Genomic DNA, 42,925 nt, shown 5'->3' with positions numbered 1-42,925 from the left:
ATATCGTTGTTTCCTGCACTGTTCATACTGCTTAAATCGGACTTAACACGTTCAGCATCAGATAAAGCTTCTTTGATTATCTTTGCAGTTGGGGTTAACTCACTAACCAAAGGTGACACTGTATCTTTATTAGTATCACTTTGTACTGGCGAATCATGTTTATTAGCGGCTTGATTTAGGGTGGTTTGCGCTTGTGCCTCTTCTTTACACTTAATAAACTCGGCTTGCATTGCTTTAGACTTAAACACTATGTTTAGGTCTTTTGCTACTGCAACATCAATCACACGCTGTTTGAACTCTTTAGAACCGGTAATGTTCACTGTCCCAAATTTTTCTGATGCTAAAGTCATTGCTTGAGCAACTTGATTAGAATCAGGGTTACGATTGTTCATGACAATGCGGTGGCCATAATCACGAAATACAAGCTCACCAGAATGCTTGTTACTAAAATCTACGTGTTTATCTTTCAGATCTTTAGTCGGCACTAAGTCGCCCATTTTATAGGTTAGCTGTCTCGCGACTTCTTGCTGTCGTTTGAAGTTATCAGTAATAGAGCGTAGGTCTAACTCAGCGTTAGAAATGCTATTACCCTCTTCTGACGCGTCCGGTTTAGCTCTATGTTTAATTTCTAGGTCAGATATTGGCATTTTGTTTCCCTCTAATTTTTCTTTCATTTTTAAGTGCTTGAATATCATCATTGATTCATTGACTCTCGATAGCTTGGCTTTAGTCGAGTACGATTGTGTATATTGGCTAACAAACACAATTGAATTGATTTCATGACGATCAGTTTTGCTTTGCTTCTGTGCTTGATAGGTTTCACTTAATAGGGCTTTGGTGTCTTTCCATGACAAATGCATGTGTTGAGTGCAAAAGTCACTAACGTTATATGCCCTACTCCCTATCTTTATTCTTGGTGAGCCGTTTTTAGCCTTAGATGTGGTGTAATGTTCACGAATCAAACCATGGGATTTTTCAAAGCTGTCTAAAAGTAACTCAGGGTCTAGTTTTTGACGAACAAGGCGAAAATACTTTAGATCTTGTTGGGTAGTCCGGGTTTCATTGTGTTCCTGTAAATAACGTTCAGCTAAAGTTTTTGGCTTGATGGTTTCTGTAGCTGTAGCTAATTGATTGTTGCTTAGGTTTTGACTTGGTAAACCCGTTTTTACCTTTGAGGATAATCCTCTTCCTCCTCTTCCTCTATCCCGATTAATAGACCGTCGCAGTTCGTTATGTCTACTGGTTCTTCGGGTGTCCAAATCATCGTTTTCATTACCTGACAATACGCTTTGGGTTGCGGTTGATCGTCTTTCATCTGTTCGAGCCAAACCGCGTTGGGGCAGACTTGGCAAGCCGTTTCTGATAGCGGTAACGCTTCTTGGTCTATCTCGTTCAAAACGAGGCTCAACACTTGCTTTCCGTCTGCTCGATCCAATATTGTTGGTTTGATTGTATTCTCTTCTTCGCTCATTTAAAAAATATCCTTTATCTGTACTATTTAATGCGTAATATTCTTTTCTTAATTTCGGTGATGCCGGGTGTATATGTTTCATTTCGTGTGATCGGGTATCAATCCACTCATTAAGAAGTTTATCGACTTGTTTTTTTGTGGGTTTTGGTTTTGTTAATTGTCTATCAACAATGTACTCAGGCTTAAAACAAGAATCTTTTAGCCTAATATTTTTATTTTCTCCTTCTAACTTTACCTTTAAGTATTCATCGGTAGAACCTGCTTTACCTCTCGAAACCTCACCAAATTTAGAAAGCTCATTCTCGAACACTTTCATTGACCTAATGTTTTTATCATTAATCAAACTAAAAAGCTCGGTCTTAAATTCAGCTCTCGCCCCTTTAAAATTATCACCTTTGTAGCGGCTAATAAATTCAGAATCATCCTTAATGATTCTATATTTTCTTTGGTGATCATACGGTGACTCTAAATCGTGCTTTATGTTAACCGATTCTTGGATAGAGTCATGATAAGGGATATTATCATTATACTTTCCAAATGGATTTAATGACTTGTCGGTAATCAAGTTCTTTTTTGGTATTACGATATGAACATGAGGAAACCTTTCTATTTTTTCCCCTGTCTTCCTATCAGTATATGATTTCACTTTAGGATGATGAATTTCAGCGTAAATATTGTATTCGTCAACATCATAAGCAGTCATTAATGATTTTTTATAATCATCATAAGCAGCTATTATTTTGTCTTCTGACAAATCACGCTCACCAAAACTTAATGTAATATGTAGATAATTTTCTTTCTTATCTTCATCCACTAATTGTTTAATCACATCATCAGTAATAGAAATGTTACCTTCTATACAAACACGGTGATCCAACTCATCCCGGCTTAACTCGCGTCCAGACTTCATACCATTTTCAAGGTATTCAATGATTCCGTCTTTACCACTTGTTACCCGCGCTAACATTTTTTAATTGCTCCTGAAAATGACTTTTCAATACTAATAAGGTTGTTTAGTGTTTCTCGATATACACGCTCACTTACCACTCCTGCTCTATAGGCTTGATTAACTTTCTTTGCCAGTTGGTTAATGTTGTTTGATGTTTTACTTGCTAAGAACATCAAACGTTTTTTGTCTTTCGGATCTTCTTTCGGCTCAACCATACAACCTGATTTAGCTATAAAAACATCACGCATCAGCTTTGATTTTTTGATGCCTGTGTTTTCTATCATCAGTCTATAAGGTTCATATTCTGATTCTGAAATCCTAAAAGAAACCAATTCAGTTAGCTTATCTTTACTCATATCTTTAACTCGTAGAGTTGGTTTGGGGTTAAAGGGGCTACCCCCTTTGCACGCGAATAGTGTATCAAATTGGAACAATTTGTACACATTCGACAGCGTGCCTAGGATTTACATTCTAGGTTGGTACGCGCTTTGATTTTGGGGGGTTACTAGGGCTTATTTCGTGCATTAATGGGGGTTTTATTGGGTGAGATTTCAAATATTTTTAATAATTGGGGTACTTTTGGGTTGTTTTTATTGTTTTATGCTGTATTCTTTGGGGTGTTGAAGTTTGAAACGAGGTTGAATGTGGAAATTGATGAGTTAGTCACAAAGATTAGAGAAGAACGGGAAAGTGGTCACTTCTCACTACAAGCAATCTTTAATCGCAACATACAGCAGATTGAAGATCTTAAATCTGAGGGGTACAGCTACAAAGTGATCTTAACCAATTTGGATATGGGTTTAGCAGATTCACACTTTCGGGATTTAATAAGAAAAGCAAAAAAGAAAGAGGGAATAACTCAGAGTAAAGCAAAAGTGAAAAAGGCTGATTCGCCCTCACCAGTAGTTACAGATTCGCCAGAGGTAACGATAAGACCTTCACCGATTGAAGTGAGTGAATGGGAAAAAATCGGAATAAACAACCCTAGAGTAATCAAAAACATCGTAAAAGCACAATTGACACCGGAAGAAGTTAAATCATGGGGCTGTGCTAATGAAATGCAAATTTCACAACGTGTAACTGAACATCTAATTAAAATGAATAAAAAAGGTCAATAATATGTATTTAAATATCGCAATCGTTAATAACTCAGGCAACGTTGGTAAATCTACAATTTGCGAAACAATGCTTAAACCACGTATACCAAATGCAGAAGTAATTAAAGTCGAAACAATTAACTCTGATGGTACAGACGATGCTAAGTTTTCAGCGGATGAGTTCGATTCAATTCTTAAACAAATGGATGCGACTGATTGTTCAATCATTGATGTAGGTTCTTCTAATATCGAAAGCTTTCTTTTAAAAATGCAAGAGTACAAAGGTTCTGAGGAAGATATTGATTACTTTATTATCCCTGTAATCCCAAAACATAAACAGCAAATCGATGCAGTTACAACTGCTAATATGTTGCTAGATCTGGGGGTTGAACCAGAATGTATTAAATTCATTTTCAACATGTCAGATAAAAAACTATCCATTGAACGTCAGTACCCTGATTTTTTAAATGGTATTCAGATGTTAGATATTGTGATTGATTCACATTCCATCATTTATGAATCTAGTGTTTTTTCTATGCTTAATAATTTAGATAGAAAATTTATTGATGTGGTAAGCGACAATCGAGATTTTAAAAAATTATTACGATCTTCTGAATCTCGCGAACAACGTGAAGCATTATCTGAACAACGCAGTGTTAAACGTTTGGTTAATGGTGTTAATGATGAAATGGATATTGCTTTTAAAGCATTAGGGATACTGGATGGATAATTTTGACGCAAAGTTAGACGCTAAAATAAATTTATTCCTTGCTGACTATTATGAATTTGAGGAATTAATAAAACGTTTACCCGTCACGGTTCAAAATGAATTAAAAACAGTAATCGTTAATATACAAGCATTATCAAAAGCTTTGGATGTAATCCCGGAACAGTTTGATATTGAGTTCAACAGAAAAATAAACAAAGTGTTAGATGTGGCTCAAGAAATTGACGTACACACACAAATGCTTGAACGTATGTTGAAGGTAGAAATACCCGATCTTTTGGCTAAACATGAACAAGATTTATTAGCTAATAAGAAAGAACAAGGTTTATCAACTCTTGAGCTTGCCGGGTTCGGGGCGGCTTGCGGCCTTGTCGGGGGAATAATTGGTAGTAGTTTATTAATGATAGTGATCTACTTAATGTAAACGCTCCCTTTTTTCTAAAGCAATAATTTTTAAAGCCCCTATGTGTTGGGGCTTTTTTTATGCTTAAAAGTTGCTGTATGGCTCTGTGTTGGGTTTTGTTGGCCTAACAATGTAAGGGGTTGTAATTTTAGAAATTTTGCCCTAGAGCGCCATATGAGACGCTTAAAAGAAAAGCATTCTATAGGGTGCGAATCAAATATATTTGGTGTTGTTGATTTAACTCACGCAGTCACGGCTTGTAAATGTTAGAGCATGGTCAATTACTTTTTTACTTGCTGTTAGGTTCTTTGGTGTGCAGTAGCTTTAAAAGCTTGGTGGGGCGTTGGTTTTGGCGGTTTCGCTTCGCTTATCCCTGCGGGGCTAAAGCGAATATTTTTGAACACTTCGATATAAAAACGCCCCTAAACGGGGCATTTTCTAACGCATTTCTTTGATCATATTGGCGAGTTTGGCTTGATCTTGATTAGCTAATTGATCGCATTGAAAATGTTTTCCCTCGTAACTGAAAAACCACGCCACGACATTTCCATACAAACGTTCACTAACATGGAACATTTCTACACCTAAAATGGTTCGCCACTTACATGGTGGCAACATGTTAAGTTTGTCGTCATATTGACTTTCTGTGATAAGGACTGGCAAAGAGCACAGGGAGGCTTCATAAGTATCAAAAGCGCGATCAAGCTCTGAGTCATTTAAAACTGTCCATTCAGATGAAACCTTACAGCGAGTAAGTATCTCAGGGATTCTTGTATCACCTTCTGATTCAACATTAGCAATGATAGTGCCATTAAATGGTTTGTTTACTAAATACATTTTTTCTTCCTTTCGGGTTACTGCCCTAATGGGCGTTAGTGTTAAAGGCCGTTGCCTTAACTTCTGAACTTATTATATGTTTTTGCCGATAAAATTACAACAAATTTACCTTTCAAGTTCTGCTTTTTTTCGAAAAAATAGCTACAAGAAAATATAAGAAAGTGAAATTCATCTACTTAATAAATTATTTATATTACTTCTATTATTTATATTAGAGTGTGATTTAAGTTACTGATTTTAAATGGTTAATAAGGGTAAACCCTATCATCAACACCGCCATACCCTATCATCAACACCGCCATACCCTATCATCAACACCGCCATACCCTATCATCAACACCGCCATACCCTATCATCAACACCGCCATACCCTATCATCAACACCGCCATACCCTATCATCAACACCGCCATACCCTATCATTTGTTTTTTATCTTGATAGGGTTTTGTTTTAATGTTACTTTCTTTGTATGCTTAAATGAATGGAAATAAGAGCTTGGAATTACTAACTAGAGCCATGAGTAAAAAAATTTATCATTGTAATGATGCTCATCAAGAGTTAGCGCGAATGGATCTATCGGCTAGGCGAATACTTTATATTTGTCTGTCTGAGCTTGAGCGTGAACGGGATGTCGATACGGGCGCGACGACTATAAAGTTTAACCCTGAACAGGTTTTTACTATTACCGCAAAGGATTATGCGAAATTATGTAATATTGATACGTCTGAGGCTTATAAACAGCTTCAAAATGGGGTTTACGATATTCGTACTTATGGCATGGAAATTAAGGAATCAGTATTACACCCTGAGCTTAAAGGTCGCCCTAAAGATGGGATGATAGTCTTTACAGTGGCTAACTATAGTTATTATTCCAACGGTGATGGTTTCATAGAAGTTAAACTTTCTCCTGAGTTTGCGCCTTATATTTCAGATCTGACAAAAGAGTTTACAAGTCAGTTTCTGCTTAGTGCCGTTAGGCTTCCTAAAGGTAACGCCTATAGTCTTTACCTTTTGTTATCTAGATGGATTAGCGCAGGAAAAATAGGCTACTGTGAAATTGAATTAGATGAACTTAAAGCAGAGTTAGGCGCACTTGGTGACACTTATACTGTTTTTGATAGATTTCGCCAACAGTTTTTTAATAGAGCTGTAAAGCAAGTGATTGAAATTACAGAGTTTACTAGCGTTAATATGGAAATAATCCAGAAACGAGGGCGTAAGGCACATAAGGTGAAAATTTCTTATGTGCGATCCCCTAAGAAACTTGATAAAGGTAGTGGGGTTGGCTTGGAAGTTAGATCTACAAAGGCCGCGAAAAAGCCACATACTAACAGTAAACTAAGTCCGTCTGAGAGATTCCGTGAAAAGCTAAGGAAGGAGGGGAAAACCCCAACTTTTTGATTTATCAAAAGCCTTTAATTATTCCCTGATGTTTTCTATCCACACAAATTATTGTCTTCAATTTGTATCGTACTATACAAATTGTATAGTACGATACAAAAGCAATAGGTATTACTATGGATACGCCAACTCAACAGTTATATGGTGCGCTTCAAACAGCGTATGATCATTTCAATAAAATGTTATTTGAAAATGAATTGCCGCCCGTTCTATTCACAACTCAAAGGCAGAAAAATGTGATGGGATATTTCTCACTAAATCGATGGGTTGACCGTGATGATGTTAGGTGTAGTGAGATAGCTATTAATCCCGCCTATGTGGGGCGTTCTGCCCTCATTGAGTTATTACAAACAATGGTTCATGAAATGGCGCATTGTTGGCAATTCGAATACGGAAAGCCTAGCCGTAGGGCTTATCACAATAAGGAGTGGGCGGTAAAAATGGAAAGTATAGGATTAATGCCATCGACAACAGGTAAACCTGGAGGAAAAAAAACAGGGCAACGTATGAATGATTACCCTATACCCGGTGGGCGGTTTATTGCTGAATGTGAGGTGTTGGTTAGACAGGGTTTTGGTTTGCCTTGGGTTGACCGATTTTCAGTTATTACAGCTACCGATAATGAACAGCAACAAGAGATCATGGAGTTGTTAAACCTAGATGATGATATTTCAGAACAGCTAATCTCTAACCTTGACACTTTAATGGGAAATGAAAGCTCATTTGATACAAGCGAGATTGCCACAGCAAAAGCGAAAGTCCGTTATTCTTGTCCTATGTGTAATCTAAATTTATGGGGTAAGCCGGGGTTAAGTGTAAGCTGTAATGATTGTAAAGAAGTTCTAAATGAAACTTCAAAACACTAAAAAGCACAAAATAAACACTAAATTAGCACGTATTAAACCCTAAAAAGACAGTAAAAATACAGCAGTCAACAGTTTTTAGTTATTGTATTGGTTGTCGTTATTCGTTGCACAAAGACCGTCTAAGCGGTCTTTTTTTTATGAAAATATAATTGTGACTCAAATCACATCAAGGCAAAAACATTAAATCATTTCGGTAAATTTATTGCATTTGGGGCGGTAAAAACATATAATAGTTTCAGAAGTTAAGGCAACGGCCTTTAACGCTAACGCCCATTAGGGCAGCAACCCGAAAGGACGGTAAAATGAGTAAATTGGCAATTAATAAACATAAAGATCTAATTCTAGAAATTACACATTACTTGAATGATTTTGAAGGTGGAAGTGACTCTCTAACAAAGTTTAATAACACTTTGTCAAAATCAAAAAGTGATCCAGTAGTTAATGCTCAGTTAGATGATTGGTTATCAAATATTTTAACGTCAGAGACACCACGAACCCGCGCTATTTTTCGTAATTCTAACGCTTCTGATCATCTAAAAGATTTCAACGAAACCAAAAAAATCAGTGGGGCTGCTACTCATCTTTGGAATGTGAAATTTGGATACAAGAAACCTTATACAAACATTAGTTTTTAGTTAAATAGCCTCCCCATACTGGGTAGGCTTAAATAATGGTCGGTAAATATATTGTGAAATTCTCGGTAAATATATATGATCAAGTTAATGTTAACAAAAAGAGATATTTACTCATGACCAATTTTTACGATGTATGTAATGACTACTCTATTGATAAGCGTAGTAAACCAAAGGATTTAGATAACTATCGAACTATCAACCGTGAGTTGGAAGGGCAAAAGGTTACTCTTTACGTTCATAAAAAAAATGGTGAGCTACATTATGCTAGTAGCACTGAACCCCTTACACTTAAATATGTTCATTAAGGCTTCGATATGATTAAACAAATTAAACATGCTGATGAGTGGGTAAAGCCTACAGTTATTGAGGTCGAAAACTTGATGAAGTTGGCGGGTACAAATCAAGGTCTAAACAATTGGTTAGATGTACATCAGCTTTTAGGCATTAAGAGTCGCGCTTTTAGGCGGTGGAAAGAAAATGCGGATATCACCCCAAACTCTCCCTCTAATATCACTTTTTGGGGGTACGCTGCCTTACATGCTATGGCATACAAAAAGCCACTTGTAGAGCCGGAATTTTGTAATTTTCATGGGGTTATTGATGATGATTACATCATGAATGCTGATAGTTATATATGTCCTCCTAAAAGTGTTCTTACCTCGATCATAGGTAAAGATGCATTGCTGAAAATGACAAGGGGGGAGATAGCCGGGCGAATAGGTATGAGTGGCGGATCGCTTTCTTACCAAATCAATGATGAATCAATTAGTTTTGCTACATGGTCATTGATTCTAATGCTTTGCGGTGTGCCTGTTGAGGATATTTTTTACAAAGGTGAAAAAGAACGTGAAGAGGTGAAATCTTTACGTATTGCCGGAGAGTTGGGTGTTTTTGAGCTTTCAGAAGCACAACATAGCGACTTTCAAATTAGTTTTGGAGCGTTTGGGTTTGTCTATTTTAATGCTTGTGATGCTTCAATCACTGATTATGATAAATCTAGTGATGGCTGTGGTTGGGAGTTATACATTAAGTCTCAAGGCTTGAGTATAAGAATCCTTTTATCCAAGGATAATGCAGCACTGATTATTGAAAAGTTTCCACAAATCAAAGCCGTCAGTAAATCTAGATAGCTTAAAGTTTAACTTCCGGGGTGAGCTTCCCATTCTTTATATTTACGCTGTAAAGCCTTTTGCAGCGTAAATTTTAATTCTTGAATTTGCATTGATTCAGGCTCTAATGCTCCATTTAAATGTTCGTTATTAACTTCCCCCTCCTTGGTCTGATTACCAGTCTGATTTTTTAATGTGATCACTGTTCCGTGTTGCACATCACATAGTTGAATATTTTATCAAATCAACAGGAGTTATTGTTTATTTATATTGTATAATAACAACGTTGGTTCATTGTTTTGTTATTCGTCAAAGGGGTACGTATGAACTATGTAATTGAGTATTTTATTTTAATGGGTGGCATCTTTGCTTTTTTTGTTTTGGCGTACTTAGCCGATCCATTTATTGCAAGGTTTGTGATATGGCTAAACAGCGTTGGTAAGAACGGGAATAAAAGAAATGATTGTTGATATTGGGTTTATTGAGTGGTTACGAACAAATTATAACGTTGAAGAAAAAAACGGCTTTTATGGTTCATTCTGTGAGTTAAATGGGGCTGATATTTGGACTAGACAACGTGGTGGGTCTTATCAACTTTTTGATAGTAATTTTGCGCGTGAAATCTATCAGCGTTACCAAAATAGTTAATGGTGACTTTAAGTAGTGTGCCTATGTAGGCACATCTTTTTTCATTAGTAAATAAGGACACTATGACAGTGAAATCAAAAGCTCTCACATTAGATGATATTGATTCGCTTGTTCGATATTCAATATCCAACGTCTTTTTTTGTTTAAAGCTATTGCCTGTTTTGATGGTGGTTATTTTCTCAATCATCATTTTTCAAAGTAACGATTGGCAAGCGGTGCAAACAACAATTACAGATTTCTTATGGATCAAAAGTTCGATGATCACAATTTTCTGGGGTGGTGCTATTTATTGCTTAACAATGACGATTGCTAACTTGGTCAGCCTTTTAGAAAAACATTCTAACTAGTGGAATTAAACCATGCGTCAGGGGGCGCATTCTTAAATCCACTATTAGGAGGTGACAGGATGAACGAGATAACGGGGGAAGGGGAGTTATCAAAGTTTGGGGAACTGCAAGGCAAATTAACAGACGTTAAAACTAAATCTGAATATTTACAGGTCGCACCGTTGTTAGGTGAATCATTAAAAATGGGGCAAATCACGCAGGAACAGCATTCAGCTTTACTTAAGCTGTGCGTGTCTTTACATGCGGCATTAAACGAGGGTTAAGAAATGGTTAATACAGCACAATTTGCAACACTGGACTTTTCAAATGAAATTCTTTGTATGGCACAAGATTTTGTATGTGGTGAACGTTTGATTTTCGATGATGGTACGCAACAAATCATTCGTGAAATTGATGGTGAGCAATGCGAACAATCCCCTCGAATGGAAGAAGATGATTTAACCGCGTTTTGTTCAGCGCATTTTTCTAAATACCAAGATCATTACGACCAGTATTTAGATTCGATTATAGAAGGAGACCTGCATGAAGTGCCTTTGTTGGGTCGATTTTGGGAGCATTCATAAGGAGATGATATGGCATTTCAAACTGTTTTAACTAAACAGGAAAAGCGTCAAATTCGAGTAGCAGAAAAGAAAGCTAAGAAGCGCAAAAAACAAGGCAGGGAAAAAGCGAAATCTAACGACAAATCTAGTGTGCTGTTAAAGCATAAAAGATCCAATGTTGATAAGGCGGTGTTATCTACTTATGAGCCAATTAGGGAGTTCAAGATAGATGAGTGATTATTTTTATAGTCGAGTGTCGATCTCTAATGTTCAAGGTGTAGACATACCCAAAAAGCCAAAGTTTAAAGCTACGTATATCGATAAAACGGATGTTACAAACTTTGATACTCCTGAGTTCACGAAGTTGCTAAAGGAACTTAAAAGGAGCGATACGGTTTATATAAACCAATTAAGTGACTTGGGTAATAACGTTCAATCTTTGTTATTGGTTGTTATGGAATTACTAAAAGCTAAGGTGAATTTACAGATTGTAAAGGACAACATTGTGATCAAGGTGAATGATTTTGGTGATTTTCTAGCGTTGATCAATGCCATTGTGAATCTAGATTTTAGAAACGAGCAAGAAAGAGCCGATGAAATTAATCATCGTAAAGCCCAACATGCTAGGACATCAGCGGTAATGAAGGGGGATAAGCTCCAACGAGCTCAAGATATAGTCAGTGAATATTGGGAGGGGGAGTTATCCGTTTATGAATTGGCAAAAAAGTATAAATTAACTCCTCCGACAATTTATAGATACTTAAAAAAGTTTCCCCGTGATCGGTTAGCAGGGAGTGATGAAAAATAGACATTTAGATAGGTAATTTAAAGTGAAATTTTATAAAAAAAGGAGGGGCTTATTGGTGAATAATTAGAGCGATAACCACTAGGGGTCAAAGCCCTAGTGGTTATCTGGTCTATCAACTTTGGTAAGCAAGGATAAACCATGGAGTATGATACAGTATGCGGATATACAATCCTAGATAATGATATAGGTAGACTTAATAGTTTGTTCCCAATTCTGACTGAAAAGCAATTTAAAGTGCTTCATTTGTTTGCTATGGGTGTCAGCACTAAAAACATTGCGGCTCAAATGCAAACATCAGAACAGAATGTTAAGAACCATCAGAAGACGATAAGAGACAAGTTTAATTGTAGTAACTCACAAGATGTTAGAATGGTTTATATGACAAGAATTGTGTCGGCAGTGTACTTGGATAAAGTATAAAGTTAGATGTTGAACAAAAACCCCTATCGGTTAGCCCGGTAGGGGTTTTTTTGTTTTTAGATCACTAACTCCCAATGTGAAACTAAATGCGTATTCTTTTTGGGTACTAACCGTGTTGCTTTTGTTTAGATTATCTTTAGTCCTTCTTACGCGGAATGACATTATTTTAGATCTTTTTGAGGTTGATTTGGTGTTGTTTCAAATTATGACCAACTAAAGAATTTTATATGAGCAAATCGACTGAGAACGACGAAAGCCCGATTACTGTTCAAGTTACTTTAACTGGTAAAGCTGCTCTTAATTTTCGTAATACTACAGCAGCATCAGGACGTTCTTACAAGCAAGAAGCAACGATCCGTTTAGAAGACCATTTAGAAAATTTTGAATCTATTGGTGCAATCGGGCAAGCCTTTAAACGTTAACCGATTGCAAAAAAAAACGCTCTTTAACAATTTGAAACCTGAGCTTAATAGATGCCAACATAATCTATTAAACACTCCCCGGATGGGTTGGGGCGATCTTATGCCTGTAGGATCTTAATGTGAACAGGCTCATTACCAAAAAGCTGTGTTTTATAGCTTTTTGTTCATGACTAGATTTTTAGTTCTTAATAACGAGGTTTGTATGAATGTGAAAAAAAATGCAGCTGTTGGGGCGGTGGCTATCCTAACACTGACAGCGGTATTTCCCGCTTTGGCTGCGGGTGGTGGCTTGGAAGAGTCCACCAATGCGGTTAACGAAATCAAAATTTGGTTATACGGTTTTATCGGTGCGGGTAGTTTCGTTTTTGTCATGTACTACGTTGTGATGGCCATGTTCGAGAAAAAGCAGTGGGCTGATGTATTGATGGCTCTTGGTAAGGTAGCCGCTGCGGGTGGTTGTCTAGCGGGTGCAACGTGGGCGTGGAGCTTGTGGGGTAGCTAATGAGTGATGAGATTCAGAAATACGCTAGTTACAACGTTTTATCTCGTAAGGCGTTAATAGGCGGTGTCCCAATAATCACCTTAGTTGTTTTTCTGTTTCTCATCTTGATAACGGGATTTCTAGGTGCAGTGGTTGTTGGTTTATACGGCTTAATTATCCCGTTTATTTTAGTCTGCATTCTCTTTTGGATACGGGTTCAGTGCTTGGAGAATTCAAGAGCAATGGAAAGTGTATGGTGGGATTTTAAAGGGTGGCTAACACGTCTTCAATGTCGTTCTTCTATCACATCGTTTACGTCAACTGACAATTCGTTAACAAAAAGACGGGAGGTTATCCGTGAATGGTTTAACACCAATAGCAATAACTAAAAAACTGCCTAAGTACGGTTTTCCTGTTACTAAAAACATTTCATCATTGGATGATTCAAAGTTAATGGCAAGCATGTGTATTAAGGGTATGCCTTTTGAATCTGAGTCAACGTCAGTGATAGAAAATTCGTTTCAGATAGTGAAAGGTTTTTTAAATCAACTAGCCAAAACTCACGGTTCAAAACTTGGTGTTTGGACGCACATAGTTAAACAACGTAGTGAGCTTGATACTGTTTACCAGTTTGATAGTAAGTTTATGCAGAGCTTTTCTGACAAGTATCTTGATTCGTTCTCGGGTCAAGATTTTTTCAGTACAAGTTATTACGTCACATTTATTTACCAGTATCGAGGTACGTTGTCACAAGGTATTGATGAATTTAACGATTTGCTGAAACTGGCTAAATCGGTGTTGCACAGATTTGATTGTTCCATTCTTGGGTTATCAAGTGATGGTTCTCGGTGCTCTAACTTGGAGTTCTTGAGCTTTCTTCTCAATAACAAACAAACATCTATACCTTTAACGGGCAATAAAATCATTGATGTAATTGGTCATAGTGATTGGCATTTTGGGTATGACATTTTAGAAATGCGTAACGCTGATACCAATGATTCAAAATACGCTACCTTTTTTGAGCTTGATGGCTTTCCTAAATCAACTCATGTAGGTATGTGGGATTTTGTGTTATCGCAAAAGTGCGAATTTGTTCTTACTCAGTCCATGATTTTAATGAAAGCCCCGGCTGCGGTTTCGTTGATTGATAAGCAAATCAACTTAGTTGAAAGTGGCGACAATGCAATTCATGAACTGCAAGAAATGGAAAATGGGCGTGACTACGTAGCAACCAGTGAAGTGAGTTTCGGTGACTACCATTGTTCACTTGCCATTTTTGCTAACTCGCCCGAATTGGCTATTCAAAATGGCTCAGATTTAAGTGGTGAGTTTTCAGCTAGAGGAACGTTGTTAAAGCGTTCTAACCTTAAATCTCAATTCTCTTTTTTGAGTATGTTACCTGCATCAAAACAACGTGTGATGCCATCCCCGAAAACAACAACAAATCTTGCTTGTACCTTTTCGTTACATAACTACTCAGAAGGAAAAAAAACAGGCAACCCTTTAGGTGATGGTAATGCGTTAATACCACTTAAAACGGTGTCAGATACACTATTTTATTTGAATTGCCACGCGTCAGAAATTGGCAAAGATGTTACCGGGCAAAAATACGCGGGTCACACCATGCTATTAGGTGCGTCTGGTGCGGGTAAAACCACCTTAGAAGGCGTTCTAGTTGGGTACTTAACCAGATTTAACCCTCAAATTTTCTCAATTGACTATAACCGTTCTACGGAGCTTTTTATTCGAGCTTATGGTGGTGAGTATTTTACTGTTCAAGAAGGTCAAGATACTGGTTTGAATCCTTTTCAGCTTGATTATGACAACGCCAGTGAAGCGCAAAAGTCGGAGTTAATTAGTTTTCTTAATCGCTTGGTGTGTCGTCTAGCTGTTCATAATAACGGCAATCCACCCAATGAAAAGGAAGAGACTGAGATAAAGCGAGGCATTGATACTGTGATGCGCTTAGAGCAAGTGAATCGCGGTTTAAGTACCTTATTGCACACAATCGTTTTACCTGATTTACGTACTCGATTAAAAAAATGGTGTCGCGCTGAGGGTGGTCAATTAGGTTGGTGTTTGGACTCGCCTGTTAATAAATTTAATCCTGCAAATATGGATCGAGTAGGGTTTGATACCACGTTACTTTTAAACTCAGGTACGGGTTCAAATGCTCACCCCGGCTGTGAGCCAATACTAGGTGTTCTGTTCTTCTTAAAAAGCCTAATGCAGCGTGAAGGTCGATTGATGGTCACAGTTGTAGAAGAGTTCTGGATGCCTGCAAATTTCCCATTAACACAATCGTTAATGAAAACAGTATTGAAAGCGGGACGATTAAAAAATGAGTTTATGGTGCTCAGTTCCCAATCTCCCGAAGATGCAATTAATTGTGAAATTTTTGCCGCAATTGTTCAGCAGACAGCAACAAAAATTTTCTTACCTAACCCTGACGCTGAATATCAAGCTTATAAGCAATGCAACGTAACTGAGGGAGAGTTTATAAAGCTAAAGCGCCTAGACAAAACGTCTCGTACTTTCTTAGTTAAGCAATCAAACACAAGCTGTTTTGCCAAGTTGGATTTGTGGGGGTTTGATGAACACTTACCTATTATTTCAGGCACTGATGAGGATATATACAGTTGCGAAAAAATCAGAGCTGAGTTTGGTGATGATCCTGATGTTTGGATACCAAAATTACAGCAACATATACTTTCAAACAAAGGTAAATAATATGAAAAAGTTATTGCTTGGTGTTTTGTTGGCTGCTCCTTTAACAAGTAACGCTACTGGTATTCCTGTTGTTGACGTTGCTAGTTTAACCCAAATGGTCACAGATAATTTAGCAACTGCTAAACAGTGGGGTATGGAGGCTAAACAGTGGGCTACTCAAAACGGAATTGATTTAGATAAGTACGCAGAGTCTGTTAAGCAAGGAAAAGAGCTTGTTGATCAAGGACAGCATTATAAAGAAATGGTTGATGGTCATTTCAACTTTGAAGATGTATTAAACGATCCACTTGCTAATCAGTTTGCTAATTTAGAGCAATGGAGTGATGTATATGGTGAGTTAAACGAAATTAATAATTTACGTGAAAAATACGGCATTCAAAAAGATTGGGCGGAGCGCATGGGTAACTATGATACTTCCTTACAAAAACTTGCGCTTCTAGAAAAGTTTTATGACCAATCGATAAAACGAAACAGGCGTATGAAGTCGTTATTAGAACGATTTGAAACGGTTGATACCCCCGCAGCAAAAGCCGATTTAGCCAATACTATTAGCTATGAACAAACTCAGATTCAAAATGACAATCAAGCCTTTGCAGCGATGCAATCAGCGATGAAAGAAGAGGCTGATTTGAAACATTCGATTGAATCTCAGCGTAAAATAGATGTGTTGTTAGGAGAGGGCATTCCTAGAGGACGGAGAAACTAATTATGTTTGAGCGTCTATTTCAGTTTATAGACACGGCTGTAGTAAGCAACATTACAAACATGGTTGGGATATTCGCTACTACTATCACACCATTATTAGGTGCTTGTGTTGGCCTTTACATCGTGTACGTAGCTTATGAGATTATTCTTGATACTCAGAAAGTGATATATACCGAAGTAATTAAAACCATCGGTAGTTTATCTATTTGTACTTTTGTTGCTTTAAATACAGCGTGGTTTATGGCTCACGTTGTTCCTGCTGTTCTTTATGCCGGGGATGATATAGCGAATGCACTATTAGGTACTGATTCAGCAAGCGGTGGATCATCATTGCAAGAAATGTACGAAGTAATGATAGATTCAATCGGTGGTATATATAGTCAAATTGACGTGAGTGTAACGGATGGCGCGTCTATCGGTCATGCGGTCTTATCTTGGATATTGATATTACTAACCATCTTAGGGTTTGTGCCGTTTTTAGGGGTTAGCGTTGCTTATCTTCTCGTTGCAAAAATTATGGTTAGCTACCTGTTAATTATAGCTCCGCTGTTTATCATGTTTGCTTTCTTCCCTTCTTGCCGATCATTCTTTCAAGCATGGACAGGTCAATGCTTTAATTACGTCTTGTTATCCATTATGTACCCACTAGCGTTCACAACATTTTTACAAGTTCTCGATTTCACAGTGTTTGCACAGAATATAAATCTTGAAACTACATTAATGACCGTTGTTATTTTCTTCGCCTTGATCATGCTTGCCACACAGATTCCTGCTTTCTGCTCTACTTTAAGTGGTGGTATCGGTATTAACGGTTTAGTTGGTCAAGGGTTAGGTATGGCGGGGGCTGTTGCTGCGGGTGGTTTATTAGGTGCTAAAGGGGTTATTTCAGGGGCGAGTAAAGCGAAAAACTACGCTAAAGATATTGGAAAGGGCAAAATTAGTCCCGGTTAATTGAGAGGTCATTATGAGTGCAAGAGGTGTTAATAAAGTTATATTAGTTGGCAATTTGGGAAACGCTCCCGAGGTTCGATATATGCCTAATGGGAGCGCAGTAGCAAACATCACAATTGCTACATCTGAATCATGGCGTGATAAGGCTACAGGAGAGCAACGCGAAAAGACGGAATGGCATCGTGTGGCGTTATTCGGAAAATTGGCAGAAGTGGCGGGAGAGTATCTCCGTAAAGGCTCTCAAGTTTACATTGAAGGTCAGTTACAAACTCGTAAGTGGCAAGACCAAAGCGGTCAAGACCGTTATACCACTGAAGTTGTAGTTCAAGGCTTCAATGGGGTAATGCAAATGCTTGGTGGTCGTGCTCAAGGTGGTCAACAGCAAGGGGGGCAACCACAACAACAATACAATGAACCCCCAATGGATTTTGATGATGATATTCCTCTGTAAAATGAAAAAAATGATTGGTGTGTGTCTGGTTGTCTTTCTGTTTTCTGGTTGTGCTTCAAGTCCACCTAAGCCACCGGAGCCAAAAGGGGATTTTACGCCCGTCAATCCTAAAAAAGTAAATGCATTAGATCTTAAAATTTAGTAAAGGCTTTTTATGGATAGTCATGTACAAAGTGCTCTTGATGAAAATCAGAGTGATTTAGAGAGTAGTCCATCGAAAGGGCTAAATGATGAAACAAACGCATATCTAACCCAAATCAAAGGATTTGAGGAAGACCGTGTAGAAATCGCAAAGAACTCAGCAAAAACAGCTTGGAAGGTTGCGGCAGGTTTCGGGGTCGTATCAATCTTATCTGTGGGGGCGGTTATCGGCTTAACACCACTTAAAGAGGTTCACCCCTTTATTGTTCGAGTTGATAACACCACAGGTCATAGCGAGATTGTGAAACCACAATCAGAAGTTAAAGAGGTGAGTTACGGAGAAATACTGGATAAGTATTTTGTTAAAACGTTCGTCATTGCTCGTAACGGTTATGAATGGCAGACGGTACAAAACAGTTACAGTACCGTTAAGTTGATGAGTGAACCCAAAGTTTTTGCTCCTTATGAAACTTACATTAAAGGGGAACAATCCCCGACAGTATTGTTTAAAGATTTAAACTCTATCGAAGTCAAAACAAAGGCCATCACGTTTTTGCCCTCTTCTTCTGATTCTCAAACAGTCGTACAAGTTCAATTTACCCGCGATATTAAAAACCGCGAAGGAAAAACGGCTCTTGGATATAGAAAAACCATTTGGGAAGCAACGCTGACCTTTGACTATTTAGCTGATATAAACACGGAAGATGAAAGGCTTTTGAACCCATTAGGGTTTAACGTTACTTCATACCGTGAGGACGAGGTGACGGAATGAAGCAATTAATATTCCTCTCTTTTTTAACTCTTTCAACATACTCAATCGCTGCTGTACTTCCCACTCCCCAAGCTTACGATTATCGAATTACCGAAGTTAAATATAATCCACAAGATGTCATCAATGTGCGCGCAGGAATTGGAACTAGTACGCTTATTCAGCTTGAATCTGGTGAAAAAGTGCTACGAGAAAAAGAAGGACTGATGTTGGGTGATGCAATGGCATGGGGGTTTGAAGTAAATGAAAACAACATTTTCTTTAAGCCTACAGTTATAAACCCCGATTCAAACTTAATCTTAGTGACTAACAAACATCGAACTTACACTTTTTATCTTACTCAGTCAGATTTCCCGCATTACATAGTTAAGATGGTGTACGACAAACCTAAATCCGCAAGGGATTACGATTCTAAAATTCCTTGTTTTGATGGAACAGTAAACTTCAATTACGAAAAGTGGGGGGACGATGAATTATCACCCAATTATATGTGGGATGATGGTCGGTTTACCTGTTTGAAGTTTATCAATAATTCTGAATTACCAGTTGCCTATCAAGTGGCCTCTGATGGAACGGAATCGATGATTAACTACAACATCGCGAAAGACACCATGATATTACAAGGTACATCAAAAGAGTTTCGTTTGAGGTTAGGTGGTCAAGTGTTGGGACTACGCTCTAATGATACGGTAGCGAGTGGTCACAACGAGAAAGCAACCAGTGTAAACGCAAAGAGGGAGCTTAAAAATGAGTGACCGCATACCTAGCATTACCGGGAATCTTGACCGTTCAGATTTAAATGTAAAAGGAGTCAGTAATACTAAGAAAAAACTTGCTGCAATTTTTGCGGTTATTGCTGTTATTTTGATTGTAGTGATAGCTGTTGTTGTGATGATCAGTAACTTTAACAAGGCAACGGGTAATACAGAAATAAAAGCAGTAAATGAAAACCATGTGACAGGCTCAAAAAGAAGTTCTATCTCTAATGACGCGAATTGGTTTGATAAGGCAAGAGTCAAAATTATTGAGAGTGAAAGCTTAAAGCCAGAACCTGAGCCAGAGCCAGAACCTGAGCCAAAGCCAAAGCCAAAGCCAGAACCAAAGCCCGTGACGAAACCTAAAGAAGTAGTCGTTAAGAGAACATCCAGAGCAAAACCTAAACCAGTGGTTACACCTAAACCAATAGTCGTGAATCCTCCTATAAACCAAAAACCCGTTATGACCGATATGCAAAGGAAGCTAAAAGGCTCTCTTGTGGTTGGTAGTGGCGGGGCATCGGGAAATGTGGATATTGCCAGTTTAAATGCCTCATCAGGTGGTTTTGGTGGTAGTGGTTATGACGACAGTTTTAATGGTTCATTATTTGAACCGGGTAAGGCTTTAATCAGACCAAGGGGAGCGTTAGATTTCCTTTTAAAACATGGAACAAGCATTCCTTGTGCGCTCTACAATCAAATCATTTCTGATTATTCAGGCTTTGTGACTTGTCGAGTTACACAGGACGTCTACAGTGCTAATGGGGCGGTTTTGTTGGTTGAGAAAGGATCACTAGTAAGTGGAACGCAAAACGTTTCTTTAGAACCTGGCAAGTCTCGGATTTTTACTGCGTGGGCTGATATTGAAACCCCAAAAGGTGTTTCAATTCGTATCGATTCATTAGGTACAGGGGCATTAGGCGCAGCAGGAAATGAAGTATGGGTTGATAACCACTTTTCTGAACGGTTTGGTGGGGCAATCATGTTAAGTTTCGTTGATGATGCACTTGCTACGCTGTCTTCTTTGGCTAGTGAAACCTCTGTAATCTCTTCTGATAGCTCAACTCAAAATGCGTCTGATATGGCATCAACGGCTTTAGAAGCCAGTATTAATATTGCCCCTACTGGTTATTCTCAGATAGGACAGAGAATCAACATTTTGATTGTGCGTGATGTTGATATGTCAGGAGTTTATCAATTAATAGAAGGTAATTAACGATGGACAGCTATGACCACAAATCCTTAGTGGTTCGAAATCAATTAACAACAACAGGTCTACAAGAAATTTTAGACCTTGATAACTTAACGGAGGTGGCCATAAACGAGCCTTACAAAGTTTGGTTTGATAGGGGGGAGGGTTGGGAATCAAAAGACCTTCCTGAATTAAGTTTTGATATATGTAGAGACTTGGCGCAAACCTTAACGGTTTATGCCGGACTTACCAATACGCTTGATGAAATCCCGGTAGCGTCTGTCATTTTACCTAACGGTGAGCGAGGTCAAATCGCTGTGCCACCTGCAACTGAAAGCGGGGTTGTTAGTATGACATTTAGAAAGCCCTCAACGGCTCGATTTACTCTAAATGATTATGCAAATACTGGCCGATTTTCAAAGGTAACATCAATAAATCTTGATGGTGATGAACTATCACCAGTTCAACAGAGATTGTTAGGGCTAAAAGAATCCGAAGACTACAGCACATTCTTTAGTGAAGCGGTAAAAAATAACCTGAACATATTGTTGGTAGGAGGAACGGGCAGCGGAAAAACCACGGTAATGAAAGCAATGGTTGATAATTATCCGGTTGATGCAAGGCTATTCACGATTGAAGACGTTCACGAACTTGATTTACCCAATCACCCTAATCACCTCCATCTTTTCTATAAGCAAGGCGGGTTAACTCCTAAACAAATCATTGAATCATGCATGAGAATGAAACCTGATCATGTTTTGCTTGCGGAGTTGCGAGGGGATGAAGCTTGGACGTATTTAGAAATGTTGAACACGGGGCATGATGGTTCAATAACAACAATTCACGCCAATGATTGTCGGTCTGCTCCTGCTCGGTTAGCGGGATTGGTTAAACAATCAGAGACGGGGCAGACTTTAGATATTGAGCACATTATGAAAACCATCAAGAAAAGCATTGATGTTATTGCGTTCTTTAAGCGTACACATTTAACGGAATTGTACTATGAGCCTGCATTGAAAAATCAATTACTATCTGAGGATTAGTTATGGCTCTTACTAAAAAAAAGAAGATTATTAATAGTTTGGTCTTTTTTGTTATGGCGATAACTTGCGCTTTGTTAGGTCAAGCTTTAGGTAGTGCGGCTTTTTTAAAATTAACGTCAATTTCTTTTGATTATTATTCACTAGATTCACTCTATCGTTATTGGATTGAATACCGAACTGACAGTGACATTATACCGTACCTGAAAGTCTCAGGAGTCATAGCGATTGTGATCACTTTAGTTCCTTGGTTGATATTAATTGCGGCTCTCGTTGTCAGATTGAACAAGGAAGAAATACACGGTAGCGCACGTTGGGCTGACGATGTTGATTTGCAAAAGTCGGGGCTATTTCCTACTGAGCATAAATCACCGGCATTACTGCTAGGGAAAATGAACAGTGGTGAATTTAAAGGGCGATTTGTTGAGTTGGTAGGCCAAACATTCGTGGGGGTTTCTGCTCCAACGGGGTCAGGTAAAGGTATTGGTTTTGTTTTACCTAACTTAGTTAACTATTCTGACTCAATAGTTTGCCTAGATATTAAACTTGAAAACTTTATTAAAAGCGGAGGGTTTAGACAAAAATCCGGGCAAGAGGTTTTTTTGTTTTCCCCTGATGGCTATGCAGTAACAGAAGAAGATAGGCAGACCGGAACGCTACGCTCTCATCGATATAATCCGTATCATTACGTGAGAAGACAAGAGGCGTATAGAGTGGGTGATACGCTTATTTTGGCAAATACGCTTTATCCTAATTTGGGGGGGAAAGACAGTGTTTGGTCTTCAAGTTCAGCAAAGTTATTTTTGGGCTTATCTTTGTGGATGCTCGATACTGAAACTCGTACAGGTCAAGTGCCTACGTTGCCGTATCTACTTAAAATTGTTGGTATTGAAGGCGGTTTAACTGCTTGGATGAAACGACAAGTAGAAGAGGCTACGGTCAGTGATGAATGCTTACGTGAGTTTAATACCTTCCTTACTTTTCCTAAAGATACGCAAGGCTCAATACTGACTAACTTTACTGCGCCATTGGGTATTTATAGCGACAGCACCGTTGCTAAAGCGGTAAGCGGTAACGACTTTGATTTTAGAGACTTACGTAAAAAAGGCATTTCTCTATATGTTGGTGTTCAACCGCCAAATAAAAAACGCTTTGAAGGTTTGCTCAACCTCTTCTTTGAGCAATTAATCAATGAAAACACAAGAGTTACGCCAGAAGTCGATACATCATTAACTTATCAGCTTCTAGCTTTACTTGACGAGTTCCCGGCTTTGGGGCGAGTTAATCAGATAAAAGAATCGATAGGTTTTACTCGTCAATACAACTTGCGTTTTGCTTTGATTTATCAAGACAAATCACAGCTCGAAGATAACGCGCTTTACGGGAAGTCGGGCGCAGAAAATATCATTTCAAACCTTGTCTCAGAGGTTATTTACCCGCCTAAAAAAGTAACTCAACGAGTAAAAGAAATTTCTGAATCGTTGGGATATAAGACCGTAAAAGTTAAATCAAACTCGGTTAACAAAGGCCAAAAACTATCAAAGGGAGAAAGCACAAACTTACAACGTAGGGCGTTAATGATGCCTCATGAATTGGTTGAACTTGGATATGAGAAACACGCTAAAGCCGATATAGGTACAAGGGTGATGATGTTCAAGGAGAATCAACGAGGTTTCATTATGGATAAATTGATTTCATTTGATGAACCTGTATTCGTTGAACGTATCGAGTATTCAAAACAACATATCCCGTCAGTCCCCTTGCTCTAAATATTCTAATATGGTGATACAAAATGAAAAGTTTTGTTCTTGGATTTCTAGTTACAGTCGTAGCTAGTACATCAACCTATACCCCACCTGTCTATGCCGCTAGTCAAAGTGATTGCTCTATTTGGTTATGCTTACCATTTGGCTTCCCTAGTGGATGCAGTGACGCCAAGAAAGCGTTTAAGAAGCGAGTGAAGCGTTTAAAACCACCATTGCCTAGATTATCTTCATGTTTAATTAATGGGGGCGGCAATCAATCAACAAATGACAATATCACCTCTGTTGATGGTAAGGCAGCTTATGTACCTTCTTACAAAGTATGTAACCAATGGAAAGAGAGGCAATACGGGCGTGAATCAAGTCGTTATTGCGTTGGATATAAAACGATCCCGACACACGTTGTAGAAAATACCACCTGTCGTAAAAACTACGATAGAGATAATCGGTTACGGTCTACTACTCCTACAAATTGCAGTCAAACGATCCGTTATGTACGTATGTTGATGGATGGCAAACCATACGGTGCAACCTACTATTTCGATAATAACGGTAATGAATTTAAAGTCCCTTAGATAAAATTAGGAAACAAATATGTTAAAAAAAATTGGTGTTATCTTACTTGGCACAATGGCGCTTCCTGCTTTCGCTTCAAATTGTGTCTTAATGAACTACCAAGAAGGTGACGTAGTTAATGTTCAAACGTCCTCTATGCTTGGTACACGTATTCAATTACCCGCTAACCTTGTCAAACCCCCTGTTATCACAAACGCTAGACTATGGGACGTAGGCGGTGATATTGGATCAAGTCAAATTATGTTAGCTCCTAACAGCGAGGATAAAGCCGGGGCGGGAACGATGGTGTTTGCTTTTACCGATGATGGCAAGGTTTACGATATTCTCGCCACACGCACTACAAACAAAAATCATCAACCTTGCGTCATAGTAACTAAGAAACGAAAGTTTTCATTTGTTCCGCAAGTGACATTGAAAAAACCTGAACCAAAACCCGTGGCACTTTCACCTAGTCATAAGCAGGTAGTTAAGAGTACAGAAAAAGCATTAGATGATTATCGGACTCAAATTTTTACCCGTTACGATTGGAAATCGGATTCAAGTTTCTTTGGTGATGATGTGGTATCGGACATTTATGATGATGGTCGAAGTACCTACATTCGTTTAAATAAGCCGAATCAGAAAGGGTTAACGGTCAAAGCTAAGATAAACGGGGAAGTGAAAAATATCCCAACAATAGCTAAGAGCAATATGTTGGTTAGCGTTTCTGGTGTTTACTCAGATTTTGCAATAAAGGTAGGCAACACAAACATAACTGTTACTCGCTAAACCCTCCCCAAAAGAAAAACAATCATGATTAAGTTCATTACCGATATTAAACATCCGGATGAACCCGACATATTAACTCCTTACAAACAAAACCCCCTTTTAATCATAAGCCTTGAAGGGCAGCTATTACAGCGTTTTGAACCGCCTCTAGACGGTTGGACTCATGATGCATTATGCGCTGTAAATGAAAGCTGTAGTTCTTCGATTAATGATCTAGGGGCTGATGCGTTTTTAGGTAAACAATGGGTGGGTTCAACTGAGGTCTAACTTTACAAAGGATAGCCCGTGAGAAAATTTCTAATGATTGCTGCGCTCGTAGCAACTCCTTTTGTTAGCGCAAAAAACCCAACAAATATTGATCCTTTACAGGTCACGGTTAGGACTGTTTATCCGGCGCACGTTAACACAGTCGATAGAGCCGTTAGGTGGCTTATCGAACCTACAGGGTACACGCTGCTAACTGAACATCCCGCGCCTGACACCGTTACAAAAGTCTTGGATAAGCCGATAGCCGATAAAGCTAAATTAAATCGAGTGATGCCAGTTATTGATGCAATCCAATTATTGATAGGCGAAAAAAACACGATCATTTTGGATAAAAAGAATCATCTAATCACCTTTTCAAAAGGACATTAAATGCGATATTCAAAAAGCTTTGTAGTTATGGGTATCTTGTTAATTGGTGGATGCCAAACCACAGCAAAAACGGGAGAGTATTTTGAAGTTGAAAAGCTAAACGTAATTGAAAGAGATCTTACAGTTAAATCTGTTTCAGCGTCAAAAAAGACTTCACTGACAAATCCAAATCTATCTAAGAATGTGGGTAAAAACACTTCTGTTACGGGAGGTGAAGTTAACAAATCTAAGAAAGCATTAGCCAAACCTAAACGTTCCTCCTCACCAAATAAGCAACTCCCAAGCACCAAGAAAATAGTTCAACGCTCATATTACATCTACAAAGGTGAAACGTATAAACACGCTATAAGCCGTTGGTTTAACCGTTCTGGTTATGATGCCGTTGCATGGTCAATTGGAAAATCAATGGAAGAAAAGCTTAATGGTACTTCCCCTCTAAAAACCACTTATACAGGTAGCTTTCCTTATGTAATGAGTCAGTTGTCCTACAAGTTAGCAGAGAAAGACAATCAACGATTCTTTATCTCTATGGATAAGCGACTAAAGATGGGGGCGGTTCACGAATGGCAAGACCGTTACGTGAAAATCATTAACGTTCACGGTGATACTTTGCAGGATACCGTAAGAAACCTTGTTACTGATTATGGGTGGAATTGGGATGATAAACAAAGTTGGAGAAGTAAGAACAACTTTGCCGGGTTCGCTATTTCTTTCCCTATAGTGTCGCCAGTTGATGATATTGGATTTGCACTAAACCAATTGTTAAATAATCGCTCGGTTCGCGCTGAGTACCATGATGGTACTCGTACAGTATTCATCAATGATGATATTTGAGGTCAATCATGAATAAAAAAGTTTTATTGTGCTTGGTTGCTAGTGTGTTGTTATCTGGCTGTGTTTCTCAAACATACAAAGACAGAACAGCCGAAAACAAAAGCATTTACAAAGAAATAAATGAAAAAACAAGCAACAAACAGGTATATGACAAGGCAATCAGCATCAAGTTACCTCCTTATGTTGAAGCTGCATTTGATGATGTATCAGAACCTGACTGGTTATCTGAGCGTGTTAATTACAGTGTTAAAGGTGCGAAAGTCAGTGAAGTTTTACAACAAATCTTAAACGGTCGCGGTGGTGATAAACCAATTGAAATCATTTACGGTGAAAACGTAGATCCACGAAAAATCGTGTCGCTCCACTTGGCAGATGGGACGATAAAAGAAGCGTTAAATTTGCTTACAACTGATTCCGACTACGGTTACGTATACAGTAGAGATAAAGTTGAAGTTGAACAATACATCAGTAAGACGTTTAACATTAAAGTGCCGCCCGGTGTTTACACTGCTCAAATGGGCAGTCAAGGCAATAAAGGGGAAGGGGAAGGTGCTCGCGTTGAGGGGCAATACATCAACGTTAAGTTTGAGAGTGAAGACCTGATAGCAAAAGTTGAAGCCAATATTCTCAGCATCTTAACCAACAAAGAAACGCAAAATAACGGAACAACCGTTACTAAAGTTGATGGTTCAGTTAGTGCTATTAGTGGCTTGTCTTCTATTCGTGTAAAGGCTAGTCCATCACGAATGATTAAAATTCAAAACTACATTGATACTATTCAAGCGCAGCTATCCAAACAGGTAGTGCTTGATTACCAAATATTAGAATTTAGATCTAACGCAGGAGAGGAGCGCGGGGTAGACCTTAACCTAGTTAGGGATATTGGCGAAGGTACTTTAAAGTTTGTTACACAAGGTACGAGTTTATATTCTAGTTCAACATCATCGGGGTACGGCTTCAGTTTTACAGGGGTAAATGGTTGGGATGGTACAACAGCATTCATTAAAGCGTTAGAGAAACAAGGAAGCGTTAGTCTTGCTACCCCTGTAACTCAGTTAGCGTTAAACAATATCCCTGTAAGAGTCACACAAAATAAAAATATCCCTTACATTTACAGCATCAAATCTATTGTTGATGAAGGCGTTATATCAAGTGATATCGAAAGACGAGAAGAGACCGTAGGTGTTGATTTAGCATCAGTAGCAAATGTGCAATCTGATTACGTCTGGTTACGTGTGGCCGGGTCATTAAAATCTATTATTGATGATACAACAGAGGAAGTGGCAGATACTAAGTTACGTTTTCTTAGCACTCGTAAGTCAGACATTAACTTCACAGGAAAAATGAAGTACGGACGTACTTACATTATTTCTCGCGTCTCTCAAACTCAAATTACAAGCGGCCTTACAAAAAATTTCGGCACTCACTTAATAGGCTCAAACAGCGCAGACAAAGAAAATGTTGAAACATTGATTCTGTTAACCCCTCGGAGGTTTGAACAATGATTTCCATCCCTAAAAAAGCTGACAGAATAATTTGGCCATCATCCAAAAAATTAGATTTTGAAGATAATGAATATCTAGCTGTTTTTACTAGGGGTGATAAACAAGTTGTCTACAAGTCCAAAAACAAAGTTGTTTGTTTAGGTGAATTTGCAATTGATAACTTGAATATTGATTCTAATTATTGGGTGTTAATTTACGAGCTATCAAAAGGCTACTACTACGCAGCGGTTGTTGATAAAAACGTAGTAATAAGTGAAGAGTTAGGAACTCTTGATGAAGTCAAAATGATTGTTAACTATGACATCGAAAATGCTGATTTTGTCGCCACTAACAGATCATTAAAGCTAAAAAGCGAAATGAAAATTGAAGATATTCCGCTAGATTCAATCAGTGAAATTTATTTCACTTCGCTTGCCCCGGCTTTAGAAAGGCAAAAGAAAAAGCGCACCTTACGAACTGTGGCAATTGGTTTTGCAGTAGCGGTTACGATTCTAGTAACCGCTTTTAGTTACGAGCCTAAAAAAACGGTAATAACTAAAAATATCGACATTTACGATAATTACAAATCTGATATATCGCAGCAGATAGACGCTCATCACGCCCTGAACCAAGCCGCTATCTTGTTTTCAAAAAGTCTATTGTTTCCTGATGGTATGGAATTAGATTCAATTGAAAAAGAAGGGCAATCATTGGTGATGAAGTTTAACCACGAAAAGGTAAAAAAGACCGTCTTTTATCAGTGGTTAGAGCTAAACCCACAAATGAAAAAAATATTACGTGATAATCAATTTAAGTTGGACTTGAAAGGCAGTTCTGATAAGTGGCTAACTCACATTATCCCTTTTAATGAACTACCTGAATTTGTTCATGACTACACATTAGATTTAGGAGCGAAAGAAGTAAAAATAGATGATCTTGTCACTAACAAAAATTACATTCAAAAATCAATGAATGTGAGATTTACTTCTGATGAGTTTGCAAAGCTTTCATTGCTTTCAAAGGTTTTGAAAAACAAACCATCATTTTTAACCTCCTTAAAGATTATCCCCGTTAAAAAAGCAACTGGTTTATCAAACATAAACCTAAGCTTAACATTCAAAGGAAAAAACAATGAGTAAGCCTAAATTATCGGTGGTCATTTCCTTGATGGTGATTACTGGTACGGTCTGTTTTTTTGCTTATGACACATTCGCAAAAAAGCCTAGCCGAAACGTTACAAACAACAGCAGCGAAAACTTGGTTACATACAAAACTGACGTAGTTGAAATTGAAGGGGCAACGTTACCGGGCATTGAAATTGATGAAAAGTCATTGGCTCTTATCCAACACTCAACATCAATCGCTTTAAATGGAATGGAAACAAGATTGTTGCAATCGCAAACCGATCTAAACGTGGCGCAAAACAACCTTGATGAAAGTGCTCAAGCCAATAAAGATGGAACAAGCAAGGTTACAGATTCAATCAAAGTGGTTAACTCTGATACCATTTTGACCATTCAGAATGATCTAAAAGATTATGAAAAATCTAGTGATTCTCCTAGTGAAAAATCTAGCCCCTCGAATCTCTCAATATCAATAAAATCAATTTTAATCCCCAACAATGGCATAGCATCAGCTTCTGTATCGTTTAACGATAGTGGCTTTATGTTGGTGAAAGAAGGTTCTGTATTTAATGGCATTAAAGTTATCAGTATTGAATCAAATAAAATTGTAACGTCTAAAAATGGCAAAGAATCAACAGTGGTTTTTACTAACTAAAGAGATTTCATTATGGGCGCAGAAAAAATAATCTTAGATGATGGTTTAAAAGACATTTACTTTAAGAGCAAACACAAACGAGTGATTGCCATTAAAGCAAATGGTGGGAGCATTCTCTATGCCGAAAATAACCCTGATGTAAGAGATGTAAGAAATTACATTCGTAATTCAGAATCATTACTCGACGGTAAATACTTCGGGCAAACCTTAAACATTAGAAAAGTAACTCAAGTTGAGTTAGATGAATGGTTTGCCGAAGTTTCAAACGAGAAAGAAACTGAAACAGAAACACAACGAGAATATGAAATTTCTCGTAAGTTAAGGGAATTACTACAATCCGCAGCTACAGCGGGCACGTCTGATATTCACGTTGAAATCTACAAAAACAAAACCTTAGTATATTTTCGAGTTGATGGTCACAGGGTTGTCCACCAAGACATCCCGGATGCAACTCTTGGTATTCGTATTACAAGTCATATTTTCATGACTAAATCAAAAGATAAAGAAGGCGATTTTAAAAAAACCAAAGTGAACAACGGTAACATTGAAGAAAGTTTAGTTGTAAAAGGCAAAGAACGAACTACGCGATGGCGTTGTGCTTGGTTGCCAAGTGCGGAAGGTGGAAAGCTTACTGTTCGTTGGTTAGATTCTGCCGAAAAAATTCCCACCTTAGAAGATCTGAATTGGGAGCCAGAACATATACGACTAGCCGAATCATTTCTTGTCAGTAATTCGGGTTTATTTTTGATGGCAGGTCAAACGGGATCAGGCAAGACAACAACACTTGCTGCGTTGATTGAAAAAATTGATAAAGCTAACAGTGTTCACTCATTAGAAGATCCACCTGAATTTAAACTAAATGGCGTTGTTCAAACGCACACACAAGCGCATGTAAGAATTGCTGATGACTCTGATGAATACTTAGATCAAAGCTATTACGCAAAAGCTCTTTTACGTCATGATTCAGACTTTGAATTACATGGTGAAACGAGAGAGAAAAACGGTGCGTTACAAGTTTTCCGTAAGGGCGAAACAGGACAAAAGGTTTTTACAACGGTTCACACTTCTAGTGCTATCGGTATTCCTGTCACTTTTATTGAACAGTTTTTCCTTACTCCATCCTTAGTGTCTTCACCGGGATTAGTTCGCTTTTTAGTGTATCAAACACTGGTTAGAAAGCTTTGTCCACACTGCTCATTATCTTTACAACAAATCCAAAATGAACCCGAAAAATTTAATCATGTTGATGTTGAACATATCGAATCTAGTTTTGGGGAGCTTGTTGAAAGTGGCAAATTATCAAACGACCAAGTTAACAACATTCGATTTAAAAACATTAATGGTTGTGATCATTGTGATGGTGGTGAAAAGGGGCGATTACCGTTAGTCGAAATGATTGTCGTTGATGATGATGATAGGGAATATTTCAAATCGTGTGATTTTCTGTCGTGGAAAAAACATCTCTACAACAAGGGATACAAAGATGTAAAAGATCATGCGCTGCTTAGATTAGGTCGAGGTGAGATTGATTTGTTCACAGCAGAAGAGCGTATAGGGACGCTTGTGATGAAACAATCAGCCAGTATTTATAAGAGGATACTAGATGGTTAGTAATAAGTTTGTCTCTTTTTTAAAAAGTTGGATTAACTCCATTTATTCCGAACAAAAAAAATTGTGGAAGTGGCCAAGGAAAAATCAAATAAAGACATTAAAACAAATGTCTTTATTAATGAAAAACCACGTCTACTTAAATGACATTGCCACAATTTTTATCGATTTTGGCTCAAAGAAAGAAAAGGAAATTGGTAAAAAAATAAGTGAAGTATCTACTGAAGGTTACGGACTTGATAAAGCATTGAAAGATGATTTGTCACAAAGTGCGTACGAGTCCCTTAGTGCCGGTGTCTACTCGGACAATCCAATCCCCGGCATTGATAATGCCGTAAATTCACTTGAACTAAACCAGTCCATGACAGGGAGTTTAATGTGGGAGTTTGTCAAACCGATGATTGGTGTTGTGATTGGTGTCTCGGCTCTAGTCGGTTACAGCGAGTTTTTCGTTCCCAAAATATTACCTATGTTGCCTTTGCATCGCTTCCCTTGGATTGGCGTATTTGTCAACGATATGGGGATATTTTTTGGTGAATATGGGCTGACTATATTTACCATAGTTCTTGCGGTACTAACTGGGGTTTTAATCTCATTACCGATATTTACGGGGAAACACCGGGCAATGGTGGACAACTCGATAATCTATCGTCAATACAGAATTTTAGTTTCAACATCTGCGTTGCAGTCACTATCAAATCTAAAAAGGTCGAAAGTCTCTTTAGTTGATTCACTAAAAAAAATTCGTGATACATCACCGCCTTACGTGGCGGGTCATTTTGAAAAAATGATTAATAACCTGGGGGAAGGAGCAAGTGGTAAAGACGGAGATAACTTAGGCGTTGTAATGGATACTGGATTACTCCTAAAAGACCAAATTCAACTGTTGAAAATGTTAGGTAGTAAAACCGATCACGGCACAGTCTTACAATCGAGTGCTGATATTCATCAAAACAAACTTGAAACTGAAATTTCAATAATTAAACACATTGGTAATTCAACTTTAAAAATCATTGGCTTTGCCTTGGTTTCATCAATTTTAGCTGCGGTAGCATTAGTTGTTATCGAAGTCGCAATAAACATCAATATAGGATAACTATCATGAAAAATAATATGAAAACAAAACGTAACCAGAAAGGCTCACTAACACTAGAAGGAATGCTAATTGCTGCCGCTATTGTCGGGGCTATTATCCTCATCATATCAACAATCCCACGCATTCAATACAACATGAACCTTAGTGAGCTACAAAGCCAAGTTTCGGAACTAGGGTCAGCAGGTGTTAAAGCTAAAAAACGTCGCCCTAACTACGCGACAATAGACTTAGAAATGCTGTGTGATGATAACTATCTTGGTGATGAATATTGCTCAGGTACACCGGGACAAGCTGTTAACTCTTTCGGTGGTGATCTGGACTTCAACGCTAACGCTACCAATCCGGGTTTACGTGACATTACGGTTACGCTGCCTAGTGACAACACCCGTATTGCTGAAATTGCCGATACCTTGGCCTCACAATCGCGTGAACGTTGCGTACAAGCTGATGGTTGTACAACACTTTCCGTTGTCGGTTCAACCATTACTGTGACAATGTAACGATGCTGATAATTGACTTTAAATTAAAGGTACTAATATCACTCACGATAACGACCTTTTTTTTAGGGTCAGTTATTCCCCGCTTTTATCAATCTTATGAAAGGGCTGAATTATCAGGTAACGTATCTGAATTGTTAGATGCGGCAGAAGTTGAACTAAAACTAGCTGAATCTCGATCTGTTTGCCCTATCAATAATATGACAATTTCCATTGTCGATTTGGTAACAAATGGCCAGTTAAACAACAGTTGGTTAGATCAAACTCGCTTTTCAGTTAGTGTTCAATTTAGGTCGATTATCGGAGTATCCGGTTTAACCATCAAAAAGCCGTCTTACATCGAGGTTGAATACCGACCTTCATCAAATAAAGATTGGGCGTTTTTATCTGGCATTGCCGATAGAGTTAGCGCTCAAAGCCTTTTCTTTACTAAGCGTATCAATTCATCATTTTCATCAGTTAACAGCTATATAGACCGAGCAACCGGGTGTGAGGTGAACTAAGCAAAACTGAATCTAAATTCTTAAAGGAAATTCCACTATGAAATTTATTCATAAGGGCAAGCAATCAGGTTTCGGGGTTTTAGAACTCCTTTTAACGACCGGAATTTTAACTGTTTTGATATTAACGAGTTTACCTTCCATTCAACGCTATCAAGAAAGACAAGCGGCTGAAACATTTAAGAATCAAGTGGTTTTTCTTTGGGAAGCTATAAAATCGTATCAAGCTGATAGGTACAACGTAGGAGTTCCATTCAACGATATAAGCTCCTTACCCGCCTCATACGATGATCTTGTCCCTAATTACATACAAACATGCTCTAACGCTGACAATATCGCGGGACGCTGCTCTCGTGCTGATTTAACGCCTATGGGTGAAACAATCACTATGCAACGTGAAAACATCTTAATAGGAGGAGGGCAAACTGTACCGGGGATGCTTTTAACTATTCCCTTTGGTGCTGAACCATCTGAAAGCATCAGAAACACTTATCGTGCAGTATTAGCCGACCTTCCAAATGGAGTGTATGACGAAGGGGATAATAAGCTAGAAATTCGTTTTGGCCGCGTGGGTAGCGAGGTTGAACATCAAGCCTTGCTTGCTAGAGATGGCACAACCACATTAACGGGGGATTGGGATGTTGGTAATAAAGCTATTTTAAACGCTTCAATGGTTACGGTACGCGGTCAGAACGGCAATCAGATTAGGGTTGATGGTGGAGTAGTGCACAGCTATAGCTCATATATTGATGGTTCAGGAATTGTAGTACCTAAAAGCAATTTTACTTGCCCTACAAACTTAAACCAAGATGTTCAAGCGAACATAACAGGGATCAAATCGCATGGTTCTTACGAATATTTAGCGGTTGGTGAGCAAAAACTAGAAGTCAGTGATTCAGGAGGTAGATTCAACATAATTCTTAAGTACAAAGCTAAACGTAAACGTCGAGGTAGTACGACTGACAAAGGTGCGTGGGGTAATTTCTACACGGGATGGGTCAATATCTCTTATCTATGCACGCCATAACCACAACCAAAGGAGAAACATATGATCCACATGAAAAAAATCATCTTTCTTGTAATGTTGTTATTTTTTCAATCAAGTTTTACAGCTAGTGCCATAACTGCATCAGATGCAGTTGCACAATCAAAACAAATAACACGACCAAGCGGTATAAAATCGCCTAACTCTTACGGAATATCCACATCAACGGTAAGAGAAGCGCAAACATCAGTACCAGTGAAAAAGCTGAACTTTGTAGAGATTTCAAGTGGTGGGGAATCAACGTCCGTAAAAACCATAAACTTGAAACCTACAAGCACATGGATTTGTGCATTAAGTAAAGCGTCCGGCTTTTACGGTCGAGGATTGAAAGGACTAGACGCACAAGTATATCAGTCTGGTGGGTGGTGGAAACTAAGGTCGGGTAGAGCAGGTTGTGGCGGTTGTGCTCTCGCAACTAAAGCAATTTGTTGGACTCGATAGTAGAACATCTGTTTATATTATATTATATTGTCCGTACCTTTAGGAACGGACATTTTTCATGAAAAGACTAAGCAAAGACGAGTACAAAAAAGCCATTACAGATAAAGGGTGGAGTCTTACAGAAGTAGCTGAAAGGTGGGAGTATAAGTCTAGCGTTAGAGTTCATCAAATAGCTAATGATGAAAATCGAGCTATTAGATGGGATGACATGGTAAGAGGATTACCACAAAAAAAGCTATAATATATTATAAAGTCACATTGACACCCGTTATTATAATATATTATAATAACCCCATCATCTAAGGAGATCTAAATATGAACAACTTTAAACTTACGGCTCTTACTTTTGCATTATCTGTAGCGTCTACATCTAGCTACGCTATCGTTGATGGCTCTAACCTTAACTGGCAAGAAAATGAAAACATTGTAGCTTCATCTTGCACTGGTTTGGTAATCGCTAATAAGTTCATTTTAACGGCAGCGCATTGTGAATATGAAAACAATACTAACCACTTTTCAAATGGTGATGCGGTCGATGCAACAAATCAAATTTTTCATCCCCAATATCAAAAAGGGATTTTAGAGTATAGTGATTTTTCTTTTTGGGTTGTTCCAACAACCCCGCGAATTGAGAAAATTGATTTTCTAAACCCCCTTCTAGTGATCCCCGGTGATGTTCTTAGACCTACTGGTTTTGGTGGAACTGGACTTGATTTAAATCAAGCCACAATGAACGTTGTTCCTAATGAATCTGCTGATGAATACCCAACAATTAAAATGTCATTTACTGGTAACGGTCACACGACAGAAGGTGATTCTGGCGGTGCTAACTATGACGACAACGGTTTTGTGGTTGCCCTAACTTCTGCGGGTAACGGTACAGATACATATTCTGCGATGTTACATGGTGCTGCGGATTGGATTCTAGAAACGGTTAATGGTTGGCACTATCAGACAGGTGTGACGGTTAGCAATGGTGAAACAAAAACCATCAAGGTTCAATCACTGCACACTGGAACAACCAATTTACTCAACACAATTTATACTGACGGTGACGCCAGTATTGATACGGCCTCTATTACATGCGAATCACCAGAAAGCGTACCTAGCGATTCATCAGCGGTTAATGAGTTTGATATTTGTACACTGCAAGTAACTAGTAACGGTGGTCATGGCTTTATCTACTTAACTGATAGCGAGAAGGTAGAAGTTAATGAACCTGCGGATGTCATTAACCCTGAACCAGAACCTAATACTGGTGGTGGTAGTGGCGGTTCAACTAGTATCTTCTCACTTCTAGCGCTAGGTGCTTTCGGAATTTTACGAAAAAGAAAGCTGACAAAATAATGCAAACAAAGGGCAGTATTCACGTACTGCCCTTTTTGGTGGTCACATGAAAATAAAGCATAGGCTTGGGGTTGATAGTCTACTACTGAGCAAAATTAAATTTAAAGCCATGATTACGGTAAAAGTCACTATATTGATTGCTTTGGGAACACTCACACTAAAGACAATATTTATACCTAACATCCCTTTAATCGGCACACTGACTAATCAAGAAATTGCTTCAATATTACTTCTGGTTTCCGTACTTACTTTTGCAATTATCAAAATACCTTATCACTTTCTTTTCACCATAAATGACGATGAATCTAGCGTTGAACTCCCTTTGATGGTGACGGAAATTCACAAAGACAAAATATCTTTTCACCTGATAAACCCATTTGATATCGGCTCGAATAAAGCAACACTATGCAATGAACTTAGATCAACTTGTCATTCACTAAACAATCTTTATGGATACTGTGATTTTACAATCAGCACCCCTAGCTTCATAGGTATAGACGGCAATAAAAGAAAGGCCATTTGTAAGCTTGCAGAACGTACAATCAAATTTAAAAAGGGGGTCGATGTTACGAATCGTATTATAGCCAAGCCTTGGTACAACTTAGGTAGGTTTACCTTAATATTAAAATCCATGCTTAGAACCAGAACGGTTAATACAAGGTACTTTTATGAAATTAACGCAAAGCTCTAGCTTACTTATGATCGCGCTATCTTGTTCGTCCATGGCATCAGATAAAGCCCTGTATGTACAAATGGAACAAAACCACAAGATCCCTAAAGAAGTTCTCTACTCATTAGCTCTAACGGAGTCGGGAATTACCACTAACGATAAAGTTTTTCGCCCTTGGACATACACTTTAAATTGGAATGGTAACGACTACCGTTTTAATGACAAAAAAACCGCTTGTAAGGCTCTCACAACGATCATTGATAAAACTAAGGCCGTTGATATAGGTGAAACTCAATTGCATTGGAAATATCACGATAAGGCCGTTGAATCACCGTGTGATTACTTCGATCGAGAAACTGCACTTAACCGCACCTCTACCGTACTAAAATCGTGCTATGAAACAAAAAAAAATTGGGTTTTAGCAGCAGGATGTTATCACCGCCCGGCAGGAGGAAAACTAGCTGATGATTACATGAAAAAGTTTGCTACAAACTTAGAAACCGTCTTAGGCCAACAATGGTAATAAAAGGAATCTACATGGATATATTATCCGTACCAAATATAAATTTAATGTACGCCAGTTCATTTCAAACCTTAGAAGACATCGCAAGAACAGAAGCTTGCAAAGGCAAGTATGTTCACTGTGCTTTTCCATTCAAAACGTATAAGCAAATGAAAAATCCACTAGAACGGGAATTAAAGAAAATGGGGTGTAGTGGGCTTTGGTTTAGTGGTGAAGGGCTAATAGAATTGCGGGGCTAATTGAAGCATTCCTATTGCCTTGTCAAAGATGGCAACAGAAATGTAAAAACCTCGATTAAATGTGATTTTATTTAATCCTGCTTAATGCGCCATCGATACAAAAGCAACAGCATAAAATAATGACCGGTTCGACCGATTTTTACACTTTTGTGAAGCGGAACAGCAAGAAAAACAGAATAAAACTCCATATTAAAAAAGGCTGCTCAGAGGCAGCCTTTTTTTTTCAAAACCATTGTCACCACGCCAGTTTTACCAAAAATCATATCAACCACGTTAGCTAATCGCGACCACAAATCTAAGCTATCAAAATTATGATAGCATCTGCAAGCGCTATTTTGATAGTGTCAAATCTAGCTTAAATCATAGATATAAATAACTATGCTCGAGCAATAAATGCTTGTGGCCAACATAGACAAAAACAACTATGCTGCAGCTATAAATTCATTGGAGGGGTTATGGGGTATTTAGGTTCAAAAGCTGCAAGTGGAGCATATCAAGCAATCATAGCGAATATGCCTCCGCATGAAATTTACATTGAAGCTTTTCTTGGTACGGGTGTAATTTTCAATAAAAAACCGCAATCTATACACTCAATTGGAATAGAACTGGATGAATTAACCCTTTCAGAATTTAGCCCCAATTACCCAATTGAGCTACACAATAAAGACACGTTAGATTTTCTAACAACATTCCATTTTCAGAACCCGGTCAACACTTTTATCTATGCAGATCCTCCTTACCTCCCTACAACAAGAACCTCAAGCAAACGCTATAGAAAAGAGCTTACGTTAGATCAGCATGTTCAACTACTAAATCAATTCAAAGAGCTATCTGGACGCGGAATCAAAATAATGATCTCTGGGTATCCATCCGAATTATACGACTCACTATTAACTAACTGGCGAACATATGAATTTAACGTAATGACACGCGGTGGGGTTAGAAGAGAAAAGTTATGGATGAACTACGAAGCAGATAGTCTGCACTGGTCAACTTATGCAGGGGTTAACTTTACCGACCGACAGCGCATTAAACGAAAAGCCCAACGATGGGCGAAAAACTATCGATCATTAGATCCAAATGAAAGGCTTGCAGTATTGGCGGCAATGATGGAAATAGAATAGACACAATTGACTATGTTGGCCACAGGTCAAAATGAGGTGGTGTACAACATTACACTAGATGTGAATTTAACATAAATTACGTAATGCGCATAAAAAAAAGGGATGATTTTCGGATTGTACATTAAAAGCTAGATATAGTTTCCCACAACTATATCTAAAAGTTGGCATTTTGATAGTAAGTGCTATCAAAAAAATGCTTGCAATACTATCATGTAATTGATAGTATATATTCATGGTCAGAAACGACCTAGTTCTTTAACAATGTGAGGTGGTTATGAGTGAGGGCAACAATGCTACGCCTGTCACGTCTGAGCTTGAAAAGGCACAGATACGAGGTATTAACTCAGAGATACGCTTAAAGACGTTTGGCTTTTGCCAACGTTGGCTTATAATCTGGTTAACTATTGGCGGTTTCATCAAATTAGACTTAGCTAAGGAGGTGATTTCATGGATAAGTGGATAGAGAATCACATGATGCTGACTTCTGTTGTTATCATGGTTTCAGGTTTAACTTTAGGCTTCATCCTCTTCTAAAATAAGCCCCTTATGGGGCTTATTAACATTCAGAATCAAATGCACCCAAACAACAAACAACTCAAATTAATCCTAGAGCACCTTTTTAAAAGAGAGGAGCAAAGGCAGTTAGTAGAAGCCGTTTTAAGCAATAAGGTTTCATCTGTATATGAGGCTGAAAAACGGTTTGGAATTTCACCCAACACAGGAACCCGACACATAAAAAAGTACGAGAGTCATATCGAGTATTTAAAAAGTATCGGTTTCAAGCTGTAACAATTAATCACCTCACTAGCCCACTGTTTACAGTGGGTTTTTTATTATCCAAATAAGGGGAAATTCATGTCAGCTTCTAAAGTTAGTGAACTATGTAGTGAAATAGCCGCTTCTCGCAATGTTGCGGATATTGATAATAAGATTGAACAACTCAAAGTTGAACTTGGTGATCGTGATGATTTAGGTTTACTTGGTACTGCACTCGAAATGAGAAACGCTGCCCTTGAGTTTGAGAATACTATCGAAAATGCGAACGCTACCGATAAAACTAACGTTGAGCTTCAAAAGAAATTTGGTTTGAAGTGCAACTTCAAAGCCTAGGGGGGAAATATGCCGATCCCGACCACTGCGGAATTATTGAAAATTCTTAGTCACTTAAATGAAAATTCAGAAGTAAACAAGAAGTCAATTGAAGCACTCTATGACGCATACGAGCGCGGTTTTGATGATGCTAACTGTGGTTGTGATAGTGGCTATCCTCACAACCATGCAGCACTCGTTGCGGCCTATCAATTAGGTTTTCAACGTAGCAAAGATAACTAGAGGGAATAAACGTGGCAAAAAATACTAAAAACAAGCACGACTTCAAAGACTTCTTGTTGGAGCTAATACCAGAATGTCCGGCTGCACCAATGCGACTAATGATTAAAAGTGATATGGGAATGTCGCTTGAATTAAACAAATCAAGTCAAATCTATTTTCACGCACTTGATGAAGCGGCAGGGCTTAATGTGGTGATGATAAAATTGGATGGTAATACGGTTACTCCGCCAGAAGTTACTTTTGCACTATCAGACGCAGAGCTATTGAAGTTTCAGAAAGCTAGTGCGTTACCAGTTACCCACCTTTAGAGGGAAAAAAGGTTTATGGCGACACTCACTAAACAAGAAAAGGCTTGGTTTAACAAACTTCAAAAGGTACTCAATGAATGCCCTTTTGATGCAAGTGACTTTGATAGTTTTACCATCGGTGATAACGACATTACCGTTTTTAAAAATAAATGTGAAGTCGATGCTCACCATTCAAAATATGAAACGGATTTAGCAATTTCAGTAAGTGAATTAGATGCCGAAGTGTTTGAATTAAAATTTCCGTTTGGCGTTGCTTCGGCAGCAGGATAATGAACTAGGGGGAAAAACGAATATGTCAAAAGATAAAAAACTCATTGAAAAGCTAGAAGAAGCTGAGAAGTTTATCAAGAGTATAAAACACGGGCTTGAGCGAAAAAACAGAGATCAAACTCAGCTTGAAGTTATCAACTCGGACGCGCAAGCACTTGTTGATATTAGCCAAGAAATTGAAATTATCACTCAGTATCTAGAATAAGAGGGAAAGTACGTGATTACAGATACCTATATGTATAACGAGAATTTAACTATTCGCACCAGTGATAAGATAGAACGCTACCCACAAAAAACAGCTGATGGTAACGAAATCGTGGTTGTTTATGTTGACGAGGTTGAATTTAAAGGCGCAGGGGGTAAGTGGTCTAAACAAGGCTTCCGTTGGGCTATTGTAGAGCCTCATTTAACCGAAGAAGAGATCAAAAACTGGCTACTCAATAATGGGCTTTCTACAGTGGCGTTTCTTAGGGGTAAAGATGATTAAAAGTGGTCAAAAAGTACAGGTTTGCATTGATGGTGAACCAACTCAGAACGCGGTAGTTTTAGATCGTATCGAGCGTGACTATGGTGTGGTTTATAAGGTTCAACTCGAAGATAGTAATGAAACAATGATCGTTAACGAATCACAGTTACTCTCAGATCTTAAAGTCGTGTTTGTTGAGTCTGATATTTCGCAACTGAAAGACGCGTCTATTGGTGAATCAGTTGTTAGTAATACTGCTTTCCAAGCCAAGTTAAAGCAAGGAAACGAAGCCTAGGGGAAATGAGCTTATGAAATCAGCATTTGAACCACTTAACACCCTCCTGTTTGTTTGTATGGCTTTAATTACATTGGTGTTTAAGCCAACTGTAACTCAAACAGTATTAAGGCCAGTGATAAACAGCAAACGAAGCCTTTTGGTTAAACTGCGCTTCTTGAGTAAATGGTTTACTAAGCAAGTTCCGTATTTTTCACCTTTTGTATTGTCGGTGTTTGGTTTGGTTTACATGCTATCGGGTGGTGTAGAGGCTGCGGTATCAGTCCTGATTATATGCGCTCTACCAGTGTTGTTACCAAATCCAAGCAACCTATGATTCTAAATCAAATAAAGGCTACTTGTCGTAGCCTTCAATGATTGTCTTTATCAACTATTTTAATGTAAATCCTTTTGTCATATCTTCTGCTTTTGTGGCAATACCATTCGAATCATATTGCTTAGATACTGGCAAGACACCATTAGATTGCTTCTGATCTAATACCCCTTTCTGTACTTCTTCAAGTGAATAGTTTTTTAGGAAATTATCACTTTTCACAATCTTATCTAGTACAGCGGGTTCAACTTTATTCGGTTGCTGTCCGTTAACTGTCACCAATAATTTTGATACTGCATCCGACCATTGATATTTAACATCAAGCTTATCAGTATTTTGACCTGTTGTTTCAACTTGTACGGTCTTCCCTTCAATAGTTTTAATACTCTTATCTATGTGGCGAGAATATTCCTCGCTGTCCTTACAGCCCGATACAATAGCTTTGTGAATGGTGTTGTATGTTTCTGTTCCAGTATGACGCAGTAATATACTCATATGATCGTTTGCAATGGCTTTGTAATCTTTTTGCTCACTACTGTTGATATTAAGCAGCTCAGATTTAACCTGTTCAACATCTGCCAACATTTGGTCAGGTTTAAGCGTTTTGGTTATTGGTTGTTGCTCCAGGTTATCTTGGATAGTCGAACCTGTTACTCGAACTTCCCATTCATTACGCTGAGTCGCTATTTTCTCAGTACCAACCTTAATTCCCTTGCTATTTTTCACGTCAGCTTCAACCGTAACATCACGATGCCCTACTCGCTCAACTTCAACTACATCTCCAATTTTCGCCCCACCCTTTTCAATAGCATCTTTTAAACCAATTCCCCACTTAGTTTCTCCATTACTCAACTCAACAAAGTAACTTGTTTTTGCATCCTTCTCATGAAGATAAGGAGCTTTACCATGTTTAACCAAAGTAACCAATACACTAGTATCTTCTGGTTGCTGCCCTTGTTTTACTGGCGGCAAGATATCAACGGCCTTGTTAACAGCATCCTTGTATTGTTCGCTATGTTCTTTGCCGGACAAAATAGCCTCTTCAACATATTTAAAGCCTACAGTATCTACATGACGATTTAGCATGTTGACGTGCTTCTCTGCTATTTTATGA

58 protein-coding genes and 1 pseudogene are annotated in these 42,925 nt (G+C 38.3%); 54 read left to right on the top strand and 5 right to left on the bottom strand.

The genetic code is table 11. The features are described 5' to 3' along the window. Together SJY39_RS01975 and SJY39_RS01970 are read right to left on the bottom strand one after the other, a co-directional pair. A partial coding sequence (locus tag SJY39_RS01975; protein WP_390241235.1) for an LPD7 domain-containing protein occupies positions 1–2,438 on the bottom strand: 2,438 nt, incomplete at its 3' end. Then, complete coding sequence (locus tag SJY39_RS01970) at positions 2,432–2,776, bottom strand: plasmid mobilization protein (protein WP_016786734.1); 345 nt, start codon at positions 2,774–2,776, stop codon at positions 2,432–2,434. The genes SJY39_RS01970 and SJY39_RS01975, both read right to left, overlap by 7 nt. 183 nt (positions 2,777–2,959) lie before the next feature. On the opposite strand from SJY39_RS01970, the gene SJY39_RS01965 reads away from it, so the two are divergent. Genes SJY39_RS01965 through SJY39_RS01955 form a run of 3 tightly spaced genes read left to right on the top strand, consistent with a single transcriptional unit; the run spans position 2,960 to position 4,668 of the window. After that, entirely contained in the window at positions 2,960–3,538 is a 579-nt protein-coding gene (locus tag SJY39_RS01965; RefSeq protein WP_390241232.1) for a hypothetical protein, read from the top strand. Position 3,539: 1 nt separating this feature from the next. Then, positions 3,540–4,247 carry a StbB family protein gene (gene stbB / locus SJY39_RS01960; protein WP_390241230.1) on the top strand — a complete coding sequence of 236 codons (708 nt, stop codon included), beginning with the start codon at positions 3,540–3,542 and terminating at the stop codon, positions 4,245–4,247. Beyond that, positions 4,240–4,668: a hypothetical protein gene (locus SJY39_RS01955; protein ID WP_016786737.1), complete on the top strand. Its 429-nt coding sequence runs from the start codon at positions 4,240–4,242 to the stop codon at positions 4,666–4,668. The genes stbB and SJY39_RS01955 overlap by 8 nt, the downstream gene beginning before the upstream one ends. Before the next feature lie 417 nt (positions 4,669–5,085). Here SJY39_RS01955 and SJY39_RS01950 read toward each other — a convergent pair whose 3' ends face one another. Beyond that, a complete protein-coding gene (locus SJY39_RS01950) occupies positions 5,086–5,484 on the bottom strand; it encodes a hypothetical protein (RefSeq protein ID WP_390241227.1) in 399 nt (132 codons plus the stop codon). Positions 5,485–5,979: 495 nt separating this feature from the next. On the opposite strand from SJY39_RS01950, the gene SJY39_RS01945 reads away from it, so the two are divergent. The 4 genes from SJY39_RS01945 (at position 5,980) to SJY39_RS01930 (ending at position 9,516) form a co-directional block, all read left to right on the top strand. Further along, positions 5,980–6,885, top strand: a complete 906-nt coding sequence (locus SJY39_RS01945) for a replication initiation protein (protein WP_139151649.1) — start codon at positions 5,980–5,982, stop codon at positions 6,883–6,885. Positions 6,886–7,001: 116 nt separating this feature from the next. After that, complete coding sequence (locus tag SJY39_RS01940) at positions 7,002–7,751, top strand: SprT-like domain-containing protein (protein ID WP_016786510.1); 750 nt, start codon at positions 7,002–7,004, stop codon at positions 7,749–7,751. A gap of 302 nt (positions 7,752–8,053) precedes the next feature. After that, a complete protein-coding gene (locus SJY39_RS01935) occupies positions 8,054–8,386 on the top strand; it encodes a hypothetical protein (RefSeq protein WP_390241223.1) in 333 nt (110 codons plus the stop codon). 314 nt (positions 8,387–8,700) lie between these two features. Further along, positions 8,701–9,516, top strand: coding sequence for a hypothetical protein (locus tag SJY39_RS01930; protein WP_016786518.1), 816 nt, complete (start codon positions 8,701–8,703; stop codon positions 9,514–9,516). Positions 9,517–9,524: 8 nt separating this feature from the next. On the opposite strand, the gene SJY39_RS01925 is transcribed toward SJY39_RS01930, so the two are convergent. Further along, positions 9,525–9,698, bottom strand: a complete 174-nt coding sequence (locus SJY39_RS01925) for a hypothetical protein (protein WP_390241220.1) — start codon at positions 9,696–9,698, stop codon at positions 9,525–9,527. A gap of 256 nt (positions 9,699–9,954) precedes the next feature. On the opposite strand from SJY39_RS01925, the gene SJY39_RS01920 reads away from it, so the two are divergent. The 47 genes from SJY39_RS01920 (at position 9,955) to SJY39_RS01690 (ending at position 41,814) form a co-directional block, all read left to right on the top strand. Next, entirely contained in the window at positions 9,955–10,143 is a 189-nt protein-coding gene (locus SJY39_RS01920; protein WP_016786520.1) for a hypothetical protein, read from the top strand. A 62-nt stretch (positions 10,144–10,205) separates the two neighbouring features. After that, positions 10,206–10,490 (top strand): hypothetical protein, encoded by a 285-nt coding sequence (locus tag SJY39_RS01915; RefSeq protein WP_016786521.1) that lies wholly within the window; start codon positions 10,206–10,208, stop codon positions 10,488–10,490. A gap of 59 nt (positions 10,491–10,549) precedes the next feature. Next, on the top strand, positions 10,550–10,753 hold the full coding sequence (locus SJY39_RS01910) for a hypothetical protein (protein WP_016786522.1): 204 nt from the start codon (positions 10,550–10,552) through the stop codon (positions 10,751–10,753). A 3-nt stretch (positions 10,754–10,756) separates the two neighbouring features. Next, positions 10,757–11,053: a hypothetical protein gene (locus tag SJY39_RS01905; RefSeq protein WP_390241216.1), complete on the top strand. Its 297-nt coding sequence runs from the start codon at positions 10,757–10,759 to the stop codon at positions 11,051–11,053. Between the two features lie 9 nt (positions 11,054–11,062). Then, on the top strand, positions 11,063–11,269 hold the full coding sequence (locus SJY39_RS01900) for a hypothetical protein (RefSeq protein WP_016786524.1): 207 nt from the start codon (positions 11,063–11,065) through the stop codon (positions 11,267–11,269). Then, positions 11,262–11,840 (top strand): recombinase family protein, encoded by a 579-nt coding sequence (locus tag SJY39_RS01895; RefSeq protein WP_016786525.1) that lies wholly within the window; start codon positions 11,262–11,264, stop codon positions 11,838–11,840. Before SJY39_RS01900 ends, SJY39_RS01895 begins: the two co-directional genes overlap by 8 nt. 138 nt (positions 11,841–11,978) lie before the next feature. Then, positions 11,979–12,260 carry a response regulator transcription factor gene (locus tag SJY39_RS01890; protein WP_390241211.1) on the top strand — a complete coding sequence of 94 codons (282 nt, stop codon included), beginning with the start codon at positions 11,979–11,981 and terminating at the stop codon, positions 12,258–12,260. 227 nt (positions 12,261–12,487) lie between these two features. Further along, positions 12,488–12,682, top strand: coding sequence for a TraY domain-containing protein (locus SJY39_RS01885; RefSeq protein WP_016786527.1), 195 nt, complete (start codon positions 12,488–12,490; stop codon positions 12,680–12,682). A 202-nt stretch (positions 12,683–12,884) separates the two neighbouring features. Beyond that, complete coding sequence (locus SJY39_RS01880; RefSeq protein WP_016786528.1) at positions 12,885–13,184, top strand: hypothetical protein; 300 nt, start codon at positions 12,885–12,887, stop codon at positions 13,182–13,184. A 432-nt stretch (positions 13,185–13,616) separates the two neighbouring features. After that, positions 13,617–15,893, top strand: a complete 2,277-nt coding sequence (locus tag SJY39_RS01875) for a hypothetical protein (RefSeq protein WP_016786530.1) — start codon at positions 13,617–13,619, stop codon at positions 15,891–15,893. 1 nt (position 15,894) lies between these two features. Beyond that, complete coding sequence (locus SJY39_RS01870) at positions 15,895–16,599, top strand: type IV secretion system protein (RefSeq protein ID WP_390241208.1); 705 nt, start codon at positions 15,895–15,897, stop codon at positions 16,597–16,599. Positions 16,600–16,601: 2 nt separating this feature from the next. Further along, a complete protein-coding gene (locus tag SJY39_RS01865; RefSeq protein WP_390241205.1) occupies positions 16,602–17,549 on the top strand; it encodes a type IV secretion system protein in 948 nt (315 codons plus the stop codon). Positions 17,550–17,562: 13 nt separating this feature from the next. Then, complete coding sequence (ssb, locus tag SJY39_RS01860; protein WP_016786533.1) at positions 17,563–18,000, top strand: single-stranded DNA-binding protein; 438 nt, start codon at positions 17,563–17,565, stop codon at positions 17,998–18,000. 154 nt (positions 18,001–18,154) lie between these two features. Further along, entirely contained in the window at positions 18,155–18,913 is a 759-nt protein-coding gene (locus SJY39_RS01855) for a virB8 family protein (RefSeq protein WP_016786535.1), read from the top strand. Beyond that, positions 18,910–19,665, top strand: a complete 756-nt coding sequence (locus SJY39_RS01850; protein ID WP_390241201.1) for a TrbG/VirB9 family P-type conjugative transfer protein — start codon at positions 18,910–18,912, stop codon at positions 19,663–19,665. The genes SJY39_RS01855 and SJY39_RS01850 overlap by 4 nt, the downstream gene beginning before the upstream one ends. Next, a complete protein-coding gene (locus SJY39_RS01845; protein ID WP_390241198.1) occupies positions 19,658–20,881 on the top strand; it encodes a TrbI/VirB10 family protein in 1,224 nt (407 codons plus the stop codon). The genes SJY39_RS01850 and SJY39_RS01845 overlap by 8 nt, the downstream gene beginning before the upstream one ends. A gap of 2 nt (positions 20,882–20,883) precedes the next feature. After that, entirely contained in the window at positions 20,884–21,900 is a 1,017-nt protein-coding gene (virB11, locus tag SJY39_RS01840) for a P-type DNA transfer ATPase VirB11 (protein WP_016786538.1), read from the top strand. Positions 21,901–21,902: 2 nt separating this feature from the next. Further along, positions 21,903–23,666, top strand: coding sequence for a type IV secretory system conjugative DNA transfer family protein (locus SJY39_RS01835; RefSeq protein ID WP_016786539.1), 1,764 nt, complete (start codon positions 21,903–21,905; stop codon positions 23,664–23,666). Between the two features lie 23 nt (positions 23,667–23,689). Then, the gene (locus tag SJY39_RS01830; protein WP_390241194.1) at positions 23,690–24,235 is read left to right on the top strand and encodes a conjugal transfer protein TraL; all 546 of its coding nucleotides are present in this window, start codon (positions 23,690–23,692) and stop codon (positions 24,233–24,235) included. A 19-nt stretch (positions 24,236–24,254) separates the two neighbouring features. Beyond that, the gene (locus SJY39_RS01825; protein ID WP_016786540.1) at positions 24,255–25,004 is read left to right on the top strand and encodes a TrbG/VirB9 family P-type conjugative transfer protein; all 750 of its coding nucleotides are present in this window, start codon (positions 24,255–24,257) and stop codon (positions 25,002–25,004) included. A gap of 24 nt (positions 25,005–25,028) precedes the next feature. Further along, positions 25,029–25,271, top strand: coding sequence for a hypothetical protein (locus SJY39_RS01820; RefSeq protein ID WP_390241191.1), 243 nt, complete (start codon positions 25,029–25,031; stop codon positions 25,269–25,271). 18 nt (positions 25,272–25,289) lie between these two features. Continuing rightward, positions 25,290–25,640: a hypothetical protein gene (locus SJY39_RS01815; protein ID WP_390241188.1), complete on the top strand. Its 351-nt coding sequence runs from the start codon at positions 25,290–25,292 to the stop codon at positions 25,638–25,640. Then, a complete protein-coding gene (locus SJY39_RS01810; protein ID WP_016786543.1) occupies positions 25,641–26,474 on the top strand; it encodes a hypothetical protein in 834 nt (277 codons plus the stop codon). A gap of 8 nt (positions 26,475–26,482) precedes the next feature. Further along, complete coding sequence (locus tag SJY39_RS01805; protein ID WP_390241186.1) at positions 26,483–27,979, top strand: hypothetical protein; 1,497 nt, start codon at positions 26,483–26,485, stop codon at positions 27,977–27,979. Then, positions 27,976–29,097, top strand: coding sequence for a hypothetical protein (locus SJY39_RS01800; RefSeq protein WP_016786545.1), 1,122 nt, complete (start codon positions 27,976–27,978; stop codon positions 29,095–29,097). The genes SJY39_RS01805 and SJY39_RS01800 overlap by 4 nt, the downstream gene beginning before the upstream one ends. After that, a complete protein-coding gene (locus SJY39_RS01795) occupies positions 29,090–29,737 on the top strand; it encodes a hypothetical protein (RefSeq protein ID WP_390241183.1) in 648 nt (215 codons plus the stop codon). The genes SJY39_RS01800 and SJY39_RS01795 overlap by 8 nt, the downstream gene beginning before the upstream one ends. A gap of 12 nt (positions 29,738–29,749) precedes the next feature. Further along, positions 29,750–31,348 carry a GspE/PulE family protein gene (locus SJY39_RS01790; protein ID WP_016786547.1) on the top strand — a complete coding sequence of 533 codons (1,599 nt, stop codon included), beginning with the start codon at positions 29,750–29,752 and terminating at the stop codon, positions 31,346–31,348. Next, positions 31,341–32,441 (top strand): hypothetical protein, encoded by a 1,101-nt coding sequence (locus tag SJY39_RS01785; protein WP_016786548.1) that lies wholly within the window; start codon positions 31,341–31,343, stop codon positions 32,439–32,441. The genes SJY39_RS01790 and SJY39_RS01785 overlap by 8 nt, the downstream gene beginning before the upstream one ends. A 5-nt stretch (positions 32,442–32,446) precedes the next feature. Continuing rightward, positions 32,447–32,941, top strand: coding sequence for a hypothetical protein (locus tag SJY39_RS01780; RefSeq protein ID WP_016786549.1), 495 nt, complete (start codon positions 32,447–32,449; stop codon positions 32,939–32,941). Between the two features lie 197 nt (positions 32,942–33,138). Then, complete coding sequence (locus tag SJY39_RS01775) at positions 33,139–33,441, top strand: hypothetical protein (RefSeq protein ID WP_390241179.1); 303 nt, start codon at positions 33,139–33,141, stop codon at positions 33,439–33,441. A 37-nt stretch (positions 33,442–33,478) separates the two neighbouring features. Beyond that, positions 33,479–34,465 carry a type II secretion system protein gene (locus SJY39_RS01770; RefSeq protein ID WP_390241176.1) on the top strand — a complete coding sequence of 329 codons (987 nt, stop codon included), beginning with the start codon at positions 33,479–33,481 and terminating at the stop codon, positions 34,463–34,465. 21 nt (positions 34,466–34,486) lie between these two features. Further along, on the top strand, positions 34,487–34,924 hold the full coding sequence (locus SJY39_RS01765; RefSeq protein ID WP_390241174.1) for a hypothetical protein: 438 nt from the start codon (positions 34,487–34,489) through the stop codon (positions 34,922–34,924). Positions 34,925–34,982: 58 nt separating this feature from the next. Then, complete coding sequence (locus SJY39_RS01760) at positions 34,983–35,165, top strand: hypothetical protein (RefSeq protein ID WP_390241171.1); 183 nt, start codon at positions 34,983–34,985, stop codon at positions 35,163–35,165. A 74-nt stretch (positions 35,166–35,239) separates the two neighbouring features. Further along, positions 35,240–36,271 (top strand): trypsin-like serine protease, encoded by a 1,032-nt coding sequence (locus tag SJY39_RS01755; RefSeq protein ID WP_390241168.1) that lies wholly within the window; start codon positions 35,240–35,242, stop codon positions 36,269–36,271. A 46-nt stretch (positions 36,272–36,317) separates the two neighbouring features. Further along, positions 36,318–36,962 carry a hypothetical protein gene (locus SJY39_RS01750; RefSeq protein ID WP_390241165.1) on the top strand — a complete coding sequence of 215 codons (645 nt, stop codon included), beginning with the start codon at positions 36,318–36,320 and terminating at the stop codon, positions 36,960–36,962. Next, on the top strand, positions 36,940–37,464 hold the full coding sequence (locus SJY39_RS01745; RefSeq protein WP_016786592.1) for a hypothetical protein: 525 nt from the start codon (positions 36,940–36,942) through the stop codon (positions 37,462–37,464). Before SJY39_RS01750 ends, SJY39_RS01745 begins: the two co-directional genes overlap by 23 nt. 14 nt (positions 37,465–37,478) lie before the next feature. Then, positions 37,479–37,703: a hypothetical protein gene (locus tag SJY39_RS01740; protein WP_390241162.1), complete on the top strand. Its 225-nt coding sequence runs from the start codon at positions 37,479–37,481 to the stop codon at positions 37,701–37,703. A 455-nt stretch (positions 37,704–38,158) separates the two neighbouring features. Further along, positions 38,159–38,827: a DNA adenine methylase gene (locus tag SJY39_RS01735; protein WP_390241159.1), complete on the top strand. Its 669-nt coding sequence runs from the start codon at positions 38,159–38,161 to the stop codon at positions 38,825–38,827. Positions 38,828–39,373: 546 nt separating this feature from the next. After that, the gene (locus SJY39_RS01730) at positions 39,374–39,616 is read left to right on the top strand and encodes a helix-turn-helix domain-containing protein (RefSeq protein ID WP_390241156.1); all 243 of its coding nucleotides are present in this window, start codon (positions 39,374–39,376) and stop codon (positions 39,614–39,616) included. A gap of 66 nt (positions 39,617–39,682) precedes the next feature. Next, a complete protein-coding gene (locus SJY39_RS01725; RefSeq protein WP_390241153.1) occupies positions 39,683–39,937 on the top strand; it encodes a hypothetical protein in 255 nt (84 codons plus the stop codon). A gap of 9 nt (positions 39,938–39,946) precedes the next feature. Next, positions 39,947–40,159 (top strand): hypothetical protein, encoded by a 213-nt coding sequence (locus SJY39_RS01720; RefSeq protein ID WP_390241151.1) that lies wholly within the window; start codon positions 39,947–39,949, stop codon positions 40,157–40,159. 11 nt (positions 40,160–40,170) lie between these two features. Continuing rightward, positions 40,171–40,467, top strand: a complete 297-nt coding sequence (locus SJY39_RS01715; protein ID WP_390241148.1) for a hypothetical protein — start codon at positions 40,171–40,173, stop codon at positions 40,465–40,467. A gap of 15 nt (positions 40,468–40,482) precedes the next feature. Continuing rightward, positions 40,483–40,737, top strand: coding sequence for a hypothetical protein (locus SJY39_RS01710; RefSeq protein WP_390241146.1), 255 nt, complete (start codon positions 40,483–40,485; stop codon positions 40,735–40,737). A 22-nt stretch (positions 40,738–40,759) separates the two neighbouring features. Continuing rightward, the gene (locus SJY39_RS01705) at positions 40,760–40,942 is read left to right on the top strand and encodes a hypothetical protein (RefSeq protein ID WP_390241143.1); all 183 of its coding nucleotides are present in this window, start codon (positions 40,760–40,762) and stop codon (positions 40,940–40,942) included. A gap of 12 nt (positions 40,943–40,954) precedes the next feature. Continuing rightward, a complete protein-coding gene (locus SJY39_RS01700) occupies positions 40,955–41,224 on the top strand; it encodes a hypothetical protein (RefSeq protein ID WP_390241140.1) in 270 nt (89 codons plus the stop codon). Further along, positions 41,217–41,498 (top strand): hypothetical protein, encoded by a 282-nt coding sequence (locus SJY39_RS01695; RefSeq protein ID WP_390241137.1) that lies wholly within the window; start codon positions 41,217–41,219, stop codon positions 41,496–41,498. The genes SJY39_RS01700 and SJY39_RS01695 overlap by 8 nt, the downstream gene beginning before the upstream one ends. Positions 41,499–41,511: 13 nt before the next feature. Then, on the top strand, positions 41,512–41,814 hold the full coding sequence (locus SJY39_RS01690) for a hypothetical protein (protein WP_390241134.1): 303 nt from the start codon (positions 41,512–41,514) through the stop codon (positions 41,812–41,814). Positions 41,815–41,868: 54 nt separating this feature from the next. Here the strand turns inward: SJY39_RS01690 and SJY39_RS01685 are convergent. Further along, positions 41,869–42,925 (bottom strand): annotated as a pseudogene (locus tag SJY39_RS01685) (relaxase NikB); the annotation flags it as partial.

The organism is Vibrio sp. R78045 (assembly GCF_042466085.1).
In the GTDB taxonomy this organism is placed as follows: domain Bacteria; phylum Pseudomonadota; class Gammaproteobacteria; order Enterobacterales; family Vibrionaceae; genus Vibrio; species Vibrio cyclitrophicus.
The sequence above is the reverse complement of the archived record's forward strand: the minus strand, read 5'-3'. Positions and strand labels throughout refer to the sequence as shown.

Coding starts and splice junctions, on each gene's coding strand:
- SJY39_RS01970 (WP_016786734.1), bottom strand. CDS start 2,776: ATGAGTAAAGATAAGCTAACTGAATTGGTTTCTTTTAGGATTTCAGAA.
- stbB (WP_390241230.1), top strand. CDS start 3,540: ATGTATTTAAATATCGCAATCGTTAATAACTCAGGCAACGTTGGTAAA.
- SJY39_RS01955 (WP_016786737.1), top strand. CDS start 4,240: ATGGATAATTTTGACGCAAAGTTAGACGCTAAAATAAATTTATTCCTT.
- SJY39_RS01950 (WP_390241227.1), bottom strand. CDS start 5,484: ATGTATTTAGTAAACAAACCATTTAATGGCACTATCATTGCTAATGTT.
- SJY39_RS01940 (WP_016786510.1), top strand. CDS start 7,002: ATGGATACGCCAACTCAACAGTTATATGGTGCGCTTCAAACAGCGTAT.
- SJY39_RS01935 (WP_390241223.1), top strand. CDS start 8,054: ATGAGTAAATTGGCAATTAATAAACATAAAGATCTAATTCTAGAAATT.
- SJY39_RS01930 (WP_016786518.1), top strand. CDS start 8,701: ATGATTAAACAAATTAAACATGCTGATGAGTGGGTAAAGCCTACAGTT.
- SJY39_RS01920 (WP_016786520.1), top strand. CDS start 9,955: ATGATTGTTGATATTGGGTTTATTGAGTGGTTACGAACAAATTATAAC.
- SJY39_RS01915 (WP_016786521.1), top strand. CDS start 10,206: ATGACAGTGAAATCAAAAGCTCTCACATTAGATGATATTGATTCGCTT.
- SJY39_RS01910 (WP_016786522.1), top strand. CDS start 10,550: ATGAACGAGATAACGGGGGAAGGGGAGTTATCAAAGTTTGGGGAACTG.
- SJY39_RS01905 (WP_390241216.1), top strand. CDS start 10,757: ATGGTTAATACAGCACAATTTGCAACACTGGACTTTTCAAATGAAATT.
- SJY39_RS01900 (WP_016786524.1), top strand. CDS start 11,063: ATGGCATTTCAAACTGTTTTAACTAAACAGGAAAAGCGTCAAATTCGA.
- SJY39_RS01895 (WP_016786525.1), top strand. CDS start 11,262: ATGAGTGATTATTTTTATAGTCGAGTGTCGATCTCTAATGTTCAAGGT.
- SJY39_RS01890 (WP_390241211.1), top strand. CDS start 11,979: ATGGAGTATGATACAGTATGCGGATATACAATCCTAGATAATGATATA.
- SJY39_RS01885 (WP_016786527.1), top strand. CDS start 12,488: ATGAGCAAATCGACTGAGAACGACGAAAGCCCGATTACTGTTCAAGTT.
- SJY39_RS01880 (WP_016786528.1), top strand. CDS start 12,885: ATGAATGTGAAAAAAAATGCAGCTGTTGGGGCGGTGGCTATCCTAACA.
- SJY39_RS01875 (WP_016786530.1), top strand. CDS start 13,617: ATGGCAAGCATGTGTATTAAGGGTATGCCTTTTGAATCTGAGTCAACG.
- SJY39_RS01870 (WP_390241208.1), top strand. CDS start 15,895: ATGAAAAAGTTATTGCTTGGTGTTTTGTTGGCTGCTCCTTTAACAAGT.
- SJY39_RS01865 (WP_390241205.1), top strand. CDS start 16,602: ATGTTTGAGCGTCTATTTCAGTTTATAGACACGGCTGTAGTAAGCAAC.
- ssb (WP_016786533.1), top strand. CDS start 17,563: ATGAGTGCAAGAGGTGTTAATAAAGTTATATTAGTTGGCAATTTGGGA.
- SJY39_RS01855 (WP_016786535.1), top strand. CDS start 18,155: ATGGATAGTCATGTACAAAGTGCTCTTGATGAAAATCAGAGTGATTTA.
- SJY39_RS01850 (WP_390241201.1), top strand. CDS start 18,910: ATGAAGCAATTAATATTCCTCTCTTTTTTAACTCTTTCAACATACTCA.
- SJY39_RS01845 (WP_390241198.1), top strand. CDS start 19,658: ATGAGTGACCGCATACCTAGCATTACCGGGAATCTTGACCGTTCAGAT.
- virB11 (WP_016786538.1), top strand. CDS start 20,884: ATGGACAGCTATGACCACAAATCCTTAGTGGTTCGAAATCAATTAACA.
- SJY39_RS01835 (WP_016786539.1), top strand. CDS start 21,903: ATGGCTCTTACTAAAAAAAAGAAGATTATTAATAGTTTGGTCTTTTTT.
- SJY39_RS01830 (WP_390241194.1), top strand. CDS start 23,690: ATGAAAAGTTTTGTTCTTGGATTTCTAGTTACAGTCGTAGCTAGTACA.
- SJY39_RS01825 (WP_016786540.1), top strand. CDS start 24,255: ATGTTAAAAAAAATTGGTGTTATCTTACTTGGCACAATGGCGCTTCCT.
- SJY39_RS01820 (WP_390241191.1), top strand. CDS start 25,029: ATGATTAAGTTCATTACCGATATTAAACATCCGGATGAACCCGACATA.
- SJY39_RS01810 (WP_016786543.1), top strand. CDS start 25,641: ATGCGATATTCAAAAAGCTTTGTAGTTATGGGTATCTTGTTAATTGGT.
- SJY39_RS01805 (WP_390241186.1), top strand. CDS start 26,483: ATGAATAAAAAAGTTTTATTGTGCTTGGTTGCTAGTGTGTTGTTATCT.
- SJY39_RS01800 (WP_016786545.1), top strand. CDS start 27,976: ATGATTTCCATCCCTAAAAAAGCTGACAGAATAATTTGGCCATCATCC.
- SJY39_RS01795 (WP_390241183.1), top strand. CDS start 29,090: ATGAGTAAGCCTAAATTATCGGTGGTCATTTCCTTGATGGTGATTACT.
- SJY39_RS01790 (WP_016786547.1), top strand. CDS start 29,750: ATGGGCGCAGAAAAAATAATCTTAGATGATGGTTTAAAAGACATTTAC.
- SJY39_RS01785 (WP_016786548.1), top strand. CDS start 31,341: ATGGTTAGTAATAAGTTTGTCTCTTTTTTAAAAAGTTGGATTAACTCC.
- SJY39_RS01780 (WP_016786549.1), top strand. CDS start 32,447: ATGAAAAATAATATGAAAACAAAACGTAACCAGAAAGGCTCACTAACA.
- SJY39_RS01775 (WP_390241179.1), top strand. CDS start 33,139: ATGACAATTTCCATTGTCGATTTGGTAACAAATGGCCAGTTAAACAAC.
- SJY39_RS01770 (WP_390241176.1), top strand. CDS start 33,479: ATGAAATTTATTCATAAGGGCAAGCAATCAGGTTTCGGGGTTTTAGAA.
- SJY39_RS01765 (WP_390241174.1), top strand. CDS start 34,487: ATGATCCACATGAAAAAAATCATCTTTCTTGTAATGTTGTTATTTTTT.
- SJY39_RS01760 (WP_390241171.1), top strand. CDS start 34,983: ATGAAAAGACTAAGCAAAGACGAGTACAAAAAAGCCATTACAGATAAA.
- SJY39_RS01755 (WP_390241168.1), top strand. CDS start 35,240: ATGAACAACTTTAAACTTACGGCTCTTACTTTTGCATTATCTGTAGCG.
- SJY39_RS01750 (WP_390241165.1), top strand. CDS start 36,318: ATGAAAATAAAGCATAGGCTTGGGGTTGATAGTCTACTACTGAGCAAA.
- SJY39_RS01745 (WP_016786592.1), top strand. CDS start 36,940: ATGAAATTAACGCAAAGCTCTAGCTTACTTATGATCGCGCTATCTTGT.
- SJY39_RS01740 (WP_390241162.1), top strand. CDS start 37,479: ATGGATATATTATCCGTACCAAATATAAATTTAATGTACGCCAGTTCA.
- SJY39_RS01735 (WP_390241159.1), top strand. CDS start 38,159: ATGGGGTATTTAGGTTCAAAAGCTGCAAGTGGAGCATATCAAGCAATC.
- SJY39_RS01730 (WP_390241156.1), top strand. CDS start 39,374: ATGGGGCTTATTAACATTCAGAATCAAATGCACCCAAACAACAAACAA.
- SJY39_RS01725 (WP_390241153.1), top strand. CDS start 39,683: ATGTCAGCTTCTAAAGTTAGTGAACTATGTAGTGAAATAGCCGCTTCT.
- SJY39_RS01720 (WP_390241151.1), top strand. CDS start 39,947: ATGCCGATCCCGACCACTGCGGAATTATTGAAAATTCTTAGTCACTTA.
- SJY39_RS01710 (WP_390241146.1), top strand. CDS start 40,483: ATGGCGACACTCACTAAACAAGAAAAGGCTTGGTTTAACAAACTTCAA.
- SJY39_RS01705 (WP_390241143.1), top strand. CDS start 40,760: ATGTCAAAAGATAAAAAACTCATTGAAAAGCTAGAAGAAGCTGAGAAG.
- SJY39_RS01695 (WP_390241137.1), top strand. CDS start 41,217: ATGATTAAAAGTGGTCAAAAAGTACAGGTTTGCATTGATGGTGAACCA.
- SJY39_RS01690 (WP_390241134.1), top strand. CDS start 41,512: ATGAAATCAGCATTTGAACCACTTAACACCCTCCTGTTTGTTTGTATG.